This window comes from Bacillus sp. MSP13 (assembly GCF_000815295.1).
Classification (GTDB): domain Bacteria; phylum Bacillota; class Bacilli; order Bacillales; family Bacillaceae; genus Bacillus; species Bacillus vallismortis.
Window position 1 is genome coordinate 57,672 of sequence record NZ_JXAQ01000007.1, and the last position, 57,671, is coordinate 115,342.

At 45.5% G+C, this 57,671-nt stretch carries 54 protein-coding genes, 1 tRNA gene, 2 pseudogenes, 1 riboswitch and 1 other annotated feature (2 of these 59 cut by a window edge); of the genes and pseudogenes, 10 read left to right on the forward strand and 47 right to left on the reverse strand.

Annotated elements, in window-relative coordinates; all coding sequences use genetic code 11:
• The 6 genes in view from leuC to ilvB are tightly spaced (at most 49 nt apart) and all read right to left on the reverse strand, a layout consistent with a single transcriptional unit that may run on beyond the window.
• Positions 1–1,053: the 5' portion of a 3-isopropylmalate dehydratase large subunit gene (leuC, locus tag SC79_RS08405; protein WP_039074672.1), read on the reverse strand. Its footprint begins 366 nt before the window's first position; only the first 1,053 of its 1,419 coding nucleotides appear in the window; its start codon is at positions 1,051–1,053; the stop codon falls past the left edge of the window.
• A 49-nt stretch (positions 1,054–1,102) separates the two neighbouring features.
• Positions 1,103–2,200 carry a 3-isopropylmalate dehydrogenase gene (leuB, locus tag SC79_RS08410; RefSeq protein ID WP_039074673.1) on the reverse strand — a complete coding sequence of 366 codons (1,098 nt, stop codon included), beginning with the start codon at positions 2,198–2,200 and terminating at the stop codon, positions 1,103–1,105.
• A 20-nt stretch (positions 2,201–2,220) separates the two neighbouring features.
• On the reverse strand, positions 2,221–3,777 hold the full coding sequence (locus SC79_RS08415) for a 2-isopropylmalate synthase (protein ID WP_039074674.1): 1,557 nt from the start codon (positions 3,775–3,777) through the stop codon (positions 2,221–2,223).
• A complete protein-coding gene (gene ilvC, locus SC79_RS08420) occupies positions 3,764–4,792 on the reverse strand; it encodes a ketol-acid reductoisomerase (protein WP_010330243.1) in 1,029 nt (342 codons plus the stop codon). Before ilvC ends, SC79_RS08415 begins: the two co-directional genes overlap by 14 nt.
• 23 nt (positions 4,793–4,815) lie before the next feature.
• The gene (gene ilvN, locus SC79_RS08425; RefSeq protein WP_010330242.1) at positions 4,816–5,334 is read right to left on the reverse strand and encodes an acetolactate synthase small subunit; all 519 of its coding nucleotides are present in this window, start codon (positions 5,332–5,334) and stop codon (positions 4,816–4,818) included.
• Positions 5,331–7,055, reverse strand: coding sequence for an acetolactate synthase large subunit (gene ilvB / locus SC79_RS08430; protein ID WP_039074675.1), 1,725 nt, complete (start codon positions 7,053–7,055; stop codon positions 5,331–5,333). Before ilvB ends, ilvN begins: the two co-directional genes overlap by 4 nt.
• A 118-nt stretch (positions 7,056–7,173) precedes the next feature.
• Positions 7,174–7,421, reverse strand: a binding site (T-box leader).
• A 425-nt stretch (positions 7,422–7,846) separates the two neighbouring features.
• On the opposite strand from ilvB, the gene SC79_RS08435 reads away from it, so the two are divergent.
• Both SC79_RS08435 and SC79_RS08440 read left to right on the forward strand, forming a co-directional pair.
• On the forward strand, positions 7,847–8,161 hold the full coding sequence (locus SC79_RS08435; protein WP_039074752.1) for a hypothetical protein: 315 nt from the start codon (positions 7,847–7,849) through the stop codon (positions 8,159–8,161).
• 182 nt (positions 8,162–8,343) lie between these two features.
• Positions 8,344–8,814, forward strand: coding sequence for a GNAT family N-acetyltransferase (locus SC79_RS08440; RefSeq protein ID WP_039074676.1), 471 nt, complete (start codon positions 8,344–8,346; stop codon positions 8,812–8,814).
• Between the two features lie 119 nt (positions 8,815–8,933).
• On the opposite strand, the gene SC79_RS08445 is transcribed toward SC79_RS08440, so the two are convergent.
• Positions 8,934–10,283: a Kelch repeat-containing protein gene (locus SC79_RS08445; protein WP_039074677.1), complete on the reverse strand. Its 1,350-nt coding sequence runs from the start codon at positions 10,281–10,283 to the stop codon at positions 8,934–8,936.
• Positions 10,284–10,506: 223 nt separating this feature from the next.
• Between SC79_RS08445 and SC79_RS08450 the strand changes: the two genes are divergently transcribed.
• The gene (locus SC79_RS08450; protein ID WP_039074678.1) at positions 10,507–11,331 is read left to right on the forward strand and encodes a YsnF/AvaK domain-containing protein; all 825 of its coding nucleotides are present in this window, start codon (positions 10,507–10,509) and stop codon (positions 11,329–11,331) included.
• A gap of 61 nt (positions 11,332–11,392) precedes the next feature.
• Here SC79_RS08450 and SC79_RS08455 read toward each other — a convergent pair.
• The 12 genes and pseudogenes from SC79_RS08455 to sdhC all read right to left on the reverse strand — a co-directional run bounded on the left by SC79_RS08455 (position 11,393) and on the right by sdhC (position 20,320).
• Positions 11,393–11,466, reverse strand: a tRNA-Arg gene (locus SC79_RS08455).
• A 130-nt stretch (positions 11,467–11,596) separates the two neighbouring features.
• Positions 11,597–12,106: a YfcE family phosphodiesterase gene (locus SC79_RS08460; protein ID WP_039074679.1), complete on the reverse strand. Its 510-nt coding sequence runs from the start codon at positions 12,104–12,106 to the stop codon at positions 11,597–11,599.
• 15 nt (positions 12,107–12,121) lie between these two features.
• On the reverse strand, positions 12,122–12,718 hold the full coding sequence (locus tag SC79_RS08465; RefSeq protein ID WP_082022615.1) for an XTP/dITP diphosphatase: 597 nt from the start codon (positions 12,716–12,718) through the stop codon (positions 12,122–12,124).
• A gap of 12 nt (positions 12,719–12,730) precedes the next feature.
• Positions 12,731–13,468: a ribonuclease PH gene (rph, locus tag SC79_RS08470; protein ID WP_039074680.1), complete on the reverse strand. Its 738-nt coding sequence runs from the start codon at positions 13,466–13,468 to the stop codon at positions 12,731–12,733.
• A 110-nt stretch (positions 13,469–13,578) separates the two neighbouring features.
• Complete coding sequence (gene gerM, locus SC79_RS08475) at positions 13,579–14,679, reverse strand: spore germination protein GerM (RefSeq protein WP_039074681.1); 1,101 nt, start codon at positions 14,677–14,679, stop codon at positions 13,579–13,581.
• A 115-nt stretch (positions 14,680–14,794) separates the two neighbouring features.
• Positions 14,795–15,613: a glutamate racemase gene (gene racE / locus SC79_RS08480; protein WP_082022617.1), complete on the reverse strand. Its 819-nt coding sequence runs from the start codon at positions 15,611–15,613 to the stop codon at positions 14,795–14,797.
• A gap of 7 nt (positions 15,614–15,620) precedes the next feature.
• Complete coding sequence (locus SC79_RS08485) at positions 15,621–16,061, reverse strand: MarR family winged helix-turn-helix transcriptional regulator (protein WP_039074683.1); 441 nt, start codon at positions 16,059–16,061, stop codon at positions 15,621–15,623.
• Positions 16,062–16,312: 251 nt separating this feature from the next.
• Positions 16,313–16,537: a spore germination transcription factor GerE gene (gene gerE, locus SC79_RS08490; protein ID WP_003184172.1), complete on the reverse strand. Its 225-nt coding sequence runs from the start codon at positions 16,535–16,537 to the stop codon at positions 16,313–16,315.
• A 115-nt stretch (positions 16,538–16,652) separates the two neighbouring features.
• A pseudogene (locus SC79_RS08495) lies at positions 16,653–17,095 on the reverse strand (acyl-CoA thioesterase).
• A 58-nt stretch (positions 17,096–17,153) separates the two neighbouring features.
• Positions 17,154–17,915 (reverse strand): succinate dehydrogenase iron-sulfur subunit, encoded by a 762-nt coding sequence (gene sdhB, locus SC79_RS08500; RefSeq protein WP_039074684.1) that lies wholly within the window; start codon positions 17,913–17,915, stop codon positions 17,154–17,156.
• A 2-nt stretch (positions 17,916–17,917) separates the two neighbouring features.
• Positions 17,918–19,678, reverse strand: coding sequence for a succinate dehydrogenase flavoprotein subunit (gene sdhA / locus SC79_RS08505; RefSeq protein WP_039074685.1), 1,761 nt, complete (start codon positions 19,676–19,678; stop codon positions 17,918–17,920).
• Positions 19,679–19,711: 33 nt separating this feature from the next.
• On the reverse strand, positions 19,712–20,320 hold the full coding sequence (gene sdhC, locus SC79_RS08510; protein ID WP_039074686.1) for a succinate dehydrogenase cytochrome B558: 609 nt from the start codon (positions 20,318–20,320) through the stop codon (positions 19,712–19,714).
• 290 nt (positions 20,321–20,610) lie between these two features.
• Here sdhC and SC79_RS08515 point away from each other — a divergent pair, with 290 nt between their 5' ends.
• Positions 20,611–21,057: a YslB family protein gene (locus SC79_RS08515; RefSeq protein WP_010329750.1), complete on the forward strand. Its 447-nt coding sequence runs from the start codon at positions 20,611–20,613 to the stop codon at positions 21,055–21,057.
• Positions 21,058–21,101: 44 nt separating this feature from the next.
• On the opposite strand, the gene SC79_RS08520 is transcribed toward SC79_RS08515, so the two are convergent.
• The 14 genes from SC79_RS08520 to zapA form a co-directional block, all read right to left on the reverse strand.
• On the reverse strand, positions 21,102–22,331 hold the full coding sequence (locus SC79_RS08520) for an aspartate kinase (protein WP_039074687.1): 1,230 nt from the start codon (positions 22,329–22,331) through the stop codon (positions 21,102–21,104).
• 127 nt (positions 22,332–22,458) lie between these two features.
• Positions 22,459–22,638: riboswitch (Lysine riboswitch) on the reverse strand.
• A gap of 64 nt (positions 22,639–22,702) precedes the next feature.
• A complete protein-coding gene (gene uvrC, locus SC79_RS08525) occupies positions 22,703–24,475 on the reverse strand; it encodes an excinuclease ABC subunit UvrC (RefSeq protein WP_039074688.1) in 1,773 nt (590 codons plus the stop codon).
• Positions 24,476–24,610: 135 nt separating this feature from the next.
• Positions 24,611–24,925: a thioredoxin gene (gene trxA / locus SC79_RS08530; RefSeq protein WP_003222500.1), complete on the reverse strand. Its 315-nt coding sequence runs from the start codon at positions 24,923–24,925 to the stop codon at positions 24,611–24,613.
• Positions 24,926–25,249: 324 nt separating this feature from the next.
• On the reverse strand, positions 25,250–26,737 hold the full coding sequence (gene abfB / locus SC79_RS08535; RefSeq protein ID WP_039074689.1) for an alpha-L-arabinofuranosidase AbfB: 1,488 nt from the start codon (positions 26,735–26,737) through the stop codon (positions 25,250–25,252).
• Positions 26,738–26,950: 213 nt separating this feature from the next.
• On the reverse strand, positions 26,951–27,928 hold the full coding sequence (locus SC79_RS08540; RefSeq protein ID WP_039074690.1) for an electron transfer flavoprotein subunit alpha/FixB family protein: 978 nt from the start codon (positions 27,926–27,928) through the stop codon (positions 26,951–26,953).
• A 35-nt stretch (positions 27,929–27,963) separates the two neighbouring features.
• Complete coding sequence (gene etfB / locus SC79_RS08545; RefSeq protein WP_039074691.1) at positions 27,964–28,737, reverse strand: electron transfer flavoprotein subunit beta; 774 nt, start codon at positions 28,735–28,737, stop codon at positions 27,964–27,966.
• 14 nt (positions 28,738–28,751) lie between these two features.
• Complete coding sequence (locus SC79_RS08550) at positions 28,752–29,528, reverse strand: enoyl-CoA hydratase (RefSeq protein WP_039074692.1); 777 nt, start codon at positions 29,526–29,528, stop codon at positions 28,752–28,754.
• Positions 29,529–29,545: 17 nt separating this feature from the next.
• Positions 29,546–30,127: a fatty acid metabolism transcriptional regulator FadR gene (fadR, locus tag SC79_RS08555; RefSeq protein ID WP_039074693.1), complete on the reverse strand. Its 582-nt coding sequence runs from the start codon at positions 30,125–30,127 to the stop codon at positions 29,546–29,548.
• A gap of 111 nt (positions 30,128–30,238) precedes the next feature.
• Positions 30,239–31,927: an AMP-binding protein gene (locus tag SC79_RS08560; protein WP_039074694.1), complete on the reverse strand. Its 1,689-nt coding sequence runs from the start codon at positions 31,925–31,927 to the stop codon at positions 30,239–30,241.
• Positions 31,928–32,113: 186 nt separating this feature from the next.
• Positions 32,114–32,518, reverse strand: coding sequence for a DUF350 domain-containing protein (locus SC79_RS08565; protein WP_003222485.1), 405 nt, complete (start codon positions 32,516–32,518; stop codon positions 32,114–32,116).
• Between the two features lie 14 nt (positions 32,519–32,532).
• Entirely contained in the window at positions 32,533–34,890 is a 2,358-nt protein-coding gene (locus SC79_RS08570) for an endonuclease MutS2 (protein ID WP_039074695.1), read from the reverse strand.
• Between the two features lie 20 nt (positions 34,891–34,910).
• A complete protein-coding gene (gene polX / locus SC79_RS08575; protein WP_039074696.1) occupies positions 34,911–36,623 on the reverse strand; it encodes a DNA polymerase/3'-5' exonuclease PolX in 1,713 nt (570 codons plus the stop codon).
• Positions 36,624–36,694: 71 nt separating this feature from the next.
• The gene (locus SC79_RS08580) at positions 36,695–37,228 is read right to left on the reverse strand and encodes a CvpA family protein (protein WP_039074697.1); all 534 of its coding nucleotides are present in this window, start codon (positions 37,226–37,228) and stop codon (positions 36,695–36,697) included.
• A 6-nt stretch (positions 37,229–37,234) separates the two neighbouring features.
• A complete protein-coding gene (gene zapA, locus SC79_RS08585; protein ID WP_010329735.1) occupies positions 37,235–37,492 on the reverse strand; it encodes a cell division protein ZapA in 258 nt (85 codons plus the stop codon).
• A gap of 133 nt (positions 37,493–37,625) precedes the next feature.
• Between zapA and rnhC the strand changes: the two genes are divergently transcribed.
• Positions 37,626–38,567, forward strand: a complete 942-nt coding sequence (rnhC, locus tag SC79_RS08590; RefSeq protein ID WP_039074698.1) for a ribonuclease HIII — start codon at positions 37,626–37,628, stop codon at positions 38,565–38,567.
• A gap of 238 nt (positions 38,568–38,805) precedes the next feature.
• Here the strand turns inward: rnhC and pheT are convergent, their stop codons facing one another.
• Together pheT and pheS are read right to left on the reverse strand one after the other, a co-directional pair.
• A complete protein-coding gene (pheT, locus tag SC79_RS08595) occupies positions 38,806–41,220 on the reverse strand; it encodes a phenylalanine--tRNA ligase subunit beta (protein ID WP_039074699.1) in 2,415 nt (804 codons plus the stop codon).
• A 15-nt stretch (positions 41,221–41,235) separates the two neighbouring features.
• A complete protein-coding gene (gene pheS / locus SC79_RS08600) occupies positions 41,236–42,270 on the reverse strand; it encodes a phenylalanine--tRNA ligase subunit alpha (RefSeq protein ID WP_039074700.1) in 1,035 nt (344 codons plus the stop codon).
• A gap of 80 nt (positions 42,271–42,350) precedes the next feature.
• On the opposite strand from pheS, the pseudogene SC79_RS20505 reads away from it, so the two are divergent.
• Positions 42,351–42,554 (forward strand): annotated as a pseudogene (locus SC79_RS20505) (hypothetical protein); the annotation flags it as partial.
• A gap of 68 nt (positions 42,555–42,622) precedes the next feature.
• Here the strand turns inward: SC79_RS20505 and SC79_RS08605 are convergent.
• On the reverse strand, positions 42,623–43,369 hold the full coding sequence (locus SC79_RS08605; protein ID WP_039074701.1) for a TrmH family RNA methyltransferase: 747 nt from the start codon (positions 43,367–43,369) through the stop codon (positions 42,623–42,625).
• Positions 43,370–43,489: 120 nt separating this feature from the next.
• Here SC79_RS08605 and sspI point away from each other — a divergent pair, with 120 nt between their 5' ends.
• The 4 genes from sspI (at position 43,490) to SC79_RS08630 (ending at position 48,426) form a co-directional block, all read left to right on the forward strand.
• Complete coding sequence (sspI, locus tag SC79_RS08610) at positions 43,490–43,705, forward strand: small acid-soluble spore protein SspI (protein ID WP_010329730.1); 216 nt, start codon at positions 43,490–43,492, stop codon at positions 43,703–43,705.
• Between the two features lie 566 nt (positions 43,706–44,271).
• Complete coding sequence (locus tag SC79_RS08620; RefSeq protein ID WP_039074703.1) at positions 44,272–45,138, forward strand: glycerophosphodiester phosphodiesterase; 867 nt, start codon at positions 44,272–44,274, stop codon at positions 45,136–45,138.
• A 544-nt stretch (positions 45,139–45,682) separates the two neighbouring features.
• Entirely contained in the window at positions 45,683–47,095 is a 1,413-nt protein-coding gene (gene glcD, locus SC79_RS08625) for a glycolate oxidase subunit GlcD (RefSeq protein WP_039074704.1), read from the forward strand.
• The gene (locus tag SC79_RS08630) at positions 47,092–48,426 is read left to right on the forward strand and encodes a (Fe-S)-binding protein (protein WP_039074705.1); all 1,335 of its coding nucleotides are present in this window, start codon (positions 47,092–47,094) and stop codon (positions 48,424–48,426) included. Before glcD ends, SC79_RS08630 begins: the two co-directional genes overlap by 4 nt.
• A 36-nt stretch (positions 48,427–48,462) precedes the next feature.
• On the opposite strand, the gene SC79_RS08635 is transcribed toward SC79_RS08630, so the two are convergent.
• The 11 genes from SC79_RS08635 to egsA form a co-directional block, all read right to left on the reverse strand.
• Positions 48,463–48,843, reverse strand: a complete 381-nt coding sequence (locus SC79_RS08635; RefSeq protein ID WP_039074706.1) for a VOC family protein — start codon at positions 48,841–48,843, stop codon at positions 48,463–48,465.
• Complete coding sequence (locus SC79_RS20950) at positions 48,797–48,934, reverse strand: hypothetical protein (RefSeq protein WP_052245581.1); 138 nt, start codon at positions 48,932–48,934, stop codon at positions 48,797–48,799. Before SC79_RS20950 ends, SC79_RS08635 begins: the two co-directional genes overlap by 47 nt.
• Entirely contained in the window at positions 48,877–50,673 is a 1,797-nt protein-coding gene (gene cstA / locus SC79_RS08640; RefSeq protein ID WP_039074707.1) for a carbon starvation protein CstA, read from the reverse strand. Before cstA ends, SC79_RS20950 begins: the two co-directional genes overlap by 58 nt.
• Positions 50,674–50,784: 111 nt before the next feature.
• Positions 50,785–51,678: a DUF4097 family beta strand repeat-containing protein gene (locus tag SC79_RS08645; protein WP_039074708.1), complete on the reverse strand. Its 894-nt coding sequence runs from the start codon at positions 51,676–51,678 to the stop codon at positions 50,785–50,787.
• Positions 51,675–52,229 carry an HAAS signaling domain-containing protein gene (locus SC79_RS08650; protein ID WP_039074709.1) on the reverse strand — a complete coding sequence of 185 codons (555 nt, stop codon included), beginning with the start codon at positions 52,227–52,229 and terminating at the stop codon, positions 51,675–51,677. Before SC79_RS08650 ends, SC79_RS08645 begins: the two co-directional genes overlap by 4 nt.
• Positions 52,226–52,552 carry a PadR family transcriptional regulator gene (locus SC79_RS08655; protein WP_039074710.1) on the reverse strand — a complete coding sequence of 109 codons (327 nt, stop codon included), beginning with the start codon at positions 52,550–52,552 and terminating at the stop codon, positions 52,226–52,228. The genes SC79_RS08650 and SC79_RS08655 overlap by 4 nt, the downstream gene beginning before the upstream one ends.
• A gap of 152 nt (positions 52,553–52,704) precedes the next feature.
• Entirely contained in the window at positions 52,705–54,207 is a 1,503-nt protein-coding gene (gene abfA, locus SC79_RS08660) for an alpha-L-arabinofuranosidase AbfA (protein WP_010329724.1), read from the reverse strand.
• 18 nt (positions 54,208–54,225) lie between these two features.
• Positions 54,226–55,071, reverse strand: a complete 846-nt coding sequence (araQ, locus tag SC79_RS08665) for an arabinose ABC transporter permease AraQ (RefSeq protein ID WP_039074711.1) — start codon at positions 55,069–55,071, stop codon at positions 54,226–54,228.
• On the reverse strand, positions 55,072–56,013 hold the full coding sequence (locus SC79_RS08670) for a carbohydrate ABC transporter permease (protein WP_010329722.1): 942 nt from the start codon (positions 56,011–56,013) through the stop codon (positions 55,072–55,074).
• 35 nt (positions 56,014–56,048) lie between these two features.
• The gene (locus SC79_RS08675; RefSeq protein WP_039074712.1) at positions 56,049–57,350 is read right to left on the reverse strand and encodes an ABC transporter substrate-binding protein; all 1,302 of its coding nucleotides are present in this window, start codon (positions 57,348–57,350) and stop codon (positions 56,049–56,051) included.
• Positions 57,351–57,380: 30 nt separating this feature from the next.
• On the reverse strand, positions 57,381–57,671 hold the 3' portion of the coding sequence (gene egsA / locus SC79_RS08680; RefSeq protein WP_039074713.1) for a sn-glycerol-1-phosphate dehydrogenase. The gene runs 894 nt beyond the window's last position; only the last 291 of its 1,185 coding nucleotides appear in the window; its start codon lies beyond the right edge, outside the window; it ends in the stop codon at positions 57,381–57,383.

Sequence of the window (57,671 nt, forward strand, 5' to 3'; positions counted from 1 at the left end):
GCGGGAATTTGTGCAGGAACCAATAAATACGTGCTCCACTTTGATGTCTTCAATTTTCTGAAGAGGACTCAGCCCCATATATTCATAAGCGCGAATCGCTTCTTTTTTGTCATCTTCTGCGGAAAAGCTCTCCGGCGCAGGAACTTCGGAATCGACAGGAAGAACCATTCCCGGGTTGATGCCCCATGTCACCATCGGAGAAATGTCGTTGCCGTCAAGGACAATAGATTTATCGTACACAGCGCCTGGATCTGTGCGCAGCGCCTTCCATTCCTCTACGGCTTTATCAAATTCTTCGCCTTTTGGCGTGTACTTGCGGTTTTGGCAATATTCAAATGTTACCTCGTCAGGCGCAATTAAACCTGCTCTAGCCCCTGCTTCAATTGACATGTTACAAACAGTCATCCGTTCATCCATCGTCATATTTCTGAATACTTCCCCAGTGTATTCAATGACGTAGCCAGTGCCGAATTTCACTCCGTATTTGCCGATGACAGCAAGAATGACATCCTTTGCCGTTACCCCTTTTTGAAGCGTTCCGTCTACGCGCACTTCAAGTGTTTTCGGACGCTGTTGCCAAAGTGTCTGTGTCGAAAGGACATGCTCAACTTCACTCGTCCCGATTCCGAATGCAAGGGCGCCGAATGCGCCATGGGTTGATGTATGGCTGTCGCCGCATACGATCGTTTTCCCTGGAAGAGTCAAACCAAGTTCAGGACCGACAACATGGACAATCCCTTGATCCACACTGTGAAGATCGGCAAGGCGCACGCCAAATTCTTCACAGTTTCGTTCAAGCGCCGTCACTTGGCGTTTCGCCACTTCATCCTTTATCTCAAATCGATTGACGGTCGGGATGTTGTGGTCCATTGTCGCAAATGTGTTTTGGGGTCTTCTGACCTTTCTTCCCTTTTGTCTCAACCCTTCAAAAGCCTGCGGAGACGTCACCTCATGAATAAGATGCAAATCAATATAGAGAAGATCCGGTTTTCCCTCACCATGTTTCACAATATGCTGATCCCAAATCTTTTCGATGATTGTTCGAGGCATCACTTTTATTTCCTCCCTCTACCTATGAACTAAGACCGCTTCACGTAAGCTGTCACACATTAGAAATTGTTTTTTTACTCATTATTGCTGCCTTAACTTCCTCTGTAATGGCCTGAGTGCCGCTGAACTCTTCGCCTCGTGCCAAGTCTCTTGTTCTTTTTCCGGAAGTTAAGACTTTGTTAACTGCATCTTCTACAGCTTTCGCTTCCTTTTCAAGCCCGAAAGATGTTCTCAAAAGCATTGCCGCTGACAATATGGCTGCGAACGGATTTGCCATCCCTTTTCCGGCTATGTCAGGCGCGGAGCCATGAACAGGCTCAAACAGATGGAGACCTGAGCTTGATAGGCTGGCTGACGGGAGCATTCCGAGTGAGCCTGTAAGCATGGAGGCTTCATCGCTTAAAATGTCGCCGAACATGTTTTCAGTCACCACGACATCAAATTGATTCGGTGCATAAATCAGCTGCATAGCTGCGTTATCCACAAGCATGTGCTCCAGCTTCACATCAGGAAAGTCTTTTGCAACGTCCTCAGCCACTTCACGCCACAGTCTGCTTGATTCAAGAACGTTCGCTTTATCAACAGAGGTTACCTTGCCTTTTCTGGCTGCGGCCATTTTGAAGCCCTCTCTGATCACGCGTTCAATTTCCGTCCGCTTATAAAACAGTGTGTCTACAGCTTCCTGCTCACCTTCCGTGTTTACATAGCGCTTGCTCGGCTGGCCGAAATACAAGCCGCCTGTCAGCTCACGGACGATAACGAAATCAACGTGATCTATATATTCTTTTTTCAAAGGTGAAGCGTCGGAAAGGCTCTCAAACACCTTCACAGGCCGCAAATTCGCAAACAAATCAAGCTGTTTTCTGATGCTAAGCAGCCCTTTTTCCGGTCTGAGCTCTGATGGATTTTGATCCCAGTTCGGTCCGCCGACAGCGCCGAGCAATATCGCGTCCGCGTTTTTGCAAACCGCAACGGTTTCCTCCGGGAGGGGGTTGTTATGTTCATCAATCGCCGCCCCTCCAATTAGGCCAGATTCAAATTGGAATTCATGATGAAAGCGTTCGGCAACACTTTTCAGGACGTCTGTCGCTGATTCTAATACTTCAGGGCCGATCCCGTCACCAGGCAATAGAGCAATACGTTTCTTCAAGTTAACCGTTCTCCTTTCTTTTATGACCCGACAGCTGTATGGTTTTTAAGTCCGCTCATATTCGACTGGAAAACCAATTGACGGTTGACTGCGTTCAGATAGGCTTTCGCTGAAGCTTCTAACACGTCTTGCGCTATGCCCCGCCCTGCTGATTCTTTTCCATTCACTACTACTCTTACATACACCTGGGCAAATGCGTCTTCGCCTTTTCTGTTAGACTGAATGCGGTAGTCCAAGAGCTCCACATCTTTATCGATGCAGCGCTCAAGCGTGTTGTAGATCGCTTCCACGCTTCCGGCTCCAGTTGCCGCTTCCTGAATAAGCTCTGCGTTTTCTTGATTTTTCAAAGAAAGGGTTGCCGTAGGAACCTGACTTGTTCCGTAATGCACTTGCAGAGAAAGAAATTCATACCCAATCTTGCGGTCTGTTACTTTTTCTTCTAAAATAAGAGAAACAAGATCCTCATCAGTGATTTCTTTTTTCTTCTCAGTCAACTCTTTGAACATCGTAAAGAATTTATTAATCTCTTCACTGTCAAATTGGAACCCTAAAGCAGTCAGACGGTCTTTAAATGCGTGGCGTCCGGAATGTTTACCCAGGACAAGCGCATCCGCTGTTACACCAACAAGCTCCGGTGAAATAATTTCATAAGTCGATTTTTCTTTTAAGAAGCCATCCTGATGGATGCCTGATTCATGTGCAAATGCATTATCGCCCACAACCGCTTTATTGCGCGGAACAGCCATACCTGTCAGCTTGCTTACCAAATCGCTTGTTCGCTTAATTTCGTTCATTGTAATGCCTGTTTCAACTTGATAAAAATCTTTTCTGATATGAAGGGCAACGGCAATTTCTTCTAATGCGGCGTTACCGGCTCTTTCACCGATCCCGTTGACAGCACATTCGATTTGATCAGCGCCACTTTCAATCGCAGCAAGAGAGTTTGCGACTGCCATTCCCAAATCATCGTGACAGTGGGCTGAAAGCTTTGCTTGATGAATGTTCGAAACGTTTTCCTTCATATATTTAAAGATATTTCCGTATTCTGCTGGAGTCAGGTAGCCGACTGTATCCGGAAGATTGATCACACTGGCGCCAGCGTCAATGACTTTCTCGACGATTTCCGCTAAAAACGGCAGTTCAGTGCGGCAGGCATCTTCAGCTGACCATTGCACAACCGGAAAACGCTCTTTTGCGTATTTCACCATTTCAACGGCTCTTTCTATCACTTGCTCGCGAGTCATGTTCAGCTTGTGTTTCAAATGAATGTCCGATGTGGCAATAAACACGTGAATTCTCGGGTAAGCACCATCTTTTAACGCTTCCCAAGCAGCATCAATATCACCCTTTACACAGCGGGCAAGACCAGTCACCGAGCCATTTTTAATGGTTCTTGCGATTTCCTGAACAGCTAAAAAGTCACCTCGGGACGAAGCGGGAAACCCCGCTTCAATGATATCTGCCCCGAGTCTTTCGAGCTGCTTTGCTATGGCAAGTTTCTCCTGTGTATTTAAGTTCACGCCAGGGGACTGTTCACCATCACGAAGCGTCGTATCGAAAACATTAATTTTGCGCAACGGAGACCACCGCTTCCTTCTTCTTGCCTTGTTTCACAAACGGCATCATTTCACGAAGCTTTCTTCCCACCACCTCGATTTGATGTTCGTTTTCGCTCGCGTTGATAGCGTTGAAACGAGGACGGTTTACTTGGTTTTCGACGATCCACTCTTTTGCGAATGTACCGTTTTGGATATCTTTTAATACTTCTTTCATCGATTCTTTTACTTGAGCATCAACAACGCGCGGTCCTGATACGAAATCTCCCCACTGTGCTGTGTCAGAGATTGAATATCTCATGCCCGCAAGCCCTTCTTCATACATAAGGTCTACGATTAGTTTCAGCTCGTGAAGACACTCGAAGTATGCAAGTTCAGGCTGGTAACCTGCTTCAGTTAAGGTTTCAAATCCAGCTTTTACAAGCGCGCTTAATCCGCCGCAAAGAACTGCTTGCTCACCGAATAAATCGGTTTCTGTTTCTTCTTTAAATGTCGTTTCCAAAACGCCAGCTCTCGCGCCGCCGATTCCTTTTGCATACGCAAGGGCTTTGTCTCTTGCTTCTCCAGTCACATCTTGGTAAATCGCGAACAATGCCGGTACGCCAGCTCCTTGCTCATATGTTCTTCTGACCAAGTGTCCTGGACCTTTAGGCGCTACCAAGAATACATCTACATCCGCTGGCGGAACGATTTGATGGAAATGAACGTTAAATCCGTGAGCGAACACCAATGATTTTCCAGCTGTCAATTCCTCTTTAATTTCAGCTTCGTAAACTTTTTGCTGCTGTTCATCCGGAAGCAGCACCATGATGATTTCCGCTTGGGCTGCCGCTTCTTTTACTGTAAATACTTTATGTCCGTCTTCTTGGGCCTGTGTGAAAGATTTTCCTTGTCTAACACCGACGATCACGTCAACTCCGCTTTCTTTAAGGTTCAGGGCATGTGCGTGGCCTTGTGAACCGTATCCGATAACCGCTACTGTTTTCCCAGCCAATACGTTCTCTTTGATATCACCGTTATAATATACTTTTACCATTTCAATCTCTCCCTTGTTATGTTTTATACAATAGATATTGTTTTATTGGATGACGCCTTTTGCTGGGTTCCCCTCGCAAAAGCCGTTGTACCTGTTCTAGCGATTTCTTTAATGCCATAAGGTTTTAACAATTCAATAAGCGCTTCAATTTTGTTAGATTCGCCTGTCACCTGAACAACGATGCTGTCTCTGCTGACATCAACGACAGAGGCTCTGAACGGTTCAATCATTCCATTAATCTCTGATCTCGTTGACGGTGCGGAAACGACCTTGATTAAGGCCAGCTCCCTCTGAACAATCGATTGATTCGTGATGTCTGTGACTTTTAGTACATCAATCTGTTTGTTGAGCTGTTTTGTCAGCTGTTCAACATCATTTTCTCCATCAACGTGAACGACAAAGGTGATTCTGGAAACGCCGGTTGTTTCTGTGTGGCCAACCGTAATGCTTTCAATGTTGTAATGTCTTTTGGTAAATAGACCGGTGATCCGGTTTAATACGCCGGAACGGTTCACCACAGTCAATGTGATAATTCTTTTCAAGGTTTCACCCCCACCATTTCATGCAGCCCTTTCCCCGGAGCCACCATCGGGAACACTTTTTCTTCTCTTGCAACCCGTACGTCAATGACAACCGGTTCTTTTGATGTCAATGCCTCTTCCAGCTTTTCTTTCGCTTCCGCATCTGATGAAATTCTGATGCCTTTAATGCCGTAGGCTTCTGACAATTTGACGAAATCAGGCTGAGAAGCAAATTTAGATTCTGAATAGCGTTCTTCATAAAAAATTTCCTGCCACTGTCTGACCATTCCGAGACAAGCGTTATTTAAGATGATAACTTTGACTGGCAGATTTAATTCGCGAATGACATCGAGTTCTTGAAGCGTCATTTGAAAACCGCCGTCCCCAAGAACCGCCACTACAGTAGCCTCTTTATCAGCCAGCTGTGCGCCAATTGCTGCCGGAAGGCCGAATCCCATCGTTCCAAGCCCGCCTGATGTGACCCATTTATCTGCTTGTTGGAATGGATAAAATTGCGCTGACCACATTTGATGCTGGCCGACATCCGTGGCGACAATGGCCTCGCCCTTTGTAAATTGATGAATATATTCAATCAATTTCTGAGGTTTAAAGCCGTCTTCTTCATGATCTACATACCAGAGCGGGTACTCTTCTTTCCATTTGGCGAGCTGTTTTTTCCATTCGCCTGAATCGCTTTGTCTTCCGTCTTGTTTGATCAGCTCCTGCAGGACAATTTTGCTGTCTCCGACGACAGGAATCTGCGTTTTCATGATTTTTCCGATTTCAGCCGGATCAATATCGATATGGGCAATCTTTGCGTTTCTTGCAAAGTGCTTCAGGTTTCCTGTGACACGGTCATCAAAACGGGCGCCGATACTGATTAAAAGGTCACAATCATGAAGGGCCATGTTGGCTGTATACGTGCCGTGCATTCCCGCCATCCCCAGAAAAAGCGGATGGTCGGCCGGGAAGCCTCCGAGCCCCAAAAGGGTGTGTGCCACAGGGATTTGCTGCTGTTCCACATAATTTTTTAATTCTTCTGACGCTTTACCGTGCAGTACGCCCGCACCCGCCAGAATCACCGGTTTTTTGGCGCTGCTTACCGCTTCGACAAGCTTGCGGATCTGCAAATAATTCGGCTCTATTGTCGGCTGGTATCCCGGGAGATTCATTTCATGATCGTAGCTGAATTCTCCTTCAATTGTTGCGATATCTTTTGGAATATCAATCAGTACAGGCCCAGGTCTTCCAGTTGTTGCAATATGGAATGCCTCTTTAATGATGCGCGGCAGATCTTCAGGCTGGCGTACCTGATAGCTGTGTTTTGTCACCGGCATCGTAATTCCTAAAATATCCGCTTCCTGAAATGCATCACTTCCGATAACGGATGTGGCTACCTGCCCTGTAAAGACGACTAGTGGCAATGAATCAATCATGGCATCCGCAAGGCCTGTAACGAGGTTTGTCGCTCCCGGGCCAGACGTGGCAATGACGACGCCCGGTTTTCCAGAGACTCTTGCGTATCCTTCCGCTGCATGAATCGCACCTTGTTCGTGACGGGGAAGGATATGTACCATCCCTGAATGATAAAGCTTATCGTAGATCGGAAGCACAGCCCCGCCCGGGTAACCGAAAATCATTTCTACTTTCTCTTTTTTTAATGATTCAATCAGCATTAATGCTCCGCTCATCGTCTGTGTACATTTGGCAGATGCTGAATCCACCTGTACATTAGTCCCCATTTTCAGTTCCTCCTTTTGGATTTTCATCCTCTAAAGATCGTTTTATTAGTTTGATAGCTGACTATTCAATAAAAAGAGCCTTTCCACCCACAATCAGCCGCGCAGTGATGCGATAGCTAAAAGGGGCGAAAAGGCTCTTCTTTCCGCGGTACCACCCTTGTTTACGGCCTATTGAATCAGCCGTCTCATGGATATTTCTATCCGCTTTAATAACGAGTGAATCAAGTTCACCCGGCCAAGTCCTACTATGGTTTCAGACTGGCACTCTGAGGCGAGTTCACCTTGTAAAGCTTCGCCGGTTCTCAGCTACCCCGGTTCTCTGTGGAAAGCTTTATCAAGGCTACTTATCCTCATCTGCGCTTTTCATATTCAGCCCCCGAACAGCTTTTTCAGCTGTTGAAGAAGGTCGTTTGTTTTTTCATTTTTCAGAATCATATTGCGATCTTTTTTGCTTGTGAAGCTTGCGTTTATCTTTTGTTGAACTCATATTACGCCGCTTTGGACGCAGTGTCAACAGCATTTTTTAAAATTATTAGACAATTTTGATTAATCAATCTATATTGTATACGCTTTCATTATTGGTGTATAAGGAATTGTAAATGTTAAAAGTTTTTATAATTTTTTTATTAATCTATCAATAATACAACAGACTATCCCAATCCGATAGAAACATGTCATAAAATATAACGTGTTATCGTCTCGACAAGATTATAGGTATGGAAGGTCGGATAGGCACTTCCATTATTCCCCCGGCATACATTGATGGTATCTTGCAAAGAAAAGGTGATACGATGAATAAATCATTAGCTGATATGCAAGGGATTCCCTTGGGCTTTCCCAGCTTGCCTCAGCCATATTATCCGGCAGCTCCTGCCTATTATCAGCAGCCATTTGGAAACGATGGCTACGGACAGCCGTACAGCCAGTCATACAGTCCCATGAGCACTCCATCTGCGATGTACTCTTCATTCCCATATGCATCAGGATTTTACGGACAACAATTTGCTGGGGCTGGCTATAGCGGCCATGGGGTCGGTTTCGGTTTCCCGGCGACGCACGCCGTCGGATTCAGCGGAGCACCTGGCGCTCACGTAGGGTTTCGATAGTAAGGCCGAACATTGTTTTCGGCCTCTTTTTTTCTTTGAAATGCCTGATACAAAACAAATCATGCCAAACACGTTTCATACCGGCAGATTTTCTGTCTTTCTATTTGGAATAAGGACGGAATATGCATATGATGAAATCAGTTATGTTCTGAAAACCTGCGAATTTTTGAGGAGGAATAGAATTGCTTATAAAAATAGATGATGTAACTGAACACGAAGTGATTTCATTGGTGAATGAGCATTTACATAGCATGACACTCATGTCCCCGCCAGAAAGCATCCATGCTCTAGATGCAGAAAGGCTGAAAGGGCCTGAAATGACATTTTGGAGCGCATGGGAGGGCAACGAACTAGCCGGCTGCGGAGCGCTTAAAGAACTGGACAGCAGGCATGGAGAAATCAAGTCGATGCGGACCGCTGCATCCCATTTAAGAAAAGGCGTTGCCAAACAAGTTCTCAAGCACATCCTGAGTGAAGCTAGGAAGCGAGGCTATGAGCGGGTAAGCTTAGAAACGGGTTCAATGGCCTCATTTGAGCCGGCAAGAAAATTGTATGAAAGCTTTGGTTTTCAGTACTGTGAACCGTTTGCTGACTATGTTGAAGATCCGAACAGTGTGTTTATGACGAAGAAGCTGTGCATTTTTATAGGATAGATATGTGCAGAGGATTTTTGTCTACTCTTATATAAATTTCATCAGTTTTTCCTGTTAAAATTTAATAGAGTTAGTCAACAAAACCATCCGGCATTGCACTGGATGGTTTCTGTATGATTTTATTTATATTTATTCACTTCATACATCAAGATGTTTTTAAACACAACATAATCCTTTTTACTTTCAAAAGGCCCTTTGTTGTTGTCATGCTCATCTATTTCATAAAACCCCGGTCCCTCTCCAGCATCACGCTGTTTATACCATTTGAGGAATCCATTTACTTCTTTCATAGAAAGCTGATATTCTTTTTGCAAACCGTTTACCATGGTGACAACAAGGAGAGCGTCTCCGTCTTCTGCCGAGTTATCCTCAGAAGGTGTTGTTGATCCTTTATCTTTATCTTCCGAATTGTCCTCAGAAGGTGTCGTTGATCCTTTATCCTTATCTCCCGAATCGCCTTCAGAAGGTGTCGTTGACCCTTTATCCTTATCTCCTGGAATTTCCTCCGAATCGTATGGTATGTTTAAATCCTTTAACGAAATAGATATGACTGATTTAATTTTAGAATTTGCATATCCACCAACAAAACTTGATGTCTCTTCCCTTCCACCGATGACGTAAAGCGTATCATCAATAATGGCAGAAGAATGCGCCATTCTGTATAGTGCTTTCGAATTTGTCACTGCTGTAGCTGATTGACTTTTAGGATCGTACACCTTAATTCGGTTTACACCTCCAGTCATCAGAATTTTCCCTTTGTAAGCAAGAGCAGAATAATACCCTGCTGTGAATCCGGCACCATTTTTTACCCACGTATCTTTTTCTGGATCATAAACATAAACGATTTGAGGAATATAATGCGTTCCGCCAAGTAAATATAGTTTATTATCAATTACTGCTGTAGAAGCTCCAGTTACATCATAATTTTTTAATGTCTGTTTTTTCTCCCATTTCTTTGTTCCGAGATCATAACTGTAAGTGGTGCCATCAACCCTATTTGCGAAGCCTACCACGTAAATTTTCTTTCCTATAACTTCAGCATATATTTGATAGGCTGGAACCTTTCTTTCAAAAGGAAGATCATCTAATTTTTCCCACGTATCTTTTTTTGGATCATATACTTCAACTGTCTTTACAACTCCATCGTTTGACATTCCACCCATGACATAAATTTTACCGTCAACTGTAACAGTCGCAGCTCCTCCCCTAGCTGTGGGCATGTCGGCTTTTCTTGTCCATTCATTTGTTTTAGGATCGTAGACAAACGTTTGATTCCCATAAGTACCTGGTTTTACTGTCCCGCCACCTATCACATATATCTTTCCATCTACCACACCACTGCTTGCGCCGACACGCGGCTCAGGCAAATCTGCTCTTTCTTTCCATTCAACTGTTTCCGCGCTAACTGTTTGAAGCGATTGAAACAGCGTCATAACGAATAAGAAAAAAACTATGAACCATTTTTTCAAAAGAAAACACTCCCTTTATTTAATTGTTTCACATAACAAATATCGGCAAGACTATGTTTTTTTTCATATTCTTTCCGAAATATTCATTTTTCAGGAAATTCATATAATAAAAGGTTTGTTCTGAAAAACTCGGATGCTTTTCATTTTGTTTATTTCAAAGTTCAACGGGAATTAAAAACGACATGAACGATAAAATCTAACATTGATAAAGGAGGAGATTGATATGAAAAGCATAGTTGGCGTATACGAAACTCCGCAGGAAACCATTGCAGCGATTGAAGGCTTATTAACAAAAGGTTTTGATTCTGACGATATTTCAGTTGTGACAAGCCGCCGAGATACAGATGATCTTGAGTCACGTACTGGAACAGAAGTCAATCAGGCCATCGATTCACATAAGGATGAATCCGATTCATTTTTTGATAAACTGAAAGATTATTTTACAATGGATGATACTGCCGCACACAGCAAGACATTATCAGATTTGGATATTATGACTGGCGAAATAGACAAGTATCAAGAGGATCTGGATGACGGGAAACTCCTTGTGGCTGTTGATACAGACGCAGAAGTCAATCCGCCTATTGATAACGGCAATACTCTTTCAGGCGGCCTTTCAAGCACAAATGAAATGGCGGATTATACAACGAAAGAAGAAAAAACAATGCCGCTGCGGGAAGAGCAGCTGAAAGTCAATAAGGAAGATGTTCAAACTGGAGAAGTAGAGATCGGAAAAGAAGTGAAAACAGAACAAAGAGATATGGACATCCCGGTGAGACACGATGAAATTTATGTTGAACGCCGCCCAGTGGATGAAAATACAGCGGACTCTTCTCCCGTCAATGATTCGGAAGAGATCAGAGTGCCAATCGTTGAGGAAAAGCTGGAAGTGACTAAGAAACCGGTTGTCACTGATGAAGTGGTTGTCGGAAAACGAACTGTCAAAGAGAATGAGCATATTTCTGAAACGGTGAAAAAAGAAGAGCCTCGCATGAACAAAGACGGAAAAGTTGATGGCTTGGATGATGATACGTTGAATAACAAATAATCATTAACCTACAACAAAAAACCTCAAATCCTTTAAGGATTTGAGGTTTTTCTTTTTGGTACGTCCCAGGAGAGATTCGAACTCCCGACCGACGGCTTAGAAGGCCGTTGCTCTATCCAGCTGAGCTACTGGGACATGTTTTGTTATTTCGTTTTTCGCTTTAACTATCAGCGACAAGATTTATTATATATGGGATGCAACAATAAGTCAACGGTTTTTTTGAATTTTTTTCATGAGGAAGAAAATTTTCTTCCTCATGACATTTTCATAGTGTGACACGGTTGTGCAGATCCTCAATTTCATGGCCTGCTTGGTCGTAAAAACGCACTGTTGCGGCATCATTTTCTAAAGTCAGTATAGCATAGCTTTCTGTCCTGCGCACCCTTGGAAGGCGGATGCTGCCGGGATTAATCATCAGCTTTCCGCGCAGCACTTCGCTTCCCGCGATGTGCGAATGCCCGAAACAGATCATATCCGCTCCGAGCTCCTCTGCCCGATAGTATACGTTTAACAAGGTCTGTTTTATACCGTGAAGATGGCCGTGTGTGACCAGTATTTTTTTTGAACCGGCATTCAAAAGAAGCTCGTCCTTAAAATCGCCCGCAAAATCGCAATTGCCTTTTACAACCTTATAAGGATCCAATGCCGGATGCCCGGTTTCGAGTTCAGAGTCTCCGCAATGAATCATGAGATCTACTTCCGCTTCATGCCGTTTCGCGATGGTTTGGAGTTCTTCTTCAAGCCCATGGCTGTCACTGATAATCAGCACGTTCATGTACAAGCTTCCTCCTTATGCCTCTAAAAGCTTCGACAGCTTTTTAAGCGCGTCAGCCCTATGGCTGATTTTATTTTTTTCATCACTTGTCAGTTCAGCCATTGTCTTATCTTTATCTTTCACGATAAAGATTGGGTCATAGCCAAAGCCGTATTCTCCTCTCGGCTCTTCAGCAATATACCCTTCCACATGGCCTTCGACTGTTTTTGTTTCTTCACCGGGGATACTCACAGCCAGCGCGCAGCGAAAACGGGCCGTACGCTGTTCTTTTTCAATTCCTTTCAGTTCGCCGAGCACTTTAACGATATTTGCCTGGTCGTCTTTCTGTTCCCCTGCATAGCGCGCGGAGTAAACGCCGGGGCTGCCGCCAAGATTATCGATTGACAGGCCGGAGTCATCCGCAATCACCATTTTATTCACTGCTTTTGCAACAGCTTCCGCTTTCAAAACGGCATTCTCTTCAAACGTATGGCCTGTTTCCTCGATCTCCTCTGTGTATCCGATGTCAGCTAACGATTTGACATCATAGCCTTTTGGTTCAAGGATTTCTTTGAATTCTTTCACTTTTCCCGGATTATGTGTCGCAATGATTGCCTCTTTCATGATGATCAAGCCTTTCTATCATTATTTCAAATCTGGCAGAGAATCACCTAACACTTCTTTTTGTTTATCAATCAGTTCCTGAATGCCTTTTTCTGCAAGACCGAGAAGACCGTTTAGATCATCCCGTGAAAACGTCGCCTCTTCTCCGGTTCCCTGCAGCTCAACAAAACGGCCGCTGCCTGTCATAATGACATTCATGTCCACTTTAGCGGATGAATCTTCTTCATAATTTAAATCTAACAAAATCCCCTGTTCCTTATCAATTCCGACAGAGATCGCTGCAAGAAAATCAGTGATCGGGTTCGCCTTGATTGTTCCCGCTTTGAGCAGCTTGCCAATCGCAATTGCCATAGCAAGAAATGCGCCTGTAATAGAAGCGGTTCTTGTTCCGCCATCAGCCTGAATGACATCACAGTCAATCCAAATCGTCCGTTCACCGAGCTTTTCTAAATCTACGACTGCCCGAAGCGCGCGGCCGATCAGGCGCTGGATTTCCATTGTTCTGCCGGAAACTTTCCCCTTCGAAGATTCTCTGATCGTTCTTTGGTTTGTTGCCCGCGGCAGCATGCTGTATTCAGCTGTAATCCATCCTTTTCCTCCGCCCCGCAAAAACGGCGGCACGCGATCTTCCACAGACGCATTGCAGATTACTTTTGTATTTCCCGCTGTTATTAGAACAGAACCTTCCGGATGGCTGATAAAATCCACATCAAATGTGATTGGGCGCAGCTCATCATGTTGTCTTCCGTCATGTCTCATGTTTTACCTCCGATTGTATGTACATAAACCATTTTTGTCCCGGAATTGAATAAAGAAAGAGGCAGCCGGAACGCTAACCTCTTTCTTTCTAGTATATCAAAAATTTCAATTTAAAAACTACCCGTATTCACTTGAGAAGGTCTGGAGACCGGTTCTGTGAGCTTTTCGCCTTTTTCATTGACAAGCTCTGATTTCCCGTTTACTTTGACGGAAACGCTCTTTACATCCGGCTGTTCTGTTAACGTCAGCACAATGCTGTTCAGCACTTCTGAAGAAATCATTTTTGTCTTTTCATCCGCGCTGCCGAATATGGATTGATTGAAATCTAACGTCACGCGTCCGTCTTTGATTTTCGGTTTGCTGACCAACTTTACGTCATCACTGAAATCTGTTAACAGCCCGCTCACCTTGCTAGGGCCTTTAGCCAATTCATTGATTGCTGCTGTGATGTCGTCTTTTTTCGAATTGTCGATCCGTTTTGTCACCGGCACGTAATACTCACTGTCTTCGTTTTCCGCCAAATAATAAACGGTGAGCGGATGTGTTGCGGTGAGATCATTTACGCCTGATGTTTCCATATTAATTCCGTCTTTACGGCTTAAATCATCTGAGATTGGCGTGCCTCCTACAGGCATCTCCTTCAGTTCATGGCCGTTTATTCTCAGCTTTACTTTATCTATCGAGCTGAATTGCGTTAGCGTCCACGTCACGGATTGAACAATTTTCTGCTCGTCTTCTTTCTTATAATTTTTAAATTCATTAGAGAAATCCGCTATTGCTGTACCGTCTTTTTTGATGTCAACGTTAACAGTTGTGTCAGCCGGCAATACGGCTCTGAAGCCATTCGGAAGCATTTCTGACACCGGCCCGCCCTGAACGAGGTATTCAAGCGCCTGCTTGGCCGTGCCTTCACTTTTCGGAAGAGGCAGCGTTTGCGCAACAACGTACCCGTTTTTATCAATGAGATAAAGCTCCCTCATGACTGTAGATGAGGCTTGATCCGCTTTGGCGGTATCGTTTTTTTCACTTTCTGTTTTTTCGGCTGCTGTTGTATTTGAATCGGCCACCGCTTCATCGTTCACGTATGTAACGTCTTGAGGCGGATCAATTTCCTCGGCTGCCTTATCAGATTGAAACAAACCGCATCCGGATAAAAGCAGGGCAGAGGTGAGACAAGTGGCACCAATGACTGCAGGTCCTTTTTTCAGCATACTTTTCCCTCCTAAGGCTGTTTGTACTATTATGTATACGAGCCTTATTTGGAAATAGACCGAAGAATTCCGGCAAAACAGAAAAAAAACCGCAACAAGACGTTGCGGGTCAAAGCTATTTTCTAATCGGTTCTTGCAGTGAGATGCATTCCACATGGCCCACCCCATGGCCAAACCAGTCGTCTGCGATTTTCGCAAACTGATCATGCGCTCCGGTTGTCAGGAACTGATGATTCGGGACAACCGAAGACTGGTTCAGCAGCCCTTTATATGAAAGAATTGTGCTGACTTCCCGGGCTGTTTCATCGCCGGACGAAATCATATTTACGTGCTCTCCCATATATCTCTGAATGGAATCTTTTAAAATAGGATAGTGGGTGCAGCCTAAAATCAGCGAATCAATCGATGTGTCTTTTAACGGATACAGCGATGTTTTGACAATCTCGTCTGCTGTTTTGTCAAGAAACTTCCCGCTTTCCACAAAAGGCACAAGGAGCGGACAGGCAAGGTTCTCAACCTTCAGATCAGGATTTAATGCCAAAAGCGCCTCTTCGTACGCGTTGCTCTTCATCGTATTTTCCGTGCCAATGACACCGATATGCTGATTTTCCGTCATTTTTATCGCTGCTCTCGCACCCGGCTGAATGACTCCGACCACAGGGATGCCGACGCTGCGCCGGATGTCTTCCAATGCGATCGCTGTTGCTGTGTTACAGGCGATCACGAGCATTTTAATATGGTGGTTTTCAAGTAGATAATTCGTCAGCTCCCACGTATATTGAAGCACTTCTTCTTCAGGACGCGGCCCGTACGGACACCGTTTCGTATCCCCGACGTAGATAATATTTTCTTTTGGTAGCTGTCTCATGATTTCCTTTGCAACGGTTAAACCGCCAACCCCGGAATCAATGACTCCTATTGGTTGCTCCAACAAAATCGCCTCATTTTCTCTTCATTTCATGCTGCAGTTTCATCAATGATTTTTCGAAGATGGCTACTTCTTCATCTGTAAACGTTTCGAACCTATCACGCAGGTATTCCTGCCTTTTTGTAATGACCTCTTGGATAATCCGCTCTCCTTCTGGCAGCAGATGTATCCGGACGACACGTCTGTCCGCCGGGTCCTTGACCCGCTCGACAAGGTCATTTTTCTGCATGCGGTCGATTAAGTCCGTTGTCGTGCTGCATGCCAGATACATTTTACCCGACAGTTCGCCGATTGTCATATCTCCCAATTCATAAAGCCATTGCAGGCCGACAAATTGCGGCGGCGTAATCGCATATTGGTTAAGGATTTCTCGTCCTTTTTGCTTAATGATCGCGGCAATGTGGCGGAGTGATTTTTCTATATCCGCAACATGCTCCAAATGTTTTGATGTCATTTGTCCATCCCTCACTCAAGGATCTCTTACGCACAAAAGCGTTCCGTGTCTATTTTCCTTCTTTTTTGAAGAAAATGCAAGACTCCGCGAGAGAAATGGAGGACTTTAGGCAAACAACACCAAACAGAAACATGTATTGCTCTATCCGTTGCCATCCAACTTTTTGCATAGCAAGCCAAACATGGTTTGAGAACGTGCCGATCAAACAGGAATAACCGGCTCCTTCCTGAAAGAAGGAATACCGGCAAGGATTAAAGCTCTAGTTCACCCATTCTAAGAAGCTCAACAACGGCTTGCGAACGCCCTTTCACACCCAATTTCTGCATGGCATTTGAAATATGGTTTCGAACGGTTTTCTCACTGATAAATAGCTCGCTTGCAATCTCCTTTGTTGTCTTATCTTGAACGAGCAATTCGAATACTTCTCTTTCTCTTTTCGTTAGCAGCGGCTTCGATTGAAATTCTTTCTCCTTCAAGTATTGTAACCCTCCTTGCTAAGGTGAGAGCGAATCAGAAACGAATGGGTTTTGATATAGTCAAGATATCTTATGTAAGAAGGGCACGGGAGGTGACGTTTACAAGAGAATTAGTTTATGGTGCAGGGAGCAGCGTTTCTTTCTCCTCATCTGTCCAGCTGACAGCCCTGCCGCTTTCCTTTGAGACTTGGACCATCACAACGGCTCCGGTAAAGCACGGTTCGCCTTTGACGTTCTCTCCGAGATAATGCAAGGTAAGGGATGAGCTGCCGACTCCGCTTGTTTTCACGTAGATGCGGAGCTCTTCATAAGGCATGACTTGGCGCAGATAATCGCATTGCTGGCTTGCCACGACCGTAATGGTCTGTTTGTTTTCATTCATCATATTCAGCTTTTTAAAATAAGAAATCCGCGCCTCCTCAAAGTATATAAAAGGTGTCACATTATTCATGTGTCCAAACATGTCCGTCTCGGAAAATCGCACCGATACTTGATAAAAAAAGAAAAGGACGTTTTCCATTCTTGAAACGGCATATCAATATAAGCCGGAATCTTCATCTTTACTCATCTCCTTATGGTTAAAAAACCTCTCCCATGCGGAAGAGGTTTTTTCTTCTTATACTTTGTCGCTTCCGAAGAAATTGCGGAACGCTTGTAAGTTTGTATCTCTGTTTAAGGCTGCAATCGAAGTGGTGAGCGGGATGCCTTTCGGACAGGACTGAACGCAGTTTTGCGAGTTTCCGCAATCTGCAAGGCCGCCGTCATCCATCAGTGCTTCTAATCGGTCAGATTTATTCATGGCGCCTGTCGGATGGGCGTTAAACAGGCGGACTTGAGACATCGGTGCCGGCCCCATGAACTTCGATTTGCTGTTCACATTCGGGCAGGCTTCGAGGCAGACGCCGCACGTCATGCATTTTGATAATTCATATGCCCATTGACGGCGTTTTTCCGGCATTCTCGGCCCCGGTCCCAAATCATACGTACCGTCAATCGGTATCCAGGCTTTTACTTTTTTCAATGAATCAAACATTCTGCTCCGGTCAACCTGCAAATCACGCACGACCGGGAAAGTTTTCATCGGTTTTAAGCGGATCGGCTGTTCAAGCTGGTCGATAAGCGCCGTACAAGATTGGCGGGGTTTTCCGTTTATGACCATTGAACATGCGCCGCATACTTCTTCAAGACAGTTCATATCCCATGTGACAGGGGTTGTCTTTTCACCTTTCACATTAACCGGATTCCGGCGAATTTCCATCAGTGCGGAAATGACATTAAGGTTTGGGCGGTATGGCACCTCAAATTCTTCATCGTAAGGCGTGCTGTCGGTTGTATCTTGCCGTGTGATAATAAATCGTATCGTTTTTTGTTCACTCATGATTATTTCGCCACCTTCTTCTTCGAGTAATCCCGTTTCCGAGGCGTTATCAGTGAGACATCGACATCCCGATATTCAAATTCCGGCGCTTCATACGGGCTTACATGTTTAGCTATTGTTGTTTTGAGCCATTCATCATCATTACGTTCAGGATAATCCGGTTTATAATGGGCGCCCCTGCTTTCATTGCGGTTGTAAGCGCCAAGGGTAACCACTCTCGCAAGCTGAAGCATGTTCGAGAGCTGGCGTGTGAACATCGCCCCTTGGTTGCTCCATTTTGTCGTATCATTGATGTTAATCTTTTTAAACCGCTCCATCAATTCCTGAATTTTGTCATCCGTTTTCAATAGCTTGTCGTTATGGCGGACAACCGTGACGTTCGCCGTCATCCACTCACCAAGCTCTTTGTGAAGAACATAGGCATTTTCTGTCCCGTCCATACTCATAATCTCAGCCCATTTTTCTTCTTCTTTTTTGACGTGAGCGTCGAATAAAGAGGAAGACATGTCTTCTGCTGAAGATTCTAAGCCGTTTACATATTTCACCGCATTCGGTCCGGCCACCATTCCTCCGTAAATCGCGGAGAGCAGGGAGTTCGCTCCCAAGCGGTTGCCGCCGTGCATAGAGTAATCACATTCTCCGGCCGCAAACAGTCCCGGGATGTTTGTCATTTGATTGTAATCCACCCATAATCCACCCATTGAGTAATGAACCGCCGGGAAGATTTTCATTGGAAGCTTACGCGGGTCGTCTCCCATGAATTTCTCATAAATCTCAATGATGCCGCCTAGCTTAATGTCAAGCTCTTTCGGATCTTTATGAGAAAGATCGAGATACACCATGTTTTCGCCGTTAATGCCGAGTTTCTGGTTGACACACACATCAAATATTTCGCGTGTCGCAATATCACGCGGCACCAGATTCCCGTATGCCGGGTATTTCTCTTCCAGGAAGTACCATGGCTTTCCGTCTTTATATGTCCACACGCGTCCGCCTTCACCGCGCGCCGATTCACTCATCAGTCTTAGTTTGTCATCGCCCGGTATGGCTGTCGGGTGGATTTGAATGAATTCTCCGTTTGCATAATACGCTCCCTGCTGATAAACGATCGAAGCTGCAGATCCTGTATTAATCATGGAGTTCGTCGATTTGCCAAAAATGATTCCCGGTCCGCCCGTCGCCATAATAACAGCGTCTGAACGGAAGGATTCAATTTGCATGTTTGTCAGGTTTTGCGCTACAATTCCGCGGCAGGTTTTGTCGTCATCTAATACTGCGCCAAGGAATTCCCAGCCTTCGTATTTTGTAACCAGACCCGCAACTTCGTACCTGCGCACTTGCTCGTCCAGTGCGTAAAGCAGCTGCTGCCCCGTTGTCGCACCCGCATAAGCGGTTCTGTGGTGCTGTGTGCCTCCGAATCGGCGGAAGTCAAGCAGGCCTTCAGGTGTCCGGTTAAACATGACGCCCATCCGGTCTAATAAGTGGATGATAGAAGGCGCCGCGTCACACATCGCTTTGACCGGCGGCTGGTTCGCAAGAAAGTCTCCCCCGTACACAGTGTCATCAAAATGCTCCCATGGAGAGTCGCCTTCCCCTTTTGTATTGACTGCTCCATTTATGCCGCCTTGCGCGCAAACCGAATGAGAACGTTTGACAGGAACGATGGAAAAAAGCTTAACCGCCATTCCTGATTCCGCTGCTTTAATTGTCGCCATGAGGCCGGCAAGACCCCCGCCGACTACGATAATGCTTGATTGACTCATGATAGCCCCTCTCCCTCTAGTAATCTAGTACTCTTATACAAATGCAAAAATCGCTTTTAAGCCTACGTAAGACAGTGCAACAAAAATAATCAGCGTAACGTAAGTCGAAATTCTTTGAGAACGAGGCGTTACCGTGATGCCCCATGTAACAGCGAACGACCATAAACCGTTCGAGAAGTGGAAAATCGTTGATAAGACACCGACAATGTAGAAGCCAAGCATAGCCGGAGAGCTCAAGATATTCGCCATCATGTCAAAGTTGACCTCAGCGCCCAGTTGCGCTGCTATACGGGTTTCCCACACATGCCAGCTGACGAAAATGAGGGTGATGATACCGGTTACACGCTGCAGGACAAAGAGCCAATTTCTCATATAGCTGTATTGACCTGCATTATTTTTCGCAGTAAACGCTATGTACACACCATAAATTGCATGATAAATTAATGGTAAGAAGATAATAAAAATTTCCAAAGCATACCTGAAAGGCAGACTATCCATAAAATGCGCAGCATTATTGAATGCTTCAGCGCCCCTTGCAGCAAACTGGTTGACGACTAAATGCTGAATGAGAAAGATGCCGACCGGTATGACGCCAAGCAAGGAATGCAATCTTCGAAAATAAAACTCTCTGTTCCCAGACATTACTTTACCCCCTGTTTGATAAGTGCGAAATATGCTAAATCTCTTCCCCCACTTCTTTCAATTGTAAGCACTTTATTAAGATTTATTGACAATTTCATTTTACTCCTCCCTCAAAAGGGCGTCAAGAAAACGCGTACATAAATTACAATTTTCCGAATTAATTAGTTGATTCAAAAATTTTATTTTATCAGTATATATTTCTCCCTTAAAATTTCATAAGAATTACAGGATCATTCTGTAATACCTCCCCCTCTTTGGGCTATAATATACGAAGGAGAGGGGAGACAGATATGAAGTCTAAATTTGAAGCATCTATTGATCATTTAAAAGAAATCGAAATGAACGCCTACGCCTACGAACTAATACGAGAGATCGTTCTCCCAGATATGCTTGGCCAAGATTACTCTTCCATGATGTATTGGGCAGGGAAACATCTCGCCCGTAAGTTTCCTCTTGAATCATGGGAGCAATTTCCGGCTTTCTTTGAAGAAGCGGGCTGGGGAACCCTCACGAACGTAAGCGCAAAAAAACAGGAGCTTGAATTTGAACTTGAAGGGCCGATCATTTCCAACCGGCTTAAACATCAGAAAGAACCATGTTTTCAGTTGGAAGCTGGTTTTATTGCTGAACAAATTCAATTGTTGAATGAGCAGATTGCCGAATCATATGAACAAGTGAAAAAGAGAGCCGATAAAGTGGTTCTGACTGTGAAATGGGATTTGAAAGATCCAGTGTAATCAAAAAGGCGGTGACTTCAATAGTCCCGCCTTTTTGATTGTCGTTACACAGCTGAAGGGTGTTTTGAAAGCTCAAATGCATCGTGCAGCGCTTCGACCGCTTTCACCATGTCATTTTCGCTTACAACTGTTGACACTTTGATTTCAGATGTGCTGACCATTTTGATGAATATGTTTTTTTCCGCCAGTACAGCAAACATTTCTGCCGCTACACCAGGGTTTGAGACCATGCCGGATCCGACGATGGATACTTTGGCCAATTTGCTTTCTGTCTCGATTTTCGCGAATTCAAGCGCGCCCTTATACTCTTCAAGCACTGCAACGGCTTGGTTTGCGTCTTCTGTTTTGACAGAGAAGGAAATTCCGGTTTGATTGTCTCCGGCTTGCGTTTGGATAATGATATCAACGTTAATGTTTCTTTTGGCAAGTGTTGTAAATATTGTAGACAAGGTTGTCAGGCCGCCAGTCAGCCCGTAAATGGTTACCCTTGTGATTTGGTCTTCGAACGCAATGCCTCTGACAATTAAATTTTGCTCCATGGATGATTCCTCCTCAATTAATGTTCCCGCTTCTGTTTCTGTACTTGAACGTACTTCTAACGGCACTTCGTAATTTTTCGCAAATTCAACGGCTCTCGGATGAAGAACGCCGGCGCCTAAATTGGCAAGTTCAAGCATTTCATCGTATGAGATTCCGGCAAGCTTTCTCGCTGATTTCACATAGCGCGGATCGGTTGTAAATACGCCGGGCACATCTGTGTATATGTCACATTTATCCGCTTTTAATGCGGCAGCCAAAGCGACTGCTGTTGTGTCTGAACCGCCACGGCCCAATGTTGTGATTTCACAATCGTCCGCCATGCCTTGGAATCCCGCGACAATCACAATCTTTCCTTGCTCAAGCTGTTCTGTTAAAACAGAAGTGTCGATATCTGTAATTCTGGCGTTTCCGTGTACGGATTCCGTGCGGATTCCCGCCTGCCAGCCAGTATAGGACACCGCGTCATAGCCTTTTTCATGCAGTGCCATTGAAAGCAGGGAAATCGTGACCTGTTCGCCTGTCGCCAGCAGCATGTCCATTTCGCGTTTGCTCGGCTGGCCAGTGATGTCTTTTGCAAGGCTGACCAATACGTCAGTGGATTTCCCCATAGCTGAAACGACTACGACGACTTGATGGCCTTTCTGTTTTTCTGCAATTGCGCGGTTTGCCGCATTTTGAATTTTTTCGACTGAGCCGACGGAAGTACCTCCGAATTTTTGTACGATAAGACCCATGAATGACCACCCTTTACATTTTGGTTCGTGCGGGTGAGGAGAAAGAGCGCTTTGTCCACAATAAAAAAAGCAATGAGAGGAATTTGCTCTCATTGCTTATCAATTAATCATCATAAATGATTATGAACAACGAGATAGCCCTCCAAGAAAATGATTTCTTGACAGCCTTACATTTATTCAATGCACGGCCAGCAAATAATACCGATGGGGTTTTATTTGCTTCGGCGACGCTCCCCTTTCAGCCTTTTTCCCAGAATCCATCTTTCTCCAAAGGCTTACTTTTGAAGTTCGCACCTCTATCTTCACCATATAACACGATCTAACTATGAAATTAGTTCACATTTTATCAGGTTTTTTTTAAAAGGACAACACTATTTTTGCAATTTGTCGTAAAGGAGCTGAGCCGCCGCTGCCGGAACACCCGCTTTTTTGAGGTCCTCAAGGCTTGCTTCCTTCATTTTTTTAACCGAACCGAAATGCTTTAACAGCATTTTCTTTCTTTTCTCTCCGATGCCCGGGATGTCGTCCAAGACGGATTGAAACGCGCTTTTTCCGCGGATTTGCCGGTGAAAGCTGATCGCGAATCGGTGCACCTCGTCCTGGATGCGCTGCAGGAGGTAAAATTCCTGGCTGTTTCGTTCCAGATATACCGCCTCCAGCGGTTCCCCGATGAGTAAATTTGAGGTTCTGTGTTTTTCGTCTTTTGCTAAGCCGGCGATGGGAATATCCAAACCTAGCTCATTTTCAATGACATCCCTTGCAGCGTTGATTTGCCCTTTTCCTCCGTCAATGATGATCAGATCGGGCAGCGGCAGGTTTTCACGAAGCACTCTCGAATAACGTCTTCTGACGACCTCTCTCATTGAACCGTAATCATCCGGCCCTGTAACGGTTTTAATTTTATATTTGCGATATTCCCTTTTGTTCGGTTTGCCGTCGATAAATACGATCATCGCGGAAACCGGGTTTGTCCCCTGTATGTTTGAATTATCAAACGCTTCAATTCTGTGCGGAGTATAAATATTCAAGGCTTCACCGAGTTTCTGCACAGCCCCGATTGAACGCTCCTCGTCCCGTTCAATTAAAGAGAATTTTTCTTTCAGCGCGATTTTCGCGTTTTTATGAGCCAGCATAAGCAGTTCTTTTTTCGGGCCTTTTTTCGGCTGGTGGACGTTTGTTTCCAGCAGCTGCTCAATCATCGATTGATCTACGCTGTCCGGAACTAAAATTTCCTTTGGAAGGAAATGGTTGTTTTTTGAATAAAACTGCCCGATGAACGTAAGGAACTCATCATCAGCTTCCTGATAGAGCGGAAACATGCTGACATCCCGTTCAATAAGCTTTCCTTGGCGGATGAAAAAGACCTGTACACACATCCAGCCCTTATCATAAGCGTACGCGAATACGTCACGGTCGACTAAATCGTTCATCGTCATTTTTTGTTTTTCCATCGTTGATTCAATATGGGCGATTTGGTCGCGAAGCTCTTTTGCCCGTTCAAACTCAAGATTCTCCGCAGCTTCCTGCATCTTCTCTTCAAGCTCTTTTTTGACATCATTATAGCCGCCCTTTAAGAAACGGGTAATGCTCTCAACCAGCTCTCTGTTTGTCTCTTCGGAAATGTCCTTTACGCACGGAGCAAGACATTGGCCCAAATGATAGTAAAGGCATACTCTGTCGGGCAGCTTGGAGCATTTTCTGAGAGGATACAGCCGGTCTAGCAGTTTTTTTGTTTCCCTTGCAGCCTGTACATTCGGGTACGGCCCGAAATAGCGCCCCTTGTCTTTTTTGACATTGCGGGTGACAATCAGCCTTGGATGGCGTTCATGGGTAAGTTTTATGAAAGGATAGGTTTTGTCGTCTTTCAGCATGACGTTGTATTTCGGATCATGCTTTTTGATCAAGTTCATTTCTAAAATAAGCGCTTCAAGGTTGGAGGACGTCACGATATATTCAAAATCCTCGATTTCCGTCACAAGCCTTTGGGTTTTCGCATCGTGAGAACCGGTGAAGTAGGAGCGCACTCTGTTTTTCAGCACTTTAGCTTTTCCTACGTAGATCACAGTCTGCTGCCGGTCCTTCATGAGATAACACCCGGGCTGATCAGGAAGGAGGGCGAGTTTTTCTTTCAGTTGTTTGTTCATCTGTTACCCTTCCTTATATTTAGTCCTTTATTTCCAGTTTAACACGAACGTTTGTTTTTCTCTACGATTCACAATTGGCGAATAAAAAAAGCGATCCCTCAATCGGAATCGCTCTGGCATGTAAGCAGCCGTAAATTAAAGATGTTTGTTTACAAGCTCTTGAAGCGCTTCTTTCGGTTTGAAGCCGACAGAAGTTTCAACAACTTCTCCGTCTTTTAACACAAGAAGTGTCGGGATGCTCATAACGCCGTATTTTCCGGCTGTTTCTTGGTTTTCATCCACATCGATTTTTACGATTTTGAGTTTGTCTCCCATTTCTTGATCCAGTTCTTCAAGAACAGGTGCAATCATTTTACAAGGTCCGCACCAAGGAGCCCAGAAATCAGCCAGTACGACGCCTTCGCTTGTTTCAGCTGAGAAAGATTGATCAGTTGCTTTTACGATAGCCATTATTGAATTCCTCCAATTGTGAATGATGATATTTAGTATAGCATCTCCCATTCGTTCACGCTATTTTAATGCTTAGAAACTATTTTCTCCTGATCGCAATCGGTTTACTCATTTTTGTCTTGGTGGAATGGGATATGTCTTTTTTCATTAAAACACAAATCTGATAATGGCTCCGATCACTACAATTGCCCCGATAATCATGAGAATGGTACGAAGCATAGAATAACACTCCTCTTTACTGTCATGTACTTTACCATGCCCTCCCGGAGCAATTTTCAAACATGAAAAAGAGCGCCGTCATGAAGCTCCGGCGCTCTCGCTTGGTTAAGAATCAGCCCGCAGCGTGAGTAAGACAACTGACATAGGCGGGAGTTTTACTTTCAGTTTGTTTTTGTTGAGCGTGTATTGGCTGAAAGATTCCGGTTTGACGTGATGAGGATCGTCAAACGTGTTATGGGCATTCATTTTTTCTGCCGTGAGAATGACTCCGGAATGGTCGGCAGTCTTGTCACCACCTCTCAGCTCAATCTCGGCCTCCGCTTTGTTTTGATGGTCGATGTTGCAAATCGTAATATTGATATCGCCTTTTGCATGTTTCGAGGCTGAAACACTGATTTGCGGCAGCGTTTCTCCCTTCCATTCATAGTCAGCAGACGTTGTTTCAGTGTCTAAAAGAGAAGCATCCTGGTGTACCTTAAACATATCAAATACATGGTACGTCGGTGTCAAAAGCATCCGCTCTCCCTCAGTCAAAATCATGGCTTGAAGAACGTTTACCGTTTGGGCGATGTTGGTCATTTGCACCCGGCGGCAATGCTGGTGGAAAATGTGGAAGTGAGAAGCCGCCACCAGTGCATCGCGAATGGTATTTTGCTGATAAAGGAAACCAGGGTTCGTGCCCGGCTCAGGATCAAACCATGTGCCCCATTCGTCAATAATCAGGCCGACCCGCTGCTCCGGATCATACCGGTCCATAATTGTGCCGTGTTTTTGAATCAATTCGTCGATATATTTAGCCTTTTTCATTGTAATGAACCATTCATCCTCTGTGAATTCTGTCGCTGACCCTTTGCCTTTCCAGAAATCACCCGGAATCGTGTAATAATGAAGGCTTAATCCGTCCATCAGGCCGGCGGCTTTTTTCATAAGCACGTCCGTCCAGTTAAAGTCATCTACATTTGCGCCGCCAGCAATTTTATAGATTTCATTGTCGCTGTAATTTCGCACATAGGTTTGAAAACGCCGGTACAGATCAGCATAGTATTCAGGGTGCATGTTTCCGCCGCAGCCCCAGTTTTCATTGCCCACCCCGAAATATTTCAGCTTCCAAGGCTCCTCTCTTCCATTTTGTTTTCTCCAGTCTGACATTGGAGTGCCTTCTTTAAACGTCATATATTCGATCCATTCCGCCATTTCCTGAACCGTTCCGCTTCCGACATTGCCGCAGATATAAGGCTCGCATTCAAGCAGCTCGCAAAGCATCATAAATTCATGCGTTCCGAATTCATTTGATTCAACTGTTCCGCCCCAGTGCGTGTTAAGCATCGTCTTTCGGTCTCCGACACCGTTTGCCCAATGATATTCGTCTGCAAAACACCCGCCAGGCCATCTGAGGACAGGAATATGAAGCTGCTTAAGCGCTTCCAGCACATCCTTTCGTATTCCGTTTATATTGGGAATGCTGGAGTCTGTTCCGACCCAAATCCCCTCATAAATCCCTCTTCCTAAATGCTCCGCAAAATGACCGTATATATTTTTGTTAATCGTTCCTTTTACAATATCTGTCTGGATCACTGCTTGATGTTTAGACATGCCTGATCATTCCTTTCATACGAATATGAAAAGCACCACAGTCAAATATGTGATCTGTCTATCGCCTGAGGAGTCCGCATGAATGTAAGCGCTTTTAAAGTAACGATATTATATATGTTCGTACATGTCAATAATATTTTTTGTTACTTATCTATTTGTACGTATATATTTAAACATACAAAAACCCCGAACTTCAGCAGTTCGGGGTTTCCTTTACGAGTGTATATTTAATTGTTTGAATTCCTCAGTTAATAACGGAACCACTTCAAATAAATCGCCTACGATGCCATAATCCGCTATTTTAAAAATATCGGCTTCGGGATCCTTATTAATGGCGACAATGATCTTGCTGTTTGACATCCCGGCTAAATGCTGGATGGCGCCGGAAATGCCGCAGGCGATGTATAAATCCGGGGTGACGACTTTCCCGGTCTGCCCGATCTGGAGAGCGTAATCGCAATAATCAGCATCGCACGCCCCGCGAGAAGCCCCAACTGCGGCTCCGAGCACTTCGGCAAGCTCCTCCAGCGGCTGAAATCCTTCCTTGCTTTTGACTCCGCGGCCGCCCGCAATAATCATTTTGGCTTCAGATAGATCAACGCCTTCCGCTGTTTTTTTCACAACCTCTTGGATAACGGTGCGGAGGTCAGTAATAGAAACATCAACGCTTTCGATACTCCCTGACCTGCCGGCGTCTTTTTCTGAAGCTTGAATGTTATTAGGGCGAATCGTTGCAAAAATCAGCGGATCGGTTGATATGACGCGTTCAAATGCTTTCCCCGAGTAAATCGGCCGCGTGAATACGACGTTCTCTCCGGCAACGCTTACATCAGTAGCATCAGAAATTAAGCCTGTTTGCAGCCGAGCCGCGAGCTTCGGTGATAGGTCTTTGCCCATTGCTGTGTGCCCGCATATGACTGAATCGGGTTTTTCTTGGCCAATAATGGCCCTCATGACCTGGCTGTATCCGTCTGCCGTGTATGCTTTCAGCTTCGGACCCTCGGCTGTGAGAACTTTATCGGCTCCGTAATGGATAAGCTCCTGTGCAAGGCTTTGAGCATTTTCTCCGATCAAAACACCGATGACTTCTCCATCACCTGAGATGGTTCTTCCTGCAGCTAATGCTTCAAAGGTGACATTCCGCAATTCCCCATCGCGAATTTCTCCAAGTACGATCACTTTTTTTCCCATTCTAACATCCCCCTGTTTCTTTGAATGTCCAAGCTTTACATGACTTTAGCTTCGCTGCGGAGCAATGAGACGAGCTCTTTTGCCTGTTCGGCAGGCTCACCTTGGAGAAGCTTCCCGGCTTCTTTTTTCGGCGGAAGAAAACGCTCTATGGTTTTCACTTTTGGTTCGGCATCCTCTTCGTCAAGATTAAGATCATCTAGCTCCAGCTCTTCAAGCGGTTTTTTCTTGGCCTTCATAATTCCCGGAAGCGATGGATAACGCGGTTCGTTTAAACCCTGCTGAGCTGTGACAAGCAATGGGAGCGTCGTTTTGATCTTCTCAACATCCCCTTCAACGTCTCTTTCTGCTTCTGCATCAGTGCCGTTGATTTCGAGTTTGGTGATCGTCGTGATGCACGGAATATCCAGCAGCTCGGCAAGCCGAGGGGCGACTTGTCCTGACCCTCCGTCAATGGCAACATTTCCGCCGAGAATCAAATCAAACTCCTGATCCTTCATATAGTGGTATAAAATTTGAGATATAGAATATGGGTCGGGTTCCTCGAGATCATCTTCTATGTTGATTAAAACGGCTTGGTCACATCCCATGGCAAGCGCCGTACGCAATTCCTTTTCCGCTTCTTCACCGCCGACAGTGACGGCGGTAATCGTGCCGCCGTGCTTTTCCTTCAGCTGGATGGCTTCTTCTATCGCGTACTCGTCGTATGGATTAATGATCCATTCCGCTCCGTCGTTCTGAACCTTTCCTGCTTCAATGACGATTTTTTCTTCTGTGTCAAACGTCCGTTTCATCAGTACAAATAGATTCATGATCATATCCCCTTTTATTCGCCCTTGAACTGAGGCTTTCTTTTTTCGAGAAATGCCTGGATGCCTTCTTTGGCGTCCTCTGACTCAAATGCTTCACCAAACCGCTTTGCTTCAAGCTTTAAGCTGCCATCATAGGAATACACCTTGTTTGAGTAAAGAAGCTCAAGCAGTGATGCCAGCGTTTGCGGGCTTTTTTCTGCAAACTTAGCGGCAAGCGCTTTTGCTTTTTCAAGCACTTCTGCTTCATCCTTCGCTCCAATTGAAACAAGTCCGAGATCAAGCGCTTCTTTTCCGGATATCGGTTCTCCAGATCCAATGAGCTCTAATGCCTTGGCTATCCCGATATATCTCGGGAGACGCTGCGTTCCCGCAAAACCCGGAATGATACCGAGGTTAAGCTCAGGGAGCCCCAGCTTGGCATCTTCAGCGGCGATTCTGATATGACACGCCATCGCCAGCTCAAGTCCGCCTCCAAGTGCAGCACCGTGAATCGCCGCGATAATCGGTTTAGGGAAGCCTTCAACTCTTTCCATCAGCTGCTGGCCGCGCTCAGCCAGCAGTGAGGAATCCTCATTGCCTTTAAGCGATGTAAATTCTTTAATATCAGCGCCGGCTGAGAAAAATCTTCCCTCACCGTGAATGATCATGCTTCGTACGCCTGCATCTGTCTCACATTGATCTAGACAGGAGGACAGCTCTTCTAATATCCGGCTGGAAAGCGCATTTGCCGGCGGATTGTGAATCGTCAAGACTGCCACAAATTGATCAACCGCCAGTGATATTGCATTCATAGGACAGAACCCCTTTACTAATTATGAATTCCGGACACCAACAATTCTAAAACGCTGTCGGATAAAGCAGCGAGATCGTACTTTTGGTCATTCATCACCCAAGTTGTCACGGTTTCGTCAATCGTTCCAAAAATCATCTGCCGGGCGAGGCGGACATCGAGGCCTTTTTTTAATTCACCTGATTGTATGCCTTCCGTCAAAATGCCATCCAAAATATTTAAGTAGCCCTTTAATATTTCATTGATTTTCTGGCGCAGCTCCAAGTTGGACTGACGGAGCTCAAGCTGGGTGACAATCGCGAGGTTATGGTCATCCGCTAAAAGAGTAAAATGCTTTGAAATGACAAGCGCCAGTTTTTCTTTGGCTGTCCTTTTTTCTTTGATGCCCTCTTCCATTCGCTCAATAAATTGGCCCATTTTTTCTTTAAATAGAGAAATTAAAATGTCTTCTTTGTTTTTGAAATAAAGATAGATGGTGCCGTCCGCTACTCCGGCTTGTTTGGCGATTTTGGACACCTGTGACTGGTGGTAGCCGTTTTCCGCAATGACTTCTACTGCTGCATCAATAATCTGCATATACTTTGGCCGTTTTTGCTTCAATGTTCATCGTTCCTTCCTATAGAAATGAATGACTATTCATTCATATTTTCATGATAAGAAGGATTTTCGGCTTTGTCAAGTTTATTCATAGATCTTCTCTGTTTTCTTATGTCATTTGTGATTAATATGATGATTTTCGGCATCTTCTTCGAGTAAACGCCTTCTTAAAATTTTCCCTACCGCCGTTTTCGGCAGTTCTTTTCTAAATTCATAGGCTTTCGGCACCTTGTAGGGAGCGAGACGGGATCTCGCAAAAGCGTCCAGTTCTTCTGTATTGGCTTTTGCGTCTTTCTTTAACACGACAAATGCTTTTACTGTTTCTCCCCTGTAGGAATCCGGCACACCGGCAACGACAATTTCCTGAATGGCTTCATGTTCATAAAGCGCTTCTTCGACTTCACGCGGGTAAATATTATAGCCGCCGGCGATGATGATGTCCTTCTTCCTGTCGGCAATATAGAAAAAACCCTCTTCATCCATATAGCCCATATCTCCGGTGAACAGCCAGCCGTCTCTCAGTACAGCGGCGGTTTCCTCCGGTTTGTTCCAATATCCTTTCATGACTTGCGGGCCTTTGACAATGATTTCTCCATGCTCATACGGTGCGGCAAGCTCACCCGTCTCTTCTGAATAGATCGCTGCGTCAGTACCCGGCCAAGGACAGCCAATACTGCCCGGCTTGTTTTTCCCCCAGATAAAATTGGAGTGCGTCACAGGAGATGCTTCAGACAAACCATAGCCTTCCACAAGCTTTCCGCCAGTCACTTTTTCAAATTGCTGCTTTACCTCCACAGGGAGCGCGGCTGATCCGCTAAGACAGCTTTTAATAGATGACAGATCATAGTGCTGCAATTCGGGGTGATGCAAAAGGCCAATGTAAATCGTCGGTGCGCCTGGAAAGAGCGTCGGTTTTTGCTTGTCAATGATTTTGAGCGTTTCGAGCGGGTCGAACTTAGGAAGAAGAATCATTTCGAAGCCGTGCTTAATCGAATAATTCATCACTGCCGTGAGCCCGTAAACGTGAAAAAACGGTACGATGGCAAGCACTTTTTCAGCGCCTTCCTCTACATCGTACATCCAAGCCGTGCACATCTCGGCATTGGCCAAGATATTCCGGTGTGTAAGCATGACCCCTTTGGGAGCCCCCGTTGTTCCTCCAGTATACTGAAGAACAGCGATATCATGCTCAGGCTCGATCTTCGGGATTGTCACGAGCTCCATATTTTCCTGCTTCATGCTGGAGGCAAACGTGTGAATGTGATCATTTTTGTCAAAATCGATGTGCACTTTTTGTTTTTGTGTCAGCGGGTAAAGAATATTTTTCGGAAAAGGCAAATAGTCTTTTATGCTGGTTACTAAAATCTGATCCACTATTGATAACGTTTTCATTTTTATTGCCTTCGGAAAAAGCAAATCTAAGGTGATGATCACGCTTGCCCCAGCATCTCTCAACTGGTACTCAAGCTCATGCTCGGTATAGAGCGGATTCGTCTGGACCACGATGCCACCGGCAAATAAGACGCCATAATAAGAAATGACTGATTGCGGGCAATTGGGCAGCATAACAGCCACTCTGTCTCCTTTTTGCAGGCCATTGGACTGTAAAAAAGCTGCGAGTTTAAGCGCATCCGTCAGAATGTCATGAAAGGTGAGTTTTTTTCCATAAAACGTTACGGCGATTTTGTCAGGGAATCGTTCGGCGGAGTCTGTCAGGATGGATTGCAGGGTTTGATTCGGCAACGGAAGCTCATGCGGAATTTCGTCGGGATACTCGGCAAGCCACGGCTTTTGAGACTGCATAAAACCTCCCCTTTCGGTTTTAGAGTTCCACCCTATCATTATAGCAGATGGACGGCAAAAAAAGAAAAGAAAGGTAAATCTTTCTTTTTCTCATGATACGAACAGATAAATAAGACCGATTAACAAAAAGATTCCCGCCGCGGCGAGGAGTGCCTTTGCAAGCTTTTCCATCGATTCTCCGTCCCCTTATATTCCGGCTGCCACCACAAATGAAAGCCCGACAGAAATGACAAATGAAATAAAACCGACAGCCCGGTTATCATTTTCGATTTCCTTATCAATTTTAAACCGCGGAGTCAAAAACTCAAAAATAAAGTAGCTGAGCAGAAGCATGACAAATCCGTAAACGCCCCAGCCGATCATTTGCAGCAGAGAATTGTGCTGGGAAATGGAATGCTGAAATACGTTTGCGATTCCTAAAATTTTTCCGCCGGTCGCCATTGCCACCGCAAGATTTCCTTTTTGAATCTCTTCCCAGTTTTTATAAGCTGTCACCAGCTCAAACACAGTCAAAAAGAGGACGAGGCAGAGAACCGCGACACTGTAATACGCCGCGATTTCCACAAGCTCGTTTTCCCAAAAATCACTCATGGCCATACTCCCTTTTATTTTAGTTCAACAACCGTAACGCCCGATCCTCCCTCACCTGCTTCACCGAAACGGGAGCTTTTGACGCTGCGATGGTTTTTCAAAAGATCCTGCACGCCTTTTCTTAAAGCGCCAGTTCCTTTTCCGTGGATGATTGACACTCTTGGATATCCCGCTAACACTGCATCATCCAAGTATTTTTCAACACGGCTGAGGGCATTTTCATAGCGTTCGCCGCGAAGATCAAGTTCAAGCGATACGTGATAATCCTTTCCTTTAACAGCCGTAATGATTTTTTCTTTTTTGGGTTCCGGAGCTGATTTGATAAACTCCAAATCTTTTTCTTTTACTTTCATCTTTAAAATGCCGATTTGGACATTCCATTCACTGCCGCCGGTTTTTTCAAGCAGTGTTCCTTTTTGCCCAAAGGTGAGGACTTTCACCTCATCACCAGGCTTGAAATCACGTTTTTGCGTTTTCGGTTTTTCCGGTTTTTTGGACTTTTCAAAGGTAGGAACTGCGCCTTCTAGCCGTTTCTTCGCATTGATCAGTTCGTGATCCTTGAAGGATCTGTGTTCTTGTTTGATTGAGCGCAATTCGTGAATAATGTCTTCGGCTTCTTTCGTTGCCGCTTTTACTTTTTCAGCCGCTTGCTGTTCAGCCTCCTCGAGCATTTTGTCTTTTTTGCTGTTGAGCTCGATGATTTGCTGCTGTAGCTCTTTATGCAGCTTATCTGCTTCTCTTCTGATAGCCTCCGTCTCAGAAAGCTCTTCTTCCGCACGTTTTTTGCTTTGTTCCAGCGACGCAATCATCGTATCGACTTCGTTATGCTCGGCCGTCATTTCTGATTTCGCCTGCCCGATGATATGGTCCGGGAGCCCAAGGCGTTTTGAAATTTCGAAGGCATTGCTTCGTCCCGGCACACCAATTAACAGTTTATAGGTCGGCGACAGCGTTTCGATGTCAAATTCGACGCTCGCGTTCATGACGCCTTCTCTGTTATAGCCATACGCCTTCAATTCCGGATAGTGCGTGGTGGCTAACACTCTTGCATTGGTGCGATGCACGTCATCCAAGATGCTCATGGCGAGGGCAGCCCCTTCTTGCGGATCTGTCCCTGCGCCCAGCTCATCGAAAAGGACCAGGCTGTTTTCATTGACCTGTTCTAAAATGCCGACAATGTTCACCATATGGGACGAGAACGTACTTAAGCTCTGCTCAATCGACTGTTCATCACCGATATCAGCGAATACATGCTCAAATACTGCCGCTTCTGATCCTTCATCTGCAGGAATATGAAGACCGGATTGCGCCATTAAGGTTAATAGGCCTAATGTTTTAAGGGTGACTGTTTTCCCTCCGGTGTTTGGCCCTGTAATGACCATGGTTGAAAAATCGCCGCCAAGCTCAATATCATTAGCAACCACCTGTTCAGCCGGAAGCAATGGATGGCGGGCTTTTTTCAAACGAACAAAGCCGCTGTCGTTCATCAGCGGTTTTGTCGCTTTGACCGCTTTAGCGTATCTTGCCTTTGCAAAAATAAAGTCAAGTGTCTGCAGCACGTGCAAATCTTGAAAGAGCTCTTCTGTGTGTTCCGCCGTTTGCTCTGTCAGCATGCGCAAAATCCGTTCAATTTCTTGTTTTTCTTTCACTTTCGCCTGCTGAAGCGAGTTGTTCATATCGACAATCGCCTGCGGTTCAATGAACAACGTCGCGCCTGAGGAAGAGGTATCGTGCACAATTCCCCCGTAGCTTGATCTGTACTCTTGTTTGACTGGAATCACAAAGCGGTCATTCCGAATCGTAACAATTGTATCAGACAGCATTTTTGAAGCGGAGGAGGAACGCAGCATTGACTCTAACCGGTCTCTGATTCTCGATTCGAGTGTCCTGAGCTGTGTGCGGATTCCTCTTAATGTTTCTGACGCGTGATCAAGCACTTCTCCGTGATCATCGATGCAGGAATTAATGTCCCGCTCTAAATCAGACAGCGTAATCAGCTGTTCCGCATGCTGATGGATTAGCGGAATGTCGATACCGTCTTCAGCCATTTGGCTGATAAAATGTTTCATTTGTTTCACTGCGTAAAGCAGGCCTGAGATTTCAGTGAATTCTGCTGGACTGAGAACGCTGCCGATTTCCGCCCGTCTTAACGCACCTCTGATATCAACAAGGCCGCCAAAAGGCGCCTGGCCTCTCAGGCGGATAATGGCAGAAGCTTCGTCTACTTCATCCAGCTGTTTTTTGATTTCGTCTATAGAAGCAGAAGGCTGAAGCGCGAGTAACATCTCTTTTCCGAGCGATGATGCGGCGTGCTCAATCACCTGTTCTTTCACTTTATGAAATTCAAGAGCTGATAATACTTTTTGCTGCACGATTGTGTGAGCCTCCTTACTTAATCGTTGCGCTTCAGGAATGCCTCTACGTCTTCAAGCGATCGGGCATTCAGAACGTTTTTCGTTTCCGTCCATCCTTTGCGCGCGGCAGTAACGCCGGTTTTCATATCGTCTAACATTTCAATGTTATGGGCGTCGGTATTAATGACCAATGTAACCCCTTGTTCGTTTGCTTTGATTAAATGCTCTGTGCGCAGATCGAGACGCGCAGGGTTGGCGTTGAGTTCTAGCGCCGTATTTGTTTTCTTCGCAAGCTCAATCAGCTTGTCAATGTCGATTTCATATCCGGCTCGTCTGCCGATCAGGCGTCCGGTCGGATGTGCGATAATGTCAACATGCTTGTTGGCCAGTGCCGTCTCAAGCCGTTTCATAATGACGTGTTCCGGCTGATTAAAGCTGGAATGAATCGATGCAATGACGATATCCATGTCTGCCAGCACGTCGTCATCATAATCAAGCGTGCCATCAGGCAGGATATCCATCTCGACGCCTTTCAAGATCCGGAAATTCTCAAATTCCGCATTGAGCGCGTCAATTTCTTTTGCCTGCTGCTTGAGTCTTTCTGCAGTCAGCCCGTTAGCGACCTTTAAATATTGCGAGTGATCGGTGATCGCCATATATTGATAGCCTTTATTCATGCATGCTTCAGCCATCTCTCTGATCGAAAACGCGCCATCGCTCCACGTGGAGTGCATGTGGAGATCTCCTTTGATGTGCCCGGGCTCTATCAATTCGATGCTGTCGCTGTAGGTTTCCACTTCTTGCCCGCTTTCGCGGAGCTCCGGCGGAATCAGCGGCAATCCGAAATGCGCATAAAATTCACGTTCACTCGGGAATGTTTTGATGTCTCCGGTTTCAACTGTCTCAACGCCGTATTCACTGATTCGCTCGCCGCGTTCTTTGGCGATTTGGCGCATCTTAATATTGTGATCTTTTGATCCTGTAAAATGATGCAGTGTTGTCGGAAACTGCTCTTCCGTAACAAGACGGAAATCGACGCTTGTTTCATATTCAAAGGAAAGCATGACAGACACCTTCGTATCTCCGCTCGCAATGACGCTTTTGATGTTTGGCAGTGCAAGAAGCTGCTCTCTTACTTCAGCCGGGTGATCTGTGGCGATGATATAATCCAGATCCTTCACCGTTTCCCGGGCTCTGCGGAGACTCCCGGCACGGGAAAACTTGATGATATCTGTAAATTGAGAAAGATGCTCCTCAATGTCCCGGGCGATCCGGAGGGCGTAGCCGATCGGGAACCGTTCAGGCTGTTTTCCGGCTTCACCGAGCGCCTGTAATATTTTTTCTTCTGATTTTTTGCCGAAGCCCGCAAGACCTTGTACCTTTTGCTGTTCACAGGCTTCTTTCAGGGATTCTGCATCATGTACGCCGAGCTCCTTATACAGCTTTGCGATTTTTTTGCCGCCGAGCCCCGGCAGCTTTAATAATGGCACGAGCCCTTCCGGCACTTCTTGCTGCAGCGCTTCGAGCGTACTTGACTTTCCTTCATCTATATACTCTTTTATGACGCTATACGTTCCTTTTCCAATGCCGGACAACGACATGATATCGTCCATTTCTGATAAACTGCGGTCATCCTGTTCCAGGGCTGCCGCTGCTTTTCGGAAGGCGGATACTTTAAACGGGTTGTCCCCTTTGAGTTCCATATAGACTGCAATGGTTTCAAGCAGCCGGATAATATCTTTTTTATGCATATCATAACCCCCAGATGTTCACATATGTTTCCATCATACTTGAAAAAAACTTCTCCGGACAAGAGAAGTTTTTATGCTCCGTACTGTGTCCACAGCTCTTCTAAAAGCCCTGACAAATACGGTGTATGGTTAATGATCACATTTGCCAGAGACGATTGCCCCATCATTTGCTGTAAAGCATCTACCGGTAGCACGGATGCGACATACAGCAGCACAAATGTAAATAAATAGACTTCCAGAAAACCAAGCACGGCGCCCAGCACTTGGTTGATTTGTTTAATGATCGGAATGCCCGCTACAATACTCAAGAATGAGCCTATGATTCTCAGTAAAATTTTCGCGATAATAAATAAAATGATAAACGCAATCGCATTATAGTAGGCTGCCTCCAGATTTCCCGTGAAAAAAGAAAGAGCCGGCTGTCCCGCTGAGAAGTCGGGCGCGGGAATCCACTTTACATGGGGCGCCACATCTTTATAAAATAAAGCCGCAAAGGCGATCGATAAAATAAAGCTCGTCAGGCGGATAAACTGCAAAATAAAACCGCGTTTTAATCCCAGTAAAGTCCCCATCAGGAGCAAGATTAAGATGATGATATCCAGCATAGTTGTTCAATCCTTTTCTTTAAGCTGACGCTCCAGTTTCTCATATTTCTCTTGTAATTTGACATAATCGTGCACCACATTTACAGCTGTCAGCACTGCAAGTTTATTTATATCAAGGTATGGATTTTTTTCATTGATTTCTCTCATTTTATCATCAACAATTCCGGCGACATACCTCATATGGGCTTTGCTTTCTTCACCGATCATCGTGAAGTGCTGGCCGTAAATGTCAACGGTTGTTTTTGTTTTTTTACCGTCAGACAACGTTTCTCCTCCATTCCGTGAGAATCCTAGTACTTATCATAACACGTTTATTAATTGAATGGAAAGACGAGCCTCCCGCTGTTATGATACACTGGTAGATACAGCGAAAAGTGTAAAAAAAGGAGATTATTACGTGTCCCATTCTGTGATAAAAGTATCGTTGTCTGCTATTGACCAAATGAAAATGACATACAGCGGTTCGCTTACCGCTTCTGTTCCGCAGGGAGCTGTTTTTCAGGCGAAACCGCCAGGCTGTACCATTACAGCATACCAATCCGGCAAGGTCTTGTTTCAAGGCAAAAACGCAGCCGCAGAATCCGCGCGCTGGGGAACAGCAGTGCCGCAGGAAAAGAAGAAAACGTCCAAAAAGCCGGCCGACCCCCGCTACGCCCCTCCGGCAAATATCGCCGGAATGTCTATTATCGGCTCTGACGAGGTCGGAACCGGAGATTACTTTGGCCCGATGACGGTTGTATGCGCGTACGTTGATAAAACCTTGATTCCTTTAATGAAAGAACTCGGTGTGAAGGACTCTAAAGACTTAAAAGACCCGCAAATCATCGAGATTGCCCGAAATCTGATCAAAACCATTCCGTACAGCCTGCTGGTGTTAAAGAATGAAAAGTACAACAGCATGCAGGAAAAAGGCATGAGCCAAGGGAAAATGAAAGCATTGCTTCACAATCAAGCCATCACCCATTTGTTGAAAAAAATGGACGGGGTAAAGCCTGAAGCCATTTTGATTGACCAATTCGCTGAGCCCGGCGTCTACTTCAATCATTTAAAGGGCAGAGACATTGTGAAGGAGCGGACCTATTTCAGCACGAAGGCTGAAGGCATTCACTTGTCAGTTGCAGCCGCTTCCATCATTGCGAGATATTCGTTTTTAATGGAAATGGATAAACTGTCGCGTGAGGCAGGAATGACACTTCCGAAAGGGGCAGGCCCGCACGTGGATGAAGCGGCCGCCAAGCTGATCCTTACAAAAGGGACCTCCGCTCTCAGAACCTTTACAAAACTCCATTTTGCCAATACGCAAAAAGCGCAGCGCCTTGCTGATAGAAAACGTTCATAGAAAAAGCTTGCAGATTTCTCTGCAAGCTTTCAGATTGTTGACAAAATCCTAAAACGGTTTTCGTTTTAGGATTTTGTCATCTTTTCAGCGTGATTGAAAACCCTTGAAGTCTAGGAAGGACGAGCATTGGAGCACAGCGAATGTAGCAATTCGTGAGCACCAACGCACAGGACTGACAACGAATGCGAGGGTTTGTCGACACGCTGAAAGCTTGCAGATTTCTCTGCAAGCTTTTTTCTTAACCTCTCAAAACAGCCTGATACGTGTCTTCCAACGCTTTCAGCACTTTGCTGTGGGCCTTTGTCACTTCTTCTTCAGTCAGTGTTTGTTCAGGGTTGACATATTGAAGTGAGAAAGCGACTGACTTTTTGCCTTCCTCCATATGCTCGCCTTCGTATACGTCAAAAACGGATACGTCTTTCAGCAGCTTGCCGCCAGCCTCTTTGATCACGCTCTCGAGTTGGCCGCTTGTGACGGATTTATCTGTGACAAGCGCGATATCACGTGTCACAGACGGATATTTTGGAATCGCCGTGTAAACAAGCGGCGCTGTATTCGCTGCGAGCAACGCATGAAGATCAAGCTCAAACACGTATGTCTCTTTGATATCCAGTTCTTTTTCCAATGAAGGATGGACTTGGCCGATGAAGCCGATAAGAGAACCATTCAATAGAATGTTCGCTGTTCTGCCCGGGTGCAGCTGTTTGCGTTCAGATTGAACAAATTCAATGCTGTCAAGGACATTCAATTTGTCTAACAACCCTTCCACAATGCCCTTGGCGACAAAGAAATCAACTGGTTTTTTCTCGCCCTGCCACAGCTGCTTGCGCCATAATCCGGTAACAGCTCCTGCCACGCGTTCTGTTTCAACAGGTTTTGTATCCTCTTCCTTTGTCAGGAAAACGGAGCCGACTTCGTACAGTGCGACTGAGTCCGTCTGTCTCGCCAAGTTGTAAGAAACGGAGTCAAGCAGATTTGGCACAAGACTGTGTCTGAGAATGCTTCTTTCTTCACTCATTGGAAGTGCAAGCACAGTGTTCAGTGATTTTTCAATTGCAAACGCTGCTGCTTTCTTCTCGTTTGTCAGTGAGTAAGTGATCGCTTGTGACAAGCCTGCGCCTTCAAGAAAACGTCTGACTTTACGGCGTTTTGCCTGATATGGCGTTAATCCGCCTGTTGTTCCCGCTGTCTCAGGAAGCGTTGACGGAATGTTATCGTAGCCGTACAGTCTTGCCGCTTCTTCAATTAAATCTTCTTCGATTGTAATGTCACCGCGACGTGATGGAACTGTCACAACGAGAAGTTCATTCGCTTCACCGACAGTAAAGCCCAGACGGTTGTATATGCTGATCAGTTCTTCTTTGCTGATTGTCATGCCGAGAACACTGTTCACTTTGGCAACAGATACATGAATGTTATTCGCTTCGATTGTCAGGTGATCTTCCTCAACCGTTCCAGCGAGCACTTCACCGCCTGCATACAGATGGATTAGCTGTGCAGCCCGTTCTGCCGCAAGACGTACGCGCGCCGGATCAATGCCTTTTTCAAATCTGACACTTGATTCACTTCTCAGACCAAGATCTTTGGAAGCCTTGCGAACCGTCTGTCCGTTGAAGTAAGCAGCCTCAAGCAAAATCGTTTTCGTATCTTCCTGAACCTCTGACTCTGCTCCTCCCATGACACCGGCAACGGCTTGCACTATCGTTCCGTTCGTAATGACAAGGTGATCGGCAGACAGCTTTCGTTCTTGATCATCAAGGGTTACGATCGTTTCATTTTCAGCTGCTTTTCTTACTACGACTTCCTTGGAGCCGAATCTGTCATAATCAAAGGCGTGAAGCGGCTGTCCGTATTCCAGCAGGACAAAGTTTGTGATGTCAACGACATTGTTGTGCGGGCGAATGCCTGCATTCATCAGCTTCGTCTGCATCCAAAGCGGTGACGGAGCAATCGTGACGTTTTTAATGATTTTTGCAGTGTATAGCGGGTTCGCTTCTTGATCTTCGACTTTGACAGCGATGTAATCAGACGCTTGCTCTGATGCTGCCGGATAATCAGTTTGCGGAAGCTTTACCTCTGTATCTAAAATTGCCGCAACCTCGTAAGCAACACCAAGCATGTTCATGGCATCCGCGCGGTTTGGCGTTAAACCAAGCTCAAGGATCGCATCATCGAGCTGCAACGCCGCTAAGGCATCGTTTCCTGTTTCAGCGTCATTCGGGAATACGAAAATGCCTTCCGCATACTCCTGGGCCACTAGTTTGCTTTCAATGCCAAGCTCCTGCAAAGAACAGATCATGCCGTTTGATTCTTCACCGCGAAGCTTAGCTTTTTTAATCTTGAAATTGCCCGGCAGCACCGCTCCGACTGTTGCAACTGCGACTTTTTGTCCTTTATCCACATTCGGCGCGCCGCAAATGATTTGTACAGGTGCTTCCGCTCCGATATCCACAAGGCACTTATTCAGCTTATCAGCATTCGGATGCTGCTCGCGCTCCAGCACATGGCCGATGACAACGCCTTTGACGCCCTCTCCTTTGTATTCAATTCCTTCAACCTCAATGCCGGCTCTTGTAATTTTTTCAGCAAGAACCGCCGGGTCCATGCCTTTTAAATCAACATAATCCTCTAACCATTTATAAGAAACAAACATCCTAGCATCCTCCTCTTACGCCTGTTTAAACTGCGAAATAAATCTGACATCGTTTGTATAGAAGTGGCGGATATCATCAATGCCGTATTTCAGCATCGCGATACGCTCAACGCCCATTCCGAATGCGAAGCCCTGATATTCCACCGGATCAAAGCCTGCCATTTTCAGCACGTTCGGGTGAACCATGCCGGCGCCGAGGATTTCGATCCAGCCTGTTCCTTTACATACCGAGCAGCCGTTTCCTCCGCACTTAAAGCATGTCACGTCCACTTCTACTGAAGGCTCAGTAAACGGGAAGAAGCTTGGACGGAGCCTGATTTCGCGATCTTGCCCGAACATTTTTTTCGCAACAAGCTCAAGCGTTCCTTTTAAATCACTCATGCTGATGTTTTTGTCAACGACAAGCCCTTCAATTTGCATAAATTGGTGAGAGTGCGTCGCATCATCATGATCGCGGCGGTATACTTTACCCGGACAAATAATTTTAACCGGCCCTTTGCCTTCATGCTTTTCCATTGTCCGTGTTTGCACAGGAGACGTTTGCGTTCTCATCAGAGTCTCCTCTGTAATGTAAAAGCTGTCCTGCATATCGCGCGCAGGGTGTTCTTTCGGCAGGTTGAGCGATTCGAAGTTGTAGTAATCCGTTTCAACCTCAGGCCCTTCCTCTACTGTGTAGCCCATACCGATAAATAAATCTTCAATTTCTTCAATGACAACAGTGAGCGGATGGCGGCCGCCGACTGCGACAGGGTTGCCTGGCAGCGTGACGTCGATTGTCTGTCCCGCAAGCTTCTGCTTCATTTCCTCTTCTTCAAGCTTCTCGTTCTTGACAGCAATCGCATTGGCGATACGCTCCCTTACTTCGTTCGCGAGCGCACCCATTTTCGGACGTTCCTCAGCAGAAAGTTTGCCCATTCCGCGCAGCACTTCTGTAATCGGCCCTTTTTTTCCGAGATATTGCACCCGAATATCATTGACAACCTTTAATGAGCTTGCCGCTTCTACTTGTTCTAAAGCTTCTTGTTCCAGCTGTTTTAGCTTTTCTTCCATTTTGCATCCTCCTTTTATGTAAACAAACCGTCATATGTCTTTGGAAAACAAAAAAACCCGTCCCTAGTGCAAGGGACGAGTTGTGGCCGCGGTACCACCCTTATTTGAGACAGACTGATGCTGTCGTCAGCTTCATTGACATAACGGAATCAGATTCCGGTTCACCTTTACGCGCAGTACGCGCGGTCCCGGTGACAACTCAAGAGGTGAAGCCCATTCCCGGCTGCGTTAAAAATGCTCTCAGTCAGCGGCATTTTCTCCCTGGAAAACAGCTAATCAGAAATGAGGTCCTCTGTCACGGTTTTTCAAATATTATGTTCTATTATAGAGAAATCCTTCGCTTGGCGCAACACTATCCTCGCAAGTGATACACGAGGATGGCAGCCGCAATCGCAACGTTCAGTGATTCAGCCTGTCCGTAAAGCGGCACGTACAGGTTCAGATCTGTTTTCTCCAACAGGGCGGCATCCACCCCTGCCCCTTCATTTCCTACAATGAGCGCGAAGGATTCAGACTGATGTATTTCCCGATAAGGCGCCCCGTTTTGCAACGCCGTGCCGTACACTTTTACGCCCTCTGCCTTCAATTCATCCACATATGTATGCAGGTTTTTTCTCACCACAGGGATATGAAAGTGAGATCCTTGCGCGGATCGCAGCGTTTTTCCGTTATAAGCGTCCGTCGTGCCATCACCAAGCACAACCGCATCTAAACCAGCCGCATCAGCCGTCCGAATCATCGTGCCGAGGTTTCCCGGATCTTGAACAGCGTCAATCAGCAGCACCCGCCGAGGCGACGCCAGTTTTTCTTCAGGCATATGGCACACAGCGGCGATTTGCTGCGGCGTTTCGGTTTCAGTAACAGCTGAAAATGCATCTTCACTCAGCACGTAGCACTGGATGCTCACATCAAGAGCTGACGGAATTTTCGTTTCATCCTTTACAAGGATTTCTTTTACCCTGCCCTCGCTCTTCAGCGCCTCTTCAACAAGATGTTCTCCTTCTATGAGGAATGTATTCGTTTTTGTCCGTTCTTTTTTTGTATGAAGCTTTTTCCAATCCTTCACTTTTTGGTTTTTTGCCGATTCTATTTGTTTCACTGTCTGTGTGGCTCTCCTTTTTTTAACATGATGTTATTATATCGCAAGAACAGCACATAATAAACCAGGTGCAGGGTTAGAATATACGTATCACATTTTAGAAAAAAAGGAGCGTTTCACATGGATCTTAATTTACGTCATGCCGTCATTGCCAATGTTACCGGCAATAATCAGGATCAGCTTGAGCATACGATTGTGGATGCCATTCAAAGCGGTGAAGAAAAAATGCTTCCGGGGCTCGGTGTTTTATTCGAAGTCCTTTGGCAGCACGCATCCGAAAGTGAGAAAAATGAAATGCTAAAAACGCTTGAAGGCGGATTAAAACCCGCCGAATAAGACATGAAACCGGGTGACAGCGCCCGGTTTTTTTCTTATAGAAACATGATGTTTTTACAGCCGTTATCAACAGTAAAAAATCATTGCTGAAGAACTTTTATTTGATTTATCCTTTTTCATAAAAAAATGCAATCTTTTAAATGAGGAAAATAAAGCTACATAAGAAATAGGCGGAAGGGTTCAAACTGAAAAAATGGCGGCGAATCTTTTTCTGTTAGTCTTTACCAGTTTTTCTGAAGTGCCTGCGATAAGGCAAGCAAAAATTGAACTTGAAACAAAGACTTACTGGGCGCATCTCCCATACGAAGTCAGTGAACAAAAAAGGCGGAAAACGAAGGACAAGCCTTATGTTTCAAATCGCTTTATGGCGCCAATATAAAACTGGACCGAAATTTAGACAAACAAAATGGCATATGCAAGCTGATATATCCAAAAAAGATCTTTGTTAAAGGGTCTTTTTTTACTTATCAGGAAATTTATGAAAACAAAAGACTGCTGAAACATAATCTTAACAAAGCAAACCTATAATTTGGCAAGAGATATGAAATATAAGGGGAGTGGATGATGTGTCAGCTTTATTAAAAAAATTGATGTTCTCTTCATTGATCGGGATTTCCATCGGATCAGCCCTGTTTGCACCGAACGCGAAGGCATCAGAACTGGCGGCCAAGCCTAAAAAAGTCGATATCATTGCTCACAGGGGCGCTTCAGGATATGCGCCGGAAAACACGATGGCTGCCTTTGAAAAGGCGCTTCAGATGAAAGCAGATTATATCGAGCTGGATGTTCAAATGTCCAAGGATGGGGAGCTTGTCATCATCCATGATACGACCGTAAACCGTACAACAGACATTAACTCAAAGCTGCCGGTTGCCGTAAAGAACTTGACGCTTGCCGAGCTTCGCAAGCTCGATGCAGGCAGCTTCTTCGCTCCGCAGTTCGCCGGGGAACGCATTCCGACATTTGAAGAAGTGCTTGACCGGTATAAAGGGAAGATCGGACTGCTGATCGAATTGAAAGAGCCTTCACGCTATCCGGGAATCGAAGAAAAAGTATCAGCAGCATTGAAAGAGCGGAGAATGGATAAGCCTAAAAACAGAAAAATCATTGTGCAATCGTTTGATTTTAATTCTGTTTATAAAATTCATCAGCTGCTTCCATCGATGCCGACAGGTGTTTTAACGTCAAAAGCGGCGGACTTAACAGATGCAAAACTCAAGGGATTTTCCGGCTATGCCAAATATGTGAACACCAACTTAAAAAATGTGAACACTGATCCTACACTTGTGCCGAGGATTCATGCGCTCGGCATGAAAATTACCCCTTGGACCGTCCGCTCCCGTGATGAAGTGTCTCCGCTTTTAAAAGCTGGCGTAGACGGAATTGTGACAGACTTTCCAGATTATGTTCCGAAAAAATACGTTAGAAACTAAAAAATAAAGCCTGCAGTTCCCTCTGCAAGCTTCAGATTGTTGACAAAATCCTAAAAACGGTATTCGTTTTAGGATTTTGTCATCTTTTCAGCATGATTGAAAACCGTTGAAGTCTAGGAAGGACGAGCATTGGAGCAGACTTCCGCAGGATGCGGTGACAGGGGCGGCTGAAATCCTGCAGTTCCCTCTGCAGGATTTTCATTCATCAATAAAACTGAGCTAATAGCTGCGAACGGCAGCTTAACAGTTATCACTCCGTCATCTAGTGGCTTGAGGCGCTCTGCGGCGCTAGAATGGACTCTAACCTGAATGGCGGGCATTGATAACCGCAGTTCCGTTCGGATACATGTTCAGCCACTTCCCCTCGAAAGCCGACGGTTATTACGCTCTTCATAATATTGGCGATATAAACGAATATGTCTTTGAAACAAACTACAAAATAAAGAGCGTTTTCGTTTCATTTTTTCTATATTACTCTATGGAAGCTTTTCTATTATTCTTTTACAATAGAATGAAAGCGCTTTTTTGGAAGGGGTCGGGGAAAATGATCACAAAAGATGTAAAGGAACAGCTTATCCGAATCGTTGGACCGGAAAACTTTGATGACTCCACTGCCGGCCGTCTCGTCTATTCATATGATGCGGCGCCGCAGTTTCAGTCTATGCCTGACGCCGTGATTGCACCGAGGAGTACAGATGAGGTATCTCGAATTGTAATCATTTGCAGTGAACATCGAGTTCCGATCGTTCCTAGGGGATCTGGGACAAATCTATGCGGCGGCACATGCCCGACTGAAGGCGGACTTGTACTTCTCTTTAAGCATATGAACAGGATTCTTGAAATTGATGAAGAAAATTTGACCGCGACAGTCCAGCCTGGCGTTATTACATTGGATATGATCCGTGCGGTTGAAAGCAAGGGTTTATTTTATCCGCCTGATCCGAGCTCCATGAAAATATCAACCATGGGCGGAAACATCAATGAAAATTCCGGCGGGCTCCGCGGATTAAAATACGGCGTCACCCGCGACTATGTCATTGGACTGGAAGTTGTACTCGCTAATGGAGACATCATCCGCACCGGCGGAAAACTCGCAAAGGATGTGGCCGGATACGATCTCACACGCCTTTTTGTCGGCTCAGAAGGAACGCTCGGCATCGTGACAGAAGCAATCGTCAAACTTGTTCCAAAGCCGGAAACAAAGAAGACGCTGCTTGCCCTTTATGAACATATAGACGCCGCTGCTCAAACTGTATCAAACATCATTGCCGCAAAAATCATCCCCGCCACGCTGGAATTTCTCGACCAGCCTACTCTTTTGGTGATTGAGGATTATGCCAAAATCGGGCTGCCGACAAACGCAAAGGCCGTTTTATTAATTGAGCAAGACGGACCGTTTGAAACCGTTGCACGGGATATGGAAAAGATTGAAGCAATCTGCAAAAAAGGTGACGCCGTTTCCGTTCAGGCGGCTCAAACCGAGGAAGAAGCATTTGCCTTGACTGAAGCCCGGCGTTCTGCACTATCTGCCCTAGCCCGCCTCAAGCCGACGACCATTTTAGAGGACGCGACCGTTCCTCGCTCAGAGATCGCCAATATGGTAAAAGCGATTAATGATATTGCCGCTAAATACGACCTTTCCATTTGCACCTTCGGCCACGCGGGAGACGGGAACCTCCATCCGACATGCACGACAGACATTAGAAATGAGGATGAGATGGAGCGTGTCGAACAAGCTTTTGCCGAGATTTTTGAGAAAGCGATTGAACTTGGCGGCACGATAACCGGAGAGCACGGAGTCGGATCTATGAAAGCGCCTTACTTGGAAATGAAGCTGAAAAAAGAAGGGATTGCCGCGATGAAAGCAATAAAAGCAGCATTTGACCCCCGTAACATATTAAATCCAGACAAAGTGTTTGCCAAAGATGCCAGAAAACGTGTGGTGACGGAAAGATGACAACAGAAAAAGAAATGGAACAAATCCAAAATGAGTTCAAAGAGCGAATGGATGAAGGCGAGCTTTTAAATTGTATGCGCTGCGGCTTCTGCCTTCCTTCCTGCCCGACCTATATTGAATCGGGGTTTCAGGAAACTCACTCTCCGCGCGGACGCATCGCCTTAATGAAAGCCGTAGCCGACGGTGTCATTGAGCCGGATGAAGATGTCGAACGTTCGCTGTCACTTTGCCTCGGCTGCCGGGCCTGTGAACCTGTATGCCCGTCAGGTGTGAAATACGGACAGCTGCTTGAGGAAGCGAGAGATATTATCCACCAAAATAAAAAACACTCGCTCGGCACACGTGTCATGCGAAAGGCCGCTTTTCACGAGCTGTTCCCGCATCAAAACCGCATGCGCTCAGCTGTCAGCCTAATCGGTTTGTATCAGCGGTCAGGGCTGCAAAACACTGTGCGTAAAACCGGGATGCTTCGCTTCCTGCCCGAGCATTTGCGGAAGATGGAAGCTGTTCTACCTGATGTTCCTAAAAGTAAAGACATGAAGCAGCGGCCGCGTTTACTGCCGTCAATTGGCCCCATGAAAAAACGGGTCGCCTTTTTTTCAGGCTGCTTAATGGATACCATGTTTTTGCCGACCAACAATGCCACACTGAAGCTTTTGCAGCTTGCCGGCTGCGACATTGTCATTCCGCCTGAACAGGCTTGCTGCGGGGCACTGCATGGGCACAGCGGTGAAAAAAACGCGGGGAAAGAGCTCGCGAAACAAAATATCGCTGCTTTCGAAGCATTAGACGTCGATGCTGTTATCACAAACGCAGGGGGATGCGGAGCCTTTCTCACTGAATATGATGATTTGCTGAAGGATCACCCTGAGTGGTCGGAGCGGGCCGTTTCATTTGTTCAGAAGCTGAAAGACTTTTCGTCCGTTTTGGTTGAACTCGATTTTCATCAAATGGAGCTTACCCTAGACACGCCTCAGGTCATTACCTATCAAGACTCATGCCATCTGAGAAATGTGATGCATACGTCACTCGAGCCCCGCCAGCTTCTTCAAAGCATTAAGGGGGCCGAATTCAGAGAAATGGAGAAAGCGGACAGCTGCTGCGGATCAGCGGGAATTTATAACATCGTGGAAGCTGAAATGTCTATGAAAATACTGGACAGTAAAATGGCTGCGGTTAAAGCAACCAAAGCGTTCGTCATTGTGACTGCAAATCCCGGTTGCCTGCTGCAGATGAAGCTTGGCATTGAGCGCGAAAGACTAAGCGGGAAAGTCAAAGCCGTTCATCTGGCTGATTTGCTGCTGGAAGCAGCTGGACAGAAAACATCATAAGAAAGCCCAAAACAGACATTGTTTTGGGCTTGTTCGTTATTCCATCGGACTGCAAATTTCAATATAATGTCCATCCGGGTCAGCGATATAGGCGACCGTCTGCCCCCATGGCTTCACTTTTGGCTCCCCAATAATCGTGACACCTTGTTCTCTTACCCTTTTCATAACCTCTTCTACGTTTTCAGTGACAAATCCGATCTCAAATGTGTTTGAAGCAGATGTATCCGGAATGTCTAGCCGCGTGATTTCTCTGGCGCTTTCTCGCGTATTAAGCGCCAATATCGTAGATCCTGTTTCAAATTCAACATACGTTCCATGTTCTGCACGAATCGGCAGCCCTAAAGTATCCCGATAAAAGTGAATGGCCCGCTTACTGTCCGATACGTAAAGAATAAGATATTTCATTGATAGATTCATTCCCCATCCTCCTCAACATTTTCATTAGCCTTTTTATCCCGGGATAGAAGCTCCCATCCTTAAGCTCGGATCTCTCCACATCTGCGCCCATTTTTTCACAGCCGCCACGATAATGATGAAGCCTAACAGCAGCATAATGATCGATAATACGCCATTCAATACGCTGTAGCCTGCCGCTTCAGGATTGAGATACACATTGCGCACCATCCAATAGCCTGCATAATTGACAGTGACATATAAATAGGCAAGCGGGATAAGGCAGGTCAGAATATAACGGCGTTTATCGGCGATTTTCAGTACGATGGTGGCTCCGATGATCAGCCCAACCGAAGCCATCAGCTGGTTGGACACGCCAAACAGCGCCCAAATGGAACCGATATCCCCTGAATACAGCAGATAGCCCCACATCAGGCAGGCAAGCGCGCTGGCAAATACAGACCCCGGAATCCAGTCTGTTTTCTTCAGCGGTTTATACACCTCTCCGAAGAAATCCTGAATCAAATAACGGGCGACACGTGTGCCGGCGTCAATAGCAGTTAAAATAAATACAGCTTCAAACATAATGACAAACTGGAAAAAGTATGAGGCCAAATGGCTGAAAAACGGCATTCCCGTAAAAATATAAGTCATTCCCACCGCAAGCGTAACGGCCCCCCCTGTTCTTCCTTCTAAGTCCAAACCGATTTCCCTGCTCAATTCAGGCAAATGGACGACATTCATGCCGAGCGTACGAAAAACCTCAGGCGTGCTGTTAATCGCAAAGTAATCAGCAGGCTGCAAGGCGGTCGCTGCAATCAGCGCCATAATGCCTACAAGACACTCGACAAGCATTGCACCAAACGCAACCGGCTTCATATCACTCCATTTATTCAGCATTTTCGGCGTTGTACCGGAACCGACAAAGGCATGAAATCCCGAGATCGCGCCGCAGGCGATTGTGATTGAAATGAACGGCCAGACGGGTCCTGCCAACACCGGCCCGCCCCCTTTTACGAATTCCGTAAACGCAGGAAACGGGATGGACGGATTGACAACAAATACACCGGCAATCAAAGCGATAAAAACACCGATTTTCATAAAGCTGCTTAAATAATCACGCGGTGCGAGAAGCAGCCAAACGGGAAGCGCCGCTGCAAAAAACGCATAAACAGGAAGTGCGATTGCAAGCGTTTTCGTATCTAGTGTTAAAAAGTCACCGAGCGCGGTATTCTGCACCCATGGGCCGATAAAGACTCCTGCCATTAAAAAGAGGAAACCGATCGTTGACGCGAGCTTTAAATTTCCCGTTTTCTTATAAAATAAGCCTACGGCCATCGCGATCGGAATCGTAATCCCTACCGCAAATGTTCCCCACGGATTGCGTTCTAGCGCGTGCAGCACAACCATCGACAGCCCCGCCATCGTAATCGTGATAATAAACAGCATGGAAAGTCCCGTGCAAAAGCCGGCAACAGGACCGAGCTCATCCTTCGCCACTTCTGATAGCGATTTTCCACTTTTGCGCATCGATGCAAACAACACAACAAGATCATGGACGGCTCCCCCTATTACCGCCCCAATTAACAACCATAATAACCCCGGCAAATAGCCGAACTGGGCCGCCAGAATGGGTCCGACCAGCGGCCCAGCCGCTGCGATCGCCGCAAAATGGTGGCCGAACGAGACCCATTTGTTTGTAGGCACATAATCTTTTCCATCCTCAAGCGCGTGAGCAGGCGTCGGCTTGTCATCATTCACTTTGAGAACCTTCACCATCATAAATGTTCCGTATAAGCGATAGGCAATAGCCAAAACGCACATTGACGCTATCACAATTGTAACCGCATTCATTATCTCCCAACCCCTTTGCTGTTTTTCATAAATATATCATAATTTCATATTGAAAAGCGGTCATTTTTTCCTATACAAAAAAGCCGGCTCGAATTGGCCGGCTCGTCACAGCTAGTTTAGTTCAATGTCTCCAGAGGTTGTGCGAATGTTTAAATGATTAGAGGTTCCGCTATCACCTATATATCCTGCAATGCGCTTCTCTGATTTTTCTTGATACATAATTTGATCTAGGTTGACTGACGTCTCACCTGAGTCAGTCTGACAATCCATTGCCAAGGTTGCAGGTTCATTCTGATATTCTACGGACACACTTCCGCTCGTTGTGACAATGTCAATATCTTTGTTCTGACTCTCCTGTAGAAGGTCAATATCTCCGGAGGTTGTCTTATAATTCACCTTTCCAGCTGTTGTACGGCTGCTTTCTATTAATCCACTTGTTGTCTTTACCACACCTTGGCCGAATGAATTTTGGATTTCTTGAATATCTCCGCTCGTTGTTTTTAGCGTCAACTCGTTTTCGATGCGTGCATGCTTCAGCTCAATATTTCCTGATGCAGAGTCAACAGCAGATTGATCCGCATGCACATTTTCAATGAGAATATCCCCAGAGGTTGTCGTTACTGTTAACTCCCCATACTTCTTTTCAGGAATAATGATTGTGATTTTCATATCCTTTTCGCTGCTCCACGGTATAAAAGAGATAATATTCTCGCGTGCTATTTGATTGATTTTTAATGACTGGCCATCTTGGCTCACATCGAACAGCTTTTTGCTTTTATCACTGACTTTCCCTTTAGCCGCTACCTGAATATCATCCGTTTGCCCAATTTTGACCTCTGCATTCATCGAGCTCGTTGTTACCTCAATTTTTTTAATATCTGTGGCAGAATATGTTTCGGCAGCTGTCATCTCGTCTTTTGTAAAATCAGAAGCAGCTGTAGTGATGACAGCTCCGATGACCCCGACTGCAAATACTGCGATTAATCCTACTATGATTTTTTTCATGCCTGCGCCCCCGTCACCAGCTTTAGATTATATTTGATATATCGTAAAACCAAGCCATACAGCCGTTTGCCTAAATACCACAGCCCTATGCAAGATAGCAGCCCCAAGCTGCCAAACACGAGTGATAAAAAGAACTCCAGCACCATGTGCGGATTCGCTTGAAACATAACCATGCCGACAAAGATAATCGGTGACAAAGAAAGTGCAAGCGCCGCCCCGCATAATCCCACATACACTCCTAAAATGCCAGCTGCCGGTCCCAGCACGAAAATCATATTTAAGAAGCTTATTGCTATTGCTGAACATGCCATGTGAAAGAGATTCTTTTTAGGGCGTTGCACTGCTGGAGCAGTTTCCATGACATCTTGCAACAATTCCTTTGCGATTTGTTTTGGGGAGCCGAACTCCCTGATGATATCCGCTTCCGGCCGGCCTTCTTTCATCCCTTCGGTCATATGTTCTTTAAAATCAAATAAGACTTCATTCCGCTCTTCTTCTGAAAGCGGCTTTAACGCTTTACTCAACTCCTGTAAAAACAGCTCTTGATTCATCGTTCTCCTCCCCTTGCCGCATTAATCATTTGATTGACAGATGCTGTGAACTGATCCCATTCTGCCAGCAGCAGTTTCATTCGCATGAAACCAAGCTTTGTCATCGTGTAATACTTTCTGGCAGGCCCTTCAGAAGATGGCGCCATATATGTTTCTAAATACTCTTCTTTCGTCAGTCTTCTGAGAAGAGGATATAAGGTGCCTTCAGCAATCGACATGTACCTGGAAATGTTTTGAGATAGCTCATATCCATATTGGTCTTTTTCGGATATGAATACAAGCACACATAGCTCTAATGCTCCCTTTTTAAATTGAGCATTCATCATAAGATCCTCCCTGCGGCTCGTCAATTTTGTTTATATTTTCCACTATTTATCCATATGGTACCATTTACTACTGAACATTACAAGGTACTGAATCATATCTACTGAGAAAAAAAGAAAAACCGGAGAGAGCTCTCCGGTTTTGTTTCGCTTTATGACTGTTTTTTCAGGCGGATCACATTCCAGGAAAGCGGCGTGAAATGCGCGGTTAAGCCGTTTTCGCTAACAGACGATGTTCCGTTGGAATGCGGGACGACATTTTTTCTGTTATGCTGGTTTGTCGCTTTGATATCCTGATGCTCGAGTACGATGTGCTCTGCGATTTGATAAGATTCAAAACCTCTGAGCGAAATCTCTGTCTCCATCTGCTCCTCAGCTTTGTTTACCGCAAAAATCGTAAGGGTTTCTTCCTCTTCGGAATACACAACAGCGGCATCAACATATGGCACATCCGTAAAATCAGTGCAGTCGTACTTCGGCGAAGAAATAAGCGGCTTCAGTGACTCGCCTCTTCCGTAAACTGAAGCATGCATGTACGGATAGAAAATCGGCTGTCTCCAGGCTTCTCCGCCTTTTTCCGTCATGATCGGCGCGATGACATTTACAAGCTGTGCAAGACACGCGATTTTCACGCGGTCTGCGTGCTGCAGCATCGTAATGAGGAGAGAACCGACCAGTAAGGCATCTTCAAAATTATAAATATCCTCTAAAATCGGACGCGCAGTTATCCACGGCTCAACTTTTTTATCCGCCTCATTTGAATGATACCAGACGTTCCATTCATCGAGAGAGAGATTGATGGTTTTCTTGCTGCGTGTTTTCGCTTTTACATAGTCACATGTTGCAGCGACAGATTTAATAAAATGATCCAGATCCATAGAACGGGCCAAGTAGTTTGGCAGATTGTTATCCCGGTTTCCGTAATACGTGTGAAGAGAGATATAGTCGACATGCTCGTACGTATGCTCCAGCACCTTCGCTTCCCAATCGATAAAGGTCGGCATGCCGCTGTTTGAGCTGCCGCAGGCAACAAGTTCAATTGATGGGTCAACCCACTTCATGACCTTTGCCGTCTCCGCAGCAAGCCGCCCGTATTCGTCAGCTGTTTTGTGGCCGATCTGCCACGGGCCATCCATTTCGTTTCCTAAGCACCATGTTTTGATGCCATACGGCTGTTCATAGCCATGCGATCTTCTTAAGTCACTCCAGTATGAGCCTTTCGGGTGGTTGCAGTATTCAACGAGATTGCGGGCAGCGTCTATGCCTCTTGTGCCAAGGTTTACGGCCATGTTGACCTCAGTGTTCACCTTTTTTGCCCAAGTTAAAAATTCATTTGTCCCCACTTCATTCGTTTCTGTCGTTTGCCATGCCAAGTCAAGCCGTCTCGGACGGTTTTCGACAGGTCCGACACCGTCCTCCCAATTGTATCCGGATAAAAAGTTTCCGCCTGGATAGCGGATAATCGGAACCTGCAATTCTTTGATCAGCGACTGGACATCCTTTCTAAATCCATCTTCATCCGCGTGAGGGTGATCAGGCTCATATATGCCTTCATATACCGCACGCCCCATATGTTCGATAAACGAACCGTAAATCCGTTTGTCCACTTCACCGATTTTATATTCTTTGTCTACAATCATTCGCGCTTTTTTCATTACACGTTTCCTCCCTTTTTAACCTTTGACTCCCCCTACTGTCAGGCCGGAGATAAAGTATTTTTGGAAAAACAAGAAAATAATAATTACCGGCAAAATCGCAAATACTGAGCCGGATATCAGCATGTCATAGTTGTTGCCGTAAGGGCTCAACAAGCTGGACAGCCCAATTGGAAGCGTAAACATTTCTTTCGAACGAAGCACAATCAACGGCCACAAGAAGTTGTTCCAGCTGTTTAAGGACTGGAGGATAATCATCGCGCCGAAAGCCGGTTTCATCAGCGGCGCCATAATCCGGAAAAAGATGCCGAATTCCGTACAGCCGTCCATCCTTGCAGAGTCCAGCAAATCTTTTGGAAGACCGAGGGCATACTGCCTGAAAAAGAAAACAGCTACCGGTGAAACGATGAATGGCAGGATCACACCCGTATACGAATCGATCAAGTGCAATCCGACGGTCAGCTTAAACAACGGAAGCATCATTACTTCAAGCGGGACCATCATAATAATCAGCACAAGAACAAAGATGATGTTTCTGCCCTTAAATTCGTAAACCGCAAGCCCATACCCAATCATCGAAGAAAAAAACAGAGTGAGCAGGGTCGTCAAAATTCCAAGCACAAGACTGTTAAAAAACCACTTGAAATAAATACTGCCGCCATTAAACAGAAATGTGTAGTTATCTAAACTCATCACTTTTGGATCAATATCAACATTCAGCCCTATACGCAAAAGCTCAGATGACGGCTTTAATGATCCTAAAAGCAAACAGAAAATCGGAAAAATATACAATAGGCTCAGCATGATAAAAAACAGGGTAAGCGCGATTTTGTAAACGCTGTACTGAGGACTGTGCCGCAACATTTATCCCTCCCCCTTAAACGAGCCTGACAGCTTTAACGAAATCAGGCTGACAACAAGTATCACAATCAAAAGCACAATGCCGATGGCCGCTCCATATCCCATCTCGTTGTAGGCAAGCCCCTGCTGGTACAAATATCCGACAAGCGTCAAGCCGATATTACCCGGGGAATTATTTTGCCAAAGGACGTAGCTTTCCTCAAACATCCTGAATCCGCCGATGATGCTGATGGTTAGCACATAAACCGATACAGGCTTGAGAAATGGCAGCGTAATGTGCCGGAATTTTTTCATCGTATTCGCGCCGTCAATATCGGCGGCTTCGTACAGCTCTTTCGGCACATTTTGCAAACCGGCCATAAAGTAAAGGATGTTGATTCCCATCCATCTCCACGAAGCAAGCAGCACCATTAAAAACATGCCGGTATGTTCATTGTTCATCCAGTTCTGAGGTGAAAAGCCGAGTTTAAGTAAGATGGAATTGGCCAGCGACGTTTCCATTTCTCCGAAGATCAGCCGAAATATGATCCCAGCCACAATGGTAGAAGTCAAAGCCGGAATGAATAGCGCTGATTTGAATATATTTCTGAATTTGACCAGCTTTGAATTCAGGAATATGGCCAGCAGCAATGGGACTGGAATCAGCACAATCAGTGTCCAAAAGGTGTATTCCAGTGTATTCCAAAGGGCGGTATAGAACGTCGGATTGTTTAGCGCAGTGTAATTGGACAATCCGACAAACGTCACCTCTCCCGGCAATATTCTTTGAAAGCTCATGATGAAGACGCTAATGATGGGGTATAAAAAAAATACGAGAAAAGATAAAATGAATGGCGCTGTAAACAGATAGGGCGCCGCTTTTTTCGAATAAAATAGATCTCGCCAGCCTGATTGTTTTGCAGCTGAGGGAACGGGATGAACCGTTCCCGTTTTCACAGGTTTCATGAGAACCTCCCCGCTTTCACTTTTTGAATGGGATTCTATTTCTTTTTCAGTTCACCTGCCGCTCTGTCCAAGGCTTGCTTAGGCGTTTTTTGCTGAGATTTAAGTGCGTCGAACAATACGCTTCTGTTGACAAGGTCTGAAGCCTTGGCAAAATCCTCATGTAAATAAATTGGATTGATTTCATCCTTGATATCGAGCAGCATAGTAAAAATGCCTGTTCCGTTTTGGAAGTAATCCGTGTATTTGTTTTTCTCCTTCAATTCCTGAGAGCTCCAGACATCCCAGCGAAGCGGGTCAAACCCGAGTACGCTCCAAAGCTTTTTGTTTCCTTCTTTAGAGCCCTTCGCAAAGGCCAAAAACTCTTTTGCTATTTCAACATGCTTGGACTGCTTCGGAACAACAGTTGCCGTACCGCCCAAACCTGCCGAACGGTCGCCCCCCTCTTCCCAAGCCGGAAGCGGCCGGATGGCAATCTTTCCTTTTAAATCAGGCATATAATCTAAAAATCTTCCCATATACCAAATCGGCATCAGAACAGACGCTGCTCCGCCTTGGTTCATAAAGCCGTAATATTCTTCACTGTGATGCCCGCCGCCTGGTGCGGCATTCATCGTTTTATCATTAATCATGTCCTTTAAAAATTGAATTGTTTTTACATTGGTGTCATTATTGAGGATCAGCTTGCCGTTTTTATCAAAATAACCTGAGTTTTGCTGTGAAATCATGGATAAGAACGTTGCGGAATCATTGGTTTCCACCGTTCCCATCGGCTTTCCGGTCACTTTGCGCACTTTCTGCCCGGCTTTATGATAATCATCCCATGTTTTGATATCATCAGGATTGACACCGGCTTTTTTCATCACATCCATGTTATAAAACATAACTGTCGTTCCTACATGAGTGTCCAGCCCGTACAGCTTGCCGTTTTTGCTGTACAAGGTAAGCCGCGCCTCAACGAATTTATCGCGGTCCTTTTCAATCAGCGGAGTCAAATCCGCAAGCGGTATGTCAGAGCCCTTCAAAAAGTTTGAAAAACGGGCCAATTCGACATCGGCAATATCCGGGACACCTTCTCCCGCAATTAAGGAGATAGACAAGTTATCGTGCATTTGTCCATATGGATAAACGACCGTATTCAGTTTAATTTTGCGGTCAGGATATTTTTTGTTCCATTCCTTCATCATTTCTACATAAAACTGCTCATGAAGTCCGTTAAATGTCCAAAAGGTCAGCTCGGTTTCACCCGATTTCCCGGATGATCGTTCTGCCGAACACCCAGCAATGAATAATGTCAGCAGCATCATGAGCACAAAAAAACAGGCAGTCATTTTTTTCATTTGCGTTACCCCTTCCATTCGAGGTGCAGGCTATTCATATAGACCATGATTGATCAGCGTTTTGTTTTCATTAATGATTCTTAATCCGGTGCAGCGGTCTCTTAAGGTGTGAGCGTTTCTGAAGGCATTCTTGACGGAATCCTGCCCGACACCTATTTCGTCAAAAAACGCAGGGCCTCCGGCTGATCTCAGCCAACCGGCGAGCACTTCTCCTTTGGGAAGCGTTTCATAAGCTGTTTGAATGGCATGCCTCCGGCGCGGAGAAAATTCGTTCAGCCCGTCATCCTGAGCGAGCTTTCTGTATGTGTCAGTTAATAACAC

What these genes read in the sequence shown, in the direction of transcription:
- ilvC (WP_010330243.1), bottom strand. Translation starts at nt 4,792, where the DNA reads ATGGTAAAAGTATATTATAACGGTGATATCAAAGAGAACGTATTGGCT.
- ilvB (WP_039074675.1), bottom strand. Translation starts at nt 7,055, where the DNA reads ATGGGGACTAATGTACAGGTGGATTCAGCATCTGCCAAATGTACACAG.
- SC79_RS08435 (WP_039074752.1), top strand. Translation starts at nt 7,847, where the DNA reads ATGAATAAATCATTAGCTGATATGCAAGGGATTCCCTTGGGCTTTCCC.
- SC79_RS08450 (WP_039074678.1), top strand. Translation starts at nt 10,507, where the DNA reads ATGAAAAGCATAGTTGGCGTATACGAAACTCCGCAGGAAACCATTGCA.
- SC79_RS08460 (WP_039074679.1), bottom strand. Translation starts at nt 12,106, where the DNA reads ATGAACGTGCTGATTATCAGTGACAGCCATGGGCTTGAAGAAGAACTC.
- rph (WP_039074680.1), bottom strand. Translation starts at nt 13,468, where the DNA reads ATGAGACATGACGGAAGACAACATGATGAGCTGCGCCCAATCACATTT.
- gerM (WP_039074681.1), bottom strand. Translation starts at nt 14,679, where the DNA reads ATGCTGAAAAAAGGACCTGCAGTCATTGGTGCCACTTGTCTCACCTCT.
- SC79_RS08485 (WP_039074683.1), bottom strand. Translation starts at nt 16,061, where the DNA reads ATGACATCAAAACATTTGGAGCATGTTGCGGATATAGAAAAATCACTC.
- sdhB (WP_039074684.1), bottom strand. Translation starts at nt 17,915, where the DNA reads ATGAGTGAACAAAAAACGATACGATTTATTATCACACGGCAAGATACA.
- sdhA (WP_039074685.1), bottom strand. Translation starts at nt 19,678, where the DNA reads ATGAGTCAATCAAGCATTATCGTAGTCGGCGGGGGTCTTGCCGGCCTC.
- sdhC (WP_039074686.1), bottom strand. Translation starts at nt 20,320, where the DNA reads ATGTCTGGGAACAGAGAGTTTTATTTTCGAAGATTGCATTCCTTGCTT.
- SC79_RS08515 (WP_010329750.1), top strand. Translation starts at nt 20,611, where the DNA reads ATGAAGTCTAAATTTGAAGCATCTATTGATCATTTAAAAGAAATCGAA.
- SC79_RS08520 (WP_039074687.1), bottom strand. Translation starts at nt 22,331, where the DNA reads ATGGGTCTTATCGTACAAAAATTCGGAGGTACTTCCGTCGGCTCAGTC.
- uvrC (WP_039074688.1), bottom strand. Translation starts at nt 24,475, where the DNA reads ATGAACAAACAACTGAAAGAAAAACTCGCCCTCCTTCCTGATCAGCCC.
- trxA (WP_003222500.1), bottom strand. Translation starts at nt 24,925, where the DNA reads ATGGCTATCGTAAAAGCAACTGATCAATCTTTCTCAGCTGAAACAAGC.
- abfB (WP_039074689.1), bottom strand. Translation starts at nt 26,737, where the DNA reads ATGTCTAAACATCAAGCAGTGATCCAGACAGATATTGTAAAAGGAACG.
- SC79_RS08540 (WP_039074690.1), bottom strand. Translation starts at nt 27,928, where the DNA reads ATGGGAAAAAAAGTGATCGTACTTGGAGAAATTCGCGATGGGGAATTG.
- etfB (WP_039074691.1), bottom strand. Translation starts at nt 28,737, where the DNA reads ATGAATCTATTTGTACTGATGAAACGGACGTTTGACACAGAAGAAAAA.
- SC79_RS08550 (WP_039074692.1), bottom strand. Translation starts at nt 29,528, where the DNA reads ATGAATGCAATATCACTGGCGGTTGATCAATTTGTGGCAGTCTTGACG.
- SC79_RS08560 (WP_039074694.1), bottom strand. Translation starts at nt 31,927, where the DNA reads ATGCAGTCTCAAAAGCCGTGGCTTGCCGAGTATCCCGACGAAATTCCG.
- SC79_RS08565 (WP_003222485.1), bottom strand. Translation starts at nt 32,518, where the DNA reads ATGAGTGATTTTTGGGAAAACGAGCTTGTGGAAATCGCGGCGTATTAC.
- polX (WP_039074696.1), bottom strand. Translation starts at nt 36,623, where the DNA reads ATGCATAAAAAAGATATTATCCGGCTGCTTGAAACCATTGCAGTCTAT.
- SC79_RS08580 (WP_039074697.1), bottom strand. Translation starts at nt 37,228, where the DNA reads ATGCTGGATATCATCATCTTAATCTTGCTCCTGATGGGGACTTTACTG.
- pheT (WP_039074699.1), bottom strand. Translation starts at nt 41,220, where the DNA reads ATGTTTGTTTCTTATAAATGGTTAGAGGATTATGTTGATTTAAAAGGC.
- pheS (WP_039074700.1), bottom strand. Translation starts at nt 42,270, where the DNA reads ATGGAAGAAAAGCTAAAACAGCTGGAACAAGAAGCTTTAGAACAAGTA.
- sspI (WP_010329730.1), top strand. Translation starts at nt 43,490, where the DNA reads ATGGATCTTAATTTACGTCATGCCGTCATTGCCAATGTTACCGGCAAT.
- glcD (WP_039074704.1), top strand. Translation starts at nt 45,683, where the DNA reads ATGATCACAAAAGATGTAAAGGAACAGCTTATCCGAATCGTTGGACCG.
- SC79_RS08630 (WP_039074705.1), top strand. Translation starts at nt 47,092, where the DNA reads ATGACAACAGAAAAAGAAATGGAACAAATCCAAAATGAGTTCAAAGAG.
- SC79_RS08635 (WP_039074706.1), bottom strand. Translation starts at nt 48,843, where the DNA reads ATGAATCTATCAATGAAATATCTTATTCTTTACGTATCGGACAGTAAG.
- SC79_RS20950 (WP_052245581.1), bottom strand. Translation starts at nt 48,934, where the DNA reads ATGGGCGCAGATGTGGAGAGATCCGAGCTTAAGGATGGGAGCTTCTAT.
- cstA (WP_039074707.1), bottom strand. Translation starts at nt 50,673, where the DNA reads ATGAATGCGGTTACAATTGTGATAGCGTCAATGTGCGTTTTGGCTATT.
- SC79_RS08645 (WP_039074708.1), bottom strand. Translation starts at nt 51,678, where the DNA reads ATGAAAAAAATCATAGTAGGATTAATCGCAGTATTTGCAGTCGGGGTC.
- SC79_RS08650 (WP_039074709.1), bottom strand. Translation starts at nt 52,229, where the DNA reads ATGAATCAAGAGCTGTTTTTACAGGAGTTGAGTAAAGCGTTAAAGCCG.
- SC79_RS08655 (WP_039074710.1), bottom strand. Translation starts at nt 52,552, where the DNA reads ATGAATGCTCAATTTAAAAAGGGAGCATTAGAGCTATGTGTGCTTGTA.
- abfA (WP_010329724.1), bottom strand. Translation starts at nt 54,207, where the DNA reads ATGAAAAAAGCGCGAATGATTGTAGACAAAGAATATAAAATCGGTGAA.
- araQ (WP_039074711.1), bottom strand. Translation starts at nt 55,071, where the DNA reads ATGTTGCGGCACAGTCCTCAGTACAGCGTTTACAAAATCGCGCTTACC.
- SC79_RS08670 (WP_010329722.1), bottom strand. Translation starts at nt 56,013, where the DNA reads ATGAAACCTGTGAAAACGGGAACGGTTCATCCCGTTCCCTCAGCTGCA.
- SC79_RS08675 (WP_039074712.1), bottom strand. Translation starts at nt 57,350, where the DNA reads ATGAAAAAAATGACTGCCTGTTTTTTTGTGCTCATGATGCTGCTGACA.